This window comes from Protofrankia coriariae (genome assembly GCF_001017755.1).
In the GTDB taxonomy this organism is placed as follows: domain Bacteria; phylum Actinomycetota; class Actinomycetes; order Frankiales; family Frankiaceae; genus Protofrankia; species Protofrankia coriariae.
Genome location: NZ_JWIO01000002.1, coordinates 249,139 through 292,845, shown reverse-complemented (window position 1 = coordinate 292,845; position 43,707 = coordinate 249,139). Strand labels below are relative to the sequence as shown.

Annotated in this window: 35 protein-coding genes and 1 tRNA gene; 17 read left to right on the top strand and 19 right to left on the bottom strand. The window is 71.1% G+C overall.

Annotation, left to right across the window (positions count from 1 at the left end):
• Positions 1-63: 63 nt before the first annotated feature.
• Positions 64-137 (bottom strand) — tRNA-Ile (locus FrCorBMG51_RS02320).
• Between the two features lie 254 nt (positions 138-391).
• Positions 392-1,522 carry an ADP-ribosylglycohydrolase family protein gene (locus FrCorBMG51_RS02315; RefSeq protein WP_047221446.1) on the bottom strand — a complete coding sequence of 377 codons (1,131 nt, stop codon included), beginning with the start codon at positions 1,520-1,522 and terminating at the stop codon, positions 392-394.
• 164 nt (positions 1,523-1,686) lie between these two features.
• Between FrCorBMG51_RS02315 and FrCorBMG51_RS02310 the strand changes: the two genes are divergently transcribed.
• Both FrCorBMG51_RS02310 and FrCorBMG51_RS02305 read left to right on the top strand, forming a co-directional pair.
• On the top strand, positions 1,687-2,142 hold the full coding sequence (locus FrCorBMG51_RS02310; protein WP_175648316.1) for a helix-turn-helix domain-containing protein: 456 nt from the start codon (positions 1,687-1,689) through the stop codon (positions 2,140-2,142).
• A gap of 10 nt (positions 2,143-2,152) precedes the next feature.
• Entirely contained in the window at positions 2,153-2,626 is a 474-nt protein-coding gene (locus tag FrCorBMG51_RS02305; protein WP_047221444.1) for a VOC family protein, read from the top strand.
• Here FrCorBMG51_RS02305 and FrCorBMG51_RS02300 read toward each other — a convergent pair.
• From FrCorBMG51_RS02300 to FrCorBMG51_RS02280, 4 genes are all read right to left on the bottom strand, one after another.
• A complete protein-coding gene (locus FrCorBMG51_RS02300) occupies positions 2,574-4,028 on the bottom strand; it encodes an adenylosuccinate synthetase (protein ID WP_047221443.1) in 1,455 nt (484 codons plus the stop codon). The two genes, FrCorBMG51_RS02305 and FrCorBMG51_RS02300, sit on opposite strands and share 53 nt — an antisense overlap.
• A 35-nt stretch (positions 4,029-4,063) precedes the next feature.
• Positions 4,064-5,056 (bottom strand): hypothetical protein, encoded by a 993-nt coding sequence (locus tag FrCorBMG51_RS02295; protein ID WP_047221442.1) that lies wholly within the window; start codon positions 5,054-5,056, stop codon positions 4,064-4,066.
• A 1,254-nt stretch (positions 5,057-6,310) separates the two neighbouring features.
• Positions 6,311-7,225 carry an NUDIX hydrolase gene (locus FrCorBMG51_RS02285; protein WP_047221500.1) on the bottom strand — a complete coding sequence of 305 codons (915 nt, stop codon included), beginning with the start codon at positions 7,223-7,225 and terminating at the stop codon, positions 6,311-6,313.
• A 426-nt stretch (positions 7,226-7,651) separates the two neighbouring features.
• A complete protein-coding gene (locus tag FrCorBMG51_RS02280) occupies positions 7,652-8,578 on the bottom strand; it encodes an oxidoreductase (RefSeq protein WP_047221441.1) in 927 nt (308 codons plus the stop codon).
• A gap of 661 nt (positions 8,579-9,239) precedes the next feature.
• Between FrCorBMG51_RS02280 and FrCorBMG51_RS02275 the strand changes: the two genes are divergently transcribed.
• From FrCorBMG51_RS02275 to FrCorBMG51_RS02265, 3 genes are all read left to right on the top strand, one after another.
• Positions 9,240-9,842 (top strand): PaaI family thioesterase, encoded by a 603-nt coding sequence (locus FrCorBMG51_RS02275; RefSeq protein ID WP_052914227.1) that lies wholly within the window; start codon positions 9,240-9,242, stop codon positions 9,840-9,842.
• Between the two features lie 160 nt (positions 9,843-10,002).
• Positions 10,003-10,311 (top strand): ArsR/SmtB family transcription factor, encoded by a 309-nt coding sequence (locus tag FrCorBMG51_RS02270; protein ID WP_047221498.1) that lies wholly within the window; start codon positions 10,003-10,005, stop codon positions 10,309-10,311.
• Positions 10,312-10,318: 7 nt separating this feature from the next.
• A complete protein-coding gene (locus tag FrCorBMG51_RS02265) occupies positions 10,319-11,542 on the top strand; it encodes a hypothetical protein (RefSeq protein WP_047221440.1) in 1,224 nt (407 codons plus the stop codon).
• Positions 11,543-11,561: 19 nt separating this feature from the next.
• On the opposite strand, the gene FrCorBMG51_RS02260 is transcribed toward FrCorBMG51_RS02265, so the two are convergent.
• From FrCorBMG51_RS02260 to FrCorBMG51_RS02250, 3 genes are all read right to left on the bottom strand, one after another.
• A complete protein-coding gene (locus tag FrCorBMG51_RS02260) occupies positions 11,562-13,064 on the bottom strand; it encodes an MFS transporter (RefSeq protein WP_047221439.1) in 1,503 nt (500 codons plus the stop codon).
• A gap of 160 nt (positions 13,065-13,224) precedes the next feature.
• Positions 13,225-13,713, bottom strand: a complete 489-nt coding sequence (locus FrCorBMG51_RS02255) for a MarR family winged helix-turn-helix transcriptional regulator (RefSeq protein WP_047221438.1) — start codon at positions 13,711-13,713, stop codon at positions 13,225-13,227.
• Positions 13,714-13,777: 64 nt separating this feature from the next.
• A complete protein-coding gene (locus FrCorBMG51_RS02250; RefSeq protein ID WP_047221437.1) occupies positions 13,778-14,953 on the bottom strand; it encodes a substrate-binding domain-containing protein in 1,176 nt (391 codons plus the stop codon).
• Positions 14,954-15,112: 159 nt separating this feature from the next.
• Between FrCorBMG51_RS02250 and FrCorBMG51_RS02245 the strand changes: the two genes are divergently transcribed.
• The gene (locus FrCorBMG51_RS02245) at positions 15,113-16,054 is read left to right on the top strand and encodes a phosphate ABC transporter substrate-binding protein PstS (protein ID WP_086055202.1); all 942 of its coding nucleotides are present in this window, start codon (positions 15,113-15,115) and stop codon (positions 16,052-16,054) included.
• Positions 15,990-16,601 carry a type 2 periplasmic-binding domain-containing protein gene (locus FrCorBMG51_RS33420; protein WP_162233157.1) on the top strand — a complete coding sequence of 204 codons (612 nt, stop codon included), beginning with the start codon at positions 15,990-15,992 and terminating at the stop codon, positions 16,599-16,601. Before FrCorBMG51_RS02245 ends, FrCorBMG51_RS33420 begins: the two co-directional genes overlap by 65 nt.
• A gap of 143 nt (positions 16,602-16,744) precedes the next feature.
• On the opposite strand, the gene FrCorBMG51_RS02240 is transcribed toward FrCorBMG51_RS33420, so the two are convergent.
• Positions 16,745-19,231 carry a SpoIIE family protein phosphatase gene (locus FrCorBMG51_RS02240; protein WP_047221436.1) on the bottom strand — a complete coding sequence of 829 codons (2,487 nt, stop codon included), beginning with the start codon at positions 19,229-19,231 and terminating at the stop codon, positions 16,745-16,747.
• A 162-nt stretch (positions 19,232-19,393) separates the two neighbouring features.
• On the opposite strand from FrCorBMG51_RS02240, the gene hrpA reads away from it, so the two are divergent.
• The 8 genes from hrpA (at position 19,394) to FrCorBMG51_RS29235 (ending at position 29,161) form a co-directional block, all read left to right on the top strand.
• On the top strand, positions 19,394-23,467 hold the full coding sequence (gene hrpA / locus FrCorBMG51_RS02235; protein WP_047221435.1) for an ATP-dependent RNA helicase HrpA: 4,074 nt from the start codon (positions 19,394-19,396) through the stop codon (positions 23,465-23,467).
• A 93-nt stretch (positions 23,468-23,560) separates the two neighbouring features.
• On the top strand, positions 23,561-24,607 hold the full coding sequence (locus FrCorBMG51_RS02230; protein WP_047221434.1) for an aldo/keto reductase: 1,047 nt from the start codon (positions 23,561-23,563) through the stop codon (positions 24,605-24,607).
• A 196-nt stretch (positions 24,608-24,803) separates the two neighbouring features.
• Positions 24,804-25,319 carry a Uma2 family endonuclease gene (locus tag FrCorBMG51_RS02225; RefSeq protein ID WP_076842845.1) on the top strand — a complete coding sequence of 172 codons (516 nt, stop codon included), beginning with the start codon at positions 24,804-24,806 and terminating at the stop codon, positions 25,317-25,319.
• Positions 25,320-25,526: 207 nt separating this feature from the next.
• Positions 25,527-26,411, top strand: a complete 885-nt coding sequence (locus FrCorBMG51_RS02220) for an SPFH domain-containing protein (protein WP_235433240.1) — start codon at positions 25,527-25,529, stop codon at positions 26,409-26,411.
• A 7-nt stretch (positions 26,412-26,418) separates the two neighbouring features.
• Complete coding sequence (locus tag FrCorBMG51_RS02215) at positions 26,419-26,727, top strand: type II toxin-antitoxin system antitoxin (RefSeq protein WP_235433239.1); 309 nt, start codon at positions 26,419-26,421, stop codon at positions 26,725-26,727.
• Complete coding sequence (locus tag FrCorBMG51_RS02210) at positions 26,724-27,377, top strand: GOLPH3/VPS74 family protein (protein ID WP_047221431.1); 654 nt, start codon at positions 26,724-26,726, stop codon at positions 27,375-27,377. The genes FrCorBMG51_RS02215 and FrCorBMG51_RS02210 overlap by 4 nt, the downstream gene beginning before the upstream one ends.
• Positions 27,378-27,571: 194 nt before the next feature.
• Entirely contained in the window at positions 27,572-28,165 is a 594-nt protein-coding gene (locus FrCorBMG51_RS02205) for a metallophosphoesterase family protein (protein ID WP_047221430.1), read from the top strand.
• 582 nt (positions 28,166-28,747) lie between these two features.
• Positions 28,748-29,161 carry a hypothetical protein gene (locus FrCorBMG51_RS29235; RefSeq protein WP_052914224.1) on the top strand — a complete coding sequence of 138 codons (414 nt, stop codon included), beginning with the start codon at positions 28,748-28,750 and terminating at the stop codon, positions 29,159-29,161.
• 1 nt (position 29,162) lies between these two features.
• Here the strand turns inward: FrCorBMG51_RS29235 and FrCorBMG51_RS02195 are convergent, their stop codons facing one another.
• The 4 genes from FrCorBMG51_RS02195 to FrCorBMG51_RS02180 all read right to left on the bottom strand — a co-directional run bounded on the left by FrCorBMG51_RS02195 (position 29,163) and on the right by FrCorBMG51_RS02180 (position 32,469).
• Positions 29,163-29,819 (bottom strand): TIGR03085 family metal-binding protein, encoded by a 657-nt coding sequence (locus FrCorBMG51_RS02195; protein WP_047221429.1) that lies wholly within the window; start codon positions 29,817-29,819, stop codon positions 29,163-29,165.
• 84 nt (positions 29,820-29,903) lie between these two features.
• Entirely contained in the window at positions 29,904-30,605 is a 702-nt protein-coding gene (locus FrCorBMG51_RS02190; protein ID WP_047221428.1) for a VIT1/CCC1 transporter family protein, read from the bottom strand.
• Between the two features lie 89 nt (positions 30,606-30,694).
• The gene (locus FrCorBMG51_RS02185) at positions 30,695-31,165 is read right to left on the bottom strand and encodes a VOC family protein (protein WP_013874716.1); all 471 of its coding nucleotides are present in this window, start codon (positions 31,163-31,165) and stop codon (positions 30,695-30,697) included.
• A 194-nt stretch (positions 31,166-31,359) separates the two neighbouring features.
• Positions 31,360-32,469 (bottom strand): amidohydrolase family protein, encoded by a 1,110-nt coding sequence (locus FrCorBMG51_RS02180; RefSeq protein ID WP_047221495.1) that lies wholly within the window; start codon positions 32,467-32,469, stop codon positions 31,360-31,362.
• Positions 32,470-32,572: 103 nt separating this feature from the next.
• Between FrCorBMG51_RS02180 and FrCorBMG51_RS02175 the strand changes: the two genes are divergently transcribed.
• On the top strand, positions 32,573-33,361 hold the full coding sequence (locus FrCorBMG51_RS02175) for a sulfite exporter TauE/SafE family protein (RefSeq protein WP_047221494.1): 789 nt from the start codon (positions 32,573-32,575) through the stop codon (positions 33,359-33,361).
• 15 nt (positions 33,362-33,376) lie between these two features.
• Here FrCorBMG51_RS02175 and FrCorBMG51_RS02170 read toward each other — a convergent pair whose 3' ends face one another.
• Positions 33,377-34,156, bottom strand: coding sequence for an SDR family NAD(P)-dependent oxidoreductase (locus FrCorBMG51_RS02170; RefSeq protein ID WP_047221427.1), 780 nt, complete (start codon positions 34,154-34,156; stop codon positions 33,377-33,379).
• A gap of 74 nt (positions 34,157-34,230) precedes the next feature.
• Between FrCorBMG51_RS02170 and FrCorBMG51_RS02165 the strand changes: the two genes are divergently transcribed.
• Positions 34,231-34,668: a J domain-containing protein gene (locus FrCorBMG51_RS02165; RefSeq protein ID WP_047221426.1), complete on the top strand. Its 438-nt coding sequence runs from the start codon at positions 34,231-34,233 to the stop codon at positions 34,666-34,668.
• A 24-nt stretch (positions 34,669-34,692) separates the two neighbouring features.
• Here the strand turns inward: FrCorBMG51_RS02165 and FrCorBMG51_RS02160 are convergent, their stop codons facing one another.
• The 4 genes from FrCorBMG51_RS02160 to alaS form a co-directional block, all read right to left on the bottom strand.
• A complete protein-coding gene (locus FrCorBMG51_RS02160) occupies positions 34,693-35,682 on the bottom strand; it encodes a ketopantoate reductase family protein (protein ID WP_047221425.1) in 990 nt (329 codons plus the stop codon).
• Positions 35,683-35,867: 185 nt separating this feature from the next.
• Positions 35,868-38,405, bottom strand: a complete 2,538-nt coding sequence (locus tag FrCorBMG51_RS02155) for a bifunctional SulP family inorganic anion transporter/carbonic anhydrase (protein WP_338052673.1) — start codon at positions 38,403-38,405, stop codon at positions 35,868-35,870.
• Between the two features lie 292 nt (positions 38,406-38,697).
• Positions 38,698-39,372 carry a dioxygenase family protein gene (locus tag FrCorBMG51_RS34365; RefSeq protein WP_476742088.1) on the bottom strand — a complete coding sequence of 225 codons (675 nt, stop codon included), beginning with the start codon at positions 39,370-39,372 and terminating at the stop codon, positions 38,698-38,700.
• Between the two features lie 617 nt (positions 39,373-39,989).
• The gene (gene alaS / locus FrCorBMG51_RS02145; protein ID WP_047221423.1) at positions 39,990-42,674 is read right to left on the bottom strand and encodes an alanine--tRNA ligase; all 2,685 of its coding nucleotides are present in this window, start codon (positions 42,672-42,674) and stop codon (positions 39,990-39,992) included.
• Positions 42,675-43,707 lie beyond the last annotated feature (1,033 nt).

Here is a 43,707-nt window from a genome sequence, read left to right as displayed (position 1 = left end):
GGGCAGACATAACGGCTGGTGGCGAAGCTGATCGCAGATCAGCGAGCAGCCGAAGGGAGCGCGTGGGGCGGGTGGGACTCGAACCCACGACCGACGGATTATGAGTCCGCTGCTCTGACCGACTGAGCTACCGCCCCCTGATCGTCCCACCTTCCGGGCCAAGCTGTCCCGTCTACTGTCCCATCTAGTGGAACACGCTTGCCCTGGGTGGTGGGACGTGCTGACCGGCCGAGCATATCGCCGCCGTGCAACCAGAGGAGATCGTCGCGTCCGGACGAGGCCGTCGGTCTCTGGTAGTAGCTCGGAGGAGTCCGACGACTACGGAAGAGACAGGCAGCGTAGGCCGGAGCGGGCCGGTCGATGCCGTATCGAGGTCACCGGACGGGTCTGGTCAGGTGCCCGGGTAGCGGTCGAACCAGGCCGGGGTCGCCTCTCCCCAGCTGTCGGAGATCTCGGGGGCGCCGGACATCTCCAGGACGAAATCGTCGGCGATCTGGCGGACGAGGGTGTGGCCTTCGAGTTCGGCGAGCCGGTCCGTGGGCAGGGCGCCCTCGCCGAGCATGGTGCCGACGATGTTCCCGCAGATCGCGCCGGTGGAGTCGCTGTCCCCGGAGTGGTTCACCGCGGCGAGCAGCGCCGCCCACGGATCCGCCGGCGCCGCCGCGGCGCAGTGGACGGCGATGGCCAGCGCTTCTTCTGCCACCCAGCCGGCGCCGAGGAACTCCACTCGCTCCGGGGTCGGCGCGCCGTCGGCTGCCACTGCCAGCGCGGTGCGCAGAGCGGCGGCGACCTCACCGCCGTCCCGTTCGGACGCGAGCCGGCCGAGAGCCGACTCCACCGCCGCGACAAGGGTGTGGCCATCGGCCACCACATTGATGATCCAGGCGAACGCCGCCGCCGCGAGATAGCCGGAGGGATGGCCGTGGGTGAGTACGGCGCATTCGGCGGCGAGCGTCCACGCGGCTTCCGGGCTCGTCGGCAGCAGCCCGAACGGCGCCGAACGCATGACCGCGCCGCACCCTTTGCTGGTCGGGTTCGCGGGACGCGCGGGTGTCCCCATCCGCGGCATCCGCAGCCCGGACAGGCACGCGTTGCCGGGGGCGCGCCGCGCGTACAGCAGCGGCTGACCGGCCAGCCAGCCGTCACTGTCCGTATCGGATGGCGGCCCGGGGTGCTCCTGGGTCGCCAGCCAACGCTGGTATGCCCGCCACAGCACCGTCGGGCGATGGCAGATCCCCTTGGACCGGCCGCGGACCGACGCCCGGATGAGCCCTTCGGCGGTGAACAGCGTCATCTGCGTGTCGTCGGTGATCGGCGCGTCTACGCCGTAGGCCGCCGTCAGGCCGCGCACCCCGGCCGGCCCGTGGACGCGCCGGATCTCGTCCAACGACAGGAACTCGACACCGGCTCCGAGGGCGTCCCCCAGCGCCCCGCCGAGCAGGCAGCCACGTACCCGGTCCCGACAGGAAATCCCGGAATTCTGCCCCAGGGCCACTGTGCGCTCCTTCGCTCGGTCGCTCATTTCTGACATGCTCCTCGTATTCGTCGACATGGTTTTTCCGCAATATTTGTCCGTGACGCATGAATCACCGCGGGTGGCCGGCGGGCAGACAGCGGGCGGACGGCGGTAGAGTGCTGGCGTGCGGCGGCCTGTGAATGGTGGAAGCCGGTGAACGGCGGCGGCCGGTGAACCGGGCGGTCGAGGAGAACAACCGTCGGCTGCTGCGGGCCCGTGACGCCATGGACCGCGACTACGCGAAACCGCTCGACATCCCCACGCTGGCGCGGATCGCGTTCGTCTCACCGGCGCATTTCATCCGGGCTTTCCGCGGCACCTTCGGCGAGACACCGCACCGCTACCTGCAGCGGCGTCGGGTCGAGCGGGCGATGGCGCTGCTGCGGGAGACCGACCGCAGCGTGACCGACATCTGCTTCGACGTCGGCTTCACCAGCCTCGGCACCTTCAGCCGGACGTTCCACACCGTCGTCGGCGAGTCACCGTCCTCGTACCGGCGGCGGACGAGGACGGCGCCGGCCCCACCACCGGTACCGACCTGCTTCGGGATGGCGTGGCTGCGACCGAGCAGCCTCGGAGAACGACCGAGCAGTTTCGGAGAAGCGGACCGGGGCGGACCTCCGTAGCGTTGCCGGCATGTTCAACGCCATCACACACTCGTCCGTCTACGTCCTCGACCAGGACCAAGCGGTGGACTTCTACGTCGGCAAGCTCGGGCTGGAGATCACCGCCGATGTGGATCTCGGTTTCATGCGCTGGCTGACGGTCAGCGTCCCCGGCCACCCCGAGCGCGAGATCCTGCTGGAGAAGCCCGGCCCGCCGGCCATGAGCGAGCAGACCGCCGCCCAGGTGCGCGACCTGGTGACCAAGGGCGCGATGGGCCTCGGCTTCATCCTGCGCACCGACGACTGCCGCAGGACCTACGAGGAGCTCAGGGCCCGCGGCGTCGAGTTCACCCAGGAGCCGACCGAGCAGCCCTACGGCATCGACTGCGGGCTGCGCGACCCCTTCGGCAACCACATCCGCATCGGGCAGCCGGCCGCCCAACCCAGCGAGATCACCGACGAGGTACGCGAGCGCTGGCTGGCGGAGACGCCGGCGGACCGCTGACACCGGATGTGACGCCAAGGGAGATCTTGCCGCGGTTACGCGGCCCATGAGAGATCTCGCCGCGGTTACGCGGCCCGTAGGAGATCTTGTCGCGGCTGCGCGGCCCGTAGGAGAGCAGGGTCACCGGGGCGCCGAGCGCCTCCCCTACCAGCCCGGGCCAGGTGGCGGCGCCCGGGACGGGTTCGAGGACGGGCCGCGCCCGCGCCAGCCGGCTGGTCAGCCGCGCCTGGCCCACCAGGTCGCCGGGCGGCCGCGGTGCCAGCCGGGTGACCGGCACACCGTCGATCTCGTAGGCGCGGCAGATAGCGGGACGCCGCCGGGCTGCCATGTCAAGACGGGCGGCCCGGTCGAGCCGGGCGGCCACGTCGAGGTGGGTCAGCGCGACCGCGTCCACCCCGCCGGCGACGTCGACGGCGTACCGGTGCGCCACCGCGTCGAAGTGGCCCACCCGGAAGGCGCCCTGCCAGGGGCCGGTGCCGTTGTGGACGTCGGGCTGCGCGGCGGTCAGCTCCGCGTCCTCGGTGACCAGGGGGCCGGCGCCGTGCCGGGTGGTGTAGGCGCGCACCACCCCCAGCCGCAACGCCTCCCCCGCCATCCCCGCGTCCGCGAGCAGCTTGTCGGCGTTCGCGGGGGTGGTCGTCGACCAGGTGGTGTAGGGATGAAAACCGTGCCACTCGTCGAGGAGCACACCCTGGGCACCCTCGAACACCACCGGCCCGCCGCGCAGCAGCCGGCCGACGTACCCGTCGTCCACGAGCTCGACGGCGTCGGCGAAGGCGCGGAAGGCCGCCACGCAGTCGTCGACCGCGGGCGCGGCCACGGCCGGGAGGCCCAGCTCGTCGGCCAGCCGGTCACGCAACGTCGTCAGGACGCGGCGTAGCCGGGCGGGGGCGAGGCAGTCCCCGGCCCGGGGGCTGTCCTCGGGATGGGCCAGGGCGTAGGCGGCGGTCTCGCCTATGCCCATGCCGCACGAGCCGTGCCGGGCCGGCACCCGCGCCCGCTCGCGGGCCCGGTTCGCCGCCACGTGGTACGGGGTGGTGAGCAGGGCGTCCCGGTGGACGGTCAGCCGGGCGAGCGGGCCGGGCACCCCGACCGCCTCGAGATGATCGGCCTCGGCGGCCAGCGCGAGTGGGTCGACGAGCATGTGGCGGGACAGGTGGGTGGCGGTGCCCGCGGTGAACGCCCCCGAGCCGATCTGCGCGAAGGTGTGGTGCCGGCCGTCGTCGGTGACCACGTTGTGGGCTGCCTGGGCGCCGCCGTTGAAACGGATCACCGCGTGTACCGGCCGGCCCCGCGCGGCCGCCCGCGCGCACAGATGGTCGACGACTGTTCCCTTGCCCGCGTCACCGAACCCGAGATCGACGACGATGACATGGCGCTGTGGGGCGTGACGGTGCGGCACGGCGACGTTTCTCCCTCCAGCTCGCGGTGGGCGCCCTACAGCCGGGTGATCCCCTTCGGGCCGTCGTCGAGGCCTGGCAGGCCGTCGGAGACGACCACCGCCCCGCGGTCCCGCGCGTATGCGGTGAGCGCCTTGCCGACAGCGTCGACAGGTGCGTCGCCGCCGGTCTCGCGCAGGTGCCCCAGGCCCTCGTCCAGGTCGATGGCGTCCTCGGCCAGGCCGATGGTGAGCGCGATCGTCTCGCACACGGCGTCAAGGTCGTCCAGTTCGATGACGTTCTGCCCCAGCAGGGCGCGCCAGGCGGTGAGCACCTCGGTGTCCCCGGCGTGCGAGGCTCCCTGCGGGAGGATGTAGTACACCTCGTAACTGCGCTGCGCCTCGGCGACGATGTGCTCGACCGGAATGTCCTCGGCCAGTTTGTCGCCGATGACCGCGGCGACCTCCCGGCGCTTGACCCGCCGGTAGGGCATCTCGTCACCGATGAGGAAGAGATAGCCGCGCTTGCCACGCCTGTCGTAGCAGTCGATCGAGGTGTGGCGGGCCATGAAGTACAGGGCCAGTTCGTAGGATTCGGTTTTCTGCCCGCCGCCACCGCTTTCGATGAAGATGTTGCCGAGATGGTCGTCCATCCGGTTGTCGGACTCGAACTGGCCGATCTGCAGGGGCACCCGGTCGCAGGTGGCGTCGCCGACCGCGCCGAAGAGGATCTGCGGGTCGTCGACGTATCCCTTGCGGATGAGCAGGCCGAGCAGGTCGGGCAGCTTGCTCTGCAGGGTGCGCGGCACCTTCCCCATCGAGCCGGTCACGTCGAACAGGACGCCGATGGCCAGCGAGGTCGGGTGCTCGTCGCTGTCGCGGCTCTCGCGCGTCCCGACGCCGTGCGGGTCGAGGCCGGGGTGGGCTTTCCAGCTGTCGCGTGGGCTGCTGTGACGGACGCTGTCGCTGTAGTGGAAAGCGCTGCGGCCACTGCTCTTCCGGTAGCTCGCGGCCGCGGCGTAGACGTCGGTGGACCAGGCTCCGCTGCCCATGGGATTCCTCCGGTTCGTGTTCGAGTGCGGATTCGAGACTGTTGCTGGGCCTGTGACCGGCGATTTCAGGGAGGCCCGTCGGTGTCGTGGGGTGCGGCCGGGACATGCAGCGGCCGGAAGCGGCGCGGGCCGTAGAGCCGTTCCAGCAGTTCGTCGAACTCGCCGAGCAGACGCCAGGCGTCGCGCGGCCGGCGGGACATGGCGGGCAGGGTGCACCCGCGGGCGAACCGCAGGATCGGGCGGGGGACGTCGTCACGCAGCAGGTACGTCATGCACTTCGTCGCCAGGTGGATGTCGGTGGCCGCGCTCGGTGGCTGCCGGGCCGCGACCTCCGGCGGGTACATGTCGGCGAAGCGGTCCACCATCGCCGGCACATGCCCACCCGCGCCACCGGCACCACCCGGGCCGTCCGGGGCGGTGATGACCGAGTAGCACCAGTCGACGAGGACCAGGCCGTGGTCGTCGGGGTGGATGAGCACGTGGTCGGGCACGACGGCGCCGTGTACGACCCCGGCCTGGTGGGCGTACCCGAGAGCGACGAGCAGCCGCCGCCACATCCACGCGACGTCGCAGGCGTCGAGCCCGTCCGGACACACGGCACGCAGTTCGGCCAGCGAGCGGAAGCCGTGGGCGCGCTCGATGACGTTCACCCGGCGTAACTCGCCGCCGACGCTGTCGCGGTGTCGGAAGGTCTCGACGAGACGGGGGACGTAGGCGGCGAACCGCTTCTCCCCCCTGCCGGCCAGCTGTCGCAGCGCCGCGGCCTCGCGTTCCATCAGGTCGTTGTCGGTGGCCGACCGCGGGATCTTCAACAGCGCGCCGGCCACCGCGCCATCGCCGCCCCCGGTACCGCCAACACCGCCAGCCGTGTACGTGACCTCGCTCAGGGTGGCGATGTCACCGCGGGTATACACCCCACCGACCGTGTAGACGTACTTGCTGGTGATGACGACAGCCTGGCCGCTCGCCGCCCCGCCGGCGATCTCCCGCTGGTACCGCTCCCACAGGCGGCCCAGACGGGTGAAGGCGGCCTGGGCGTCCAGCCGCCGGTCGGCCGGGACCGCNCCAGCCGCCGGTAGGCGCGGCGGGCGGCGCGTAAGTCCGCCCCCGAGGCGTCCCCGCCCCGCCCGAACAGCGCTGACGGGCCGCTGGCACGCAGGATGAGCCGCACGGCTTCGTCGATCGTGGTCGGGATGGGCGGCGGCAGCGAGTCTGGCGCGCCCGACGGCCGGGACGAACCCGTGAAGTCCGCTGTCATGCGTCCCGCTCCCGGGTGGGGCGCAGCAGCGCGGGGTGCAGCAGGCCGGCGGTGCCGGCGCGGTAGAGCCGGGCGCGGCGTCCACCCCGGGCACCACCACGGGCGGTGGTGTCACCGGTGTCCTCGACGAGACCGGGCACGGACAGCACCTTCCGGTGGAAGTTCCCGGGATGCAGGGGCTGCCCCCACACGGCCTCGTAGACCTCTCGCAGTTCGGTGATGGTGAACCGCTCACCGGCGAACGCGGTCGCCAACGGCGTGTACTCGAGTTTGGCGCGGGCCCGCTCAAGGCCGTCGGCGAGGATGCGGGTGTGGTCGAACGCCAGTCCGGGCGGGTCGATCACGGCGACCGCGTCGACCGGGACCCAGGCGGCCGCGCGGGCGTCCCCACCCGCGGTGGGATCGGGCAGGTCCGGCGCGAAGGCCAGGTAGGCGACGGAGACGACGCGCATGCGCGGGTCACGCCCGGGCGTGCCGTAGGTGCCGAGCTGCTCGAGGTGAACCCGTCCCAGGTCATGCGAGACGGGGACGGTGGCGGTGGCGGTGGCATCCGACGCGGCGAGCCCGGTCTCCTCCGCCAGTTCGCGGACGGCGGCCTGCGGCAGGTCCTCCTCGTGCCGGGTGCCGTCCGCGGCGGTGTGGGCACGGACGAAACCGCCGGGCAGGGACCAACGGCCCGCGTACGGCATCTCCCCGCGACGCACCAGCAGGACGTGCAGAGCGTGCCGGCCCAGCGGCCCATCGGCTCCCAGCACACCCGACCTGTCACGAATCGTGAAAGCGACCACGTCGACGGTGACCGCGATCGGGTCGTAGGCCCGCGGATCGTACGAGGCAAGCTGGCTCCGCTCCGCCGCCGGGACCTCCCGCTCCGCCCGCACCGACGGGCCCGTGGACTCCACCACCCCCATCGACCGCTCCTCTCCGGACGCCGGCATCCCGACACAAGTTTTTCTCATCTAGAGAATTTCTCGGTTCGAGGAGAACGTACTGGACGCCGGCACGGGGCGCAAGAGGGCAAACCAGGGAAGGGTGAGCATCCGGGACGCGGGCCGCCGATCATCCGCGGACGAGCGGTACCGGCGAGCAGGCCGGAGACGAGCGGCTGGTCGTCCACGGGCGGGTACCTGCCGGGCCGGGGAGGCCGGGCGGGCCGGGCGGCAGCGTCCCGGGCCAGGCCACGGCGTCGGCTCTGATCCGCGGCATCCCCGTCAGGGCCGGCGAGAACCGGGAAAGCCAGACCGGAGGCAGCGCGAGAAATTACTGCCGCGCTGCCTCCGGCCGACCGGCGAAGCTGTTCTGTGCGGAAACGGTGTTAACGATGTCCCGTTTGGAGATCAGGTGGCGGAAGCGAGCTGGAAACGGACTCCGGTGAGTTCTTCGGAGAGACTCCAGAGGCGTTCCGCGGTGGCATGGTCCAGGGCGCCTTTGACGGGCTGGACGACCGTGGGAGAGCCCTTGGCCGCGCCACGTACCGCGGGGCCGATGAACCGACCGCTTTTGGCGTCCGGATGGGTGGCCGCGTACAACTGGCTCAACGCTCCGGTCTCGGCGTCCGTGGCGAGGAATCTGTTGGTGAGTTTCAGTATCCGATTGAGCAGGCCGGTCGGCCCGGTGGACTGCAGGTTCGTGGCCGCATAGCCCGGGTGGGACAGGAGGCTTCGTACCGACGCCCTGCCCACCCGCAGCCGGCGGTCCAGTTCCAGGCCGAAGAGAATGTTGGCGAATTTCGACTGGGCATAGAACTTGAACGGTATGTACCGGCGCCCGCCGTCGAGGTTGTCCCAGTGGATGGAGCCGTGTCGGTGCAGGGCGGAACTGACTGTCACGACACGCCCGTCCCCGCTGGCCGTCAGGGTGTCCAGGAGCAGCCCGGTGAGCGCGAAGTGCCCGAGGTGGTTGACACCGAACTGCAGCTCGAAGCCCTGCGCGGTGAGTGACCGCGGCGGCATCATGATCCCCGCGTTGTTGACCAGTACGTCGACGCGCGTCCCGTCCGCGATGACGCCCTTGGCAAAGGCGCTGACCGAATCCAGGTCCGAAAGGTCGAGACGGCGTACCTCCAGACGCGCCTCCGGCTGCTCCGCGCGCAGTTTCTCCACCGCCTGGGCGCCCCTGGCCTCGTCGCGCACGGCCAGGATGACATGTGCGCCGCGGCGGGCCAGCTCACGGGTGGTCACGTAACCGAGCCCGCTGTTGGCTCCGGTCACGATGAAGGTCCGGCCGCTCTGGTCGGGAATGTCGTCGGCGGTCCAACGGTCCATGACTATTCCACGCTCCGGTGTTCTCGTTTAATGATCTATCTGTACTTGTACCGGCTGCCGAGAAGCCGGGCACTGCCAACCCAACAACAGTTCGCTCCCAGCGGCAACCAAACGCACCAGGGAAATCGATGTTGTATTGCGGCCCACATTCAGGACCCGACAATCGACGAAGAAGCGGGTTCGCCGGCGGCGGAAGCCGACCCGTCGCGGCCGACCGTGGAGGCGCTGATGAAGATCGAAAATTCGGCGCGTCCGACGGGAGCAGGTACGGGATCAAGAACGCGTAGAGACTACTCCTGGTGATCGGGCGGCGGCCGCGAGACGCCACCCGGACAACAATCCGGCACCAGCCATCCCATACGGCCTGCGCGGGGCGGCTCCGCCCCCGCGGCTCGCGGACGAGGATGCTCGCGTCTTCGAGCACGGGCAGTGACGTGCCGGCAGGCGGCTCTCCTCCGGTCTCTTCCGGACGACGCGGGGGTGAATTCCCCGTCAATTCCGTGAAAGAACCCGGCGAACCGTGGCCGGCCGCCACCGGTGCCCGCCCCACCGCCCATCCGGGCCCGCCTTCGGCCGATAGTGCCGCGCGATTCCTGGTAACCTGCTCACCGGCGTCAACCAGAAAAGGCGACCAGGGCGACGGGAACGGGGAGATTTCAGGATGCCAACCGCCGACACCGCCGGTGACGTACCCGTCGATATCGATATCCCCCGCCCGCCGGGGGAGTTTCCGGCCGACGAGCATCCCGGTGAGGCGGTCGAGGTCCCCTGGTCGGCGGTGGCGGACTACCGCTGTTTCGGCTGCTCGCCACACAACGAGCGGGGCCTGCAGCTACGGCTGCGGACCCATCCGGAGGGGATACAGGCCCGCTTCCGTTTCGGGCGGGCCCACGAGTCGTACCCGGGGGTCGTGCACGGCGGCCTGACCGGGGTGGTGTGCGACGAGGTCATGGGCAACCTGATCGTGCTGCGGACCGGCCTGACGGCGTTCACCACCACCATGAAGGTGCGCTACATCCTGCCGTTGCTCGTCGGGACGACCTATGACTGCGTGGCCCGGATCCGCACCGAGGACGAGGGCAGGCCCGCTCGCCGGCTCGTCCACGCCAGCGCCGAAGTCCTCAGCCTGAACGGCGACGCGATGGCCACGGCCACGGCCAGCTACCAACTGGTCAGCATCCAGGCGGCGCGCCGGCACCTCGCCCTCGACGACGCCGACACCGAGCGGCTGCGCGCCGTCATGTCCGAGCACCAGAACGGGTAGTCACCACGGCCGGTGAATCCGGCGCGGGTGAAGGCGTCCGGCAGTACACTTGCAAAGTTCTTCAATTTCAGCAACGGATGCTGGCGCGGTGGACGGGCTTGAAGGGAGTCCGGTGGGGGTACAGGTTCCGCTCTACCAGGCGAAAGCAGAGTTCTTTCGCATGCTGGGGCATCCGGTACGGATCCGGGTGCTCGAGCTGCTGGCGGACGGGCCGACTCCGGTGCGTCAACTGCTGGCGGCCATCGAGGTGGAGCCGTCGAACCTCTCCCAGCAACTGGCGGTGCTGCGCAGATCCGGGATCGTGACCGCGACCCGGGACGGCTCGACGGTGGTGTACGCGCTGGCCGGCGGTGACGTGGCCGAGCTGATGCGGGCCGCGCGGCGGATCCTCACCGAGATGCTGACCGGGCGTGAGGAACTGCTGGCAGAGCTACGCGAGGCCGAGGCGAGCTCCGCCCTACCACAATGATCACAACATGCTGACCCCCAGCCTGCCCGGGGCCAATCCGGCGTACAGCATCCAGATCCGTGTGCCCGCCCGGGCGCTGACCCTGGTCCAGGGGATCATCGCCGACGCGCCGGGGGCCGTCACCTGCCAGGCGGACGAAGCGGGCAGCGGCGAGATACACCACATCACCCTGGACGCCGACAGCACGGCCACCCTGACCTGGCTGGGCAGCGTCCTGCGGCACCGCCTGGGCACCGACCTGCTACACAGCGAGGACCTCGTCTTCCTCGCCGCGTCCACCGGCAAGCTCGCCCAGCGGGTCTGCGCGGTCACCGCCACCGGCCACGACGTCGCGCTGCTGGACGCCGACGCGGACCGCCGCGTGATCACCCACCTGGCCGCACACCCCCTGCACACCGACCGCTACACCGGACGGTCGCGCCGGGTCGCCCTGGTGACCGACGCCAGCGCCGTGCTCGACTTCGAGCCGCTACGGGCCGAGACCGCCCTGCCCGCGGTGGAGTCCCAGGCGGTCCACCTGCACCGGGCCACCGGTCTCGACATCTTCCCGCTGCCCATCGCCGCCCACGGCCCGGACGACCTCGCCGCGGCCGTGCGCATGCTCGCCCCCGGCTTCGCCGCCACCATCCTGGTCCACACCCACATCCAGCATGTGCACGCCGCCCGCGCCGCGCTCGACACCGTCCCCCATCTGTTGTTGGACAGCGTCAACGACGGCCTCGCCGTCGCCGCCACCGCCGCGGCCGTCAACGCGCTGCGGCTGCGTTCCATCGACCCGCGCCGGGCCCGGGTCGTCCTGGTGGATCCGGGCCGCGGCGGGGATCTGTCCGGCCTGCTGATCGCCGCCGGTATCGGTGACCTCACCTTCTACGACCCGGTGCCCTACGGCACCGCCCCGCTGCACCAGCTCGCCGACGGCATCGACCTGATCATCGACCTGATCGGGCTGATGGCCCCGCCGCCGGGCGTCCCGCTGCTGCGGACCCGCCCCGAGACCCCGCCGCCGCTCGCCGCCGCCACGACCGCTCCCCGCCCGCTGCACGCCCTTCCCGGCCTGCTCACCGCGGCGATCACCACCCAGCGCCGGATCACCCCGGCGGCCCGCCTGGCCGCGGTGGAGGCGCTGGCCGCGCACGCCCGGGCCGGGGAACTGCTGCCGCCGCTGGACCATCCAGGCCTCACCTCGGCCGTGGCCGCCGCCGCCGCCCGCGCCCTGACCGGGGCTGCATGAGTGCCCGAGCGGTATGCGACTACTCGGCGGCGGTCGCGCCCTCGAAGTAGGTGATGTCCGTGGCCAGGGGCTCATCGGCGGGCGCGGGTTCGTATGTTGCCCCGGCCTCTGGGCGCAGGACGCTGGCCGCGATGAGGACGGCGACGGCCACGAAAATGGCACCGACGCCGAACGCGAGGTGGTAGCCGCCGGTCAGCGCCGCGGCGGTGCTCTCCCCGGCCCCGGTCAGATGGTCGGTGCGCGACGCCGACAGCGTGGCCAGGATCGCCAGGCCGAGCGCACCGCCAGCCTGCAGTGTCGTGTTGACCAGGCCGGAGACGAGCCCGGAGTCGGCGGGCGTGGCGGCGGACATGGCCAGTGTCGTCAGCGCCGGGAAGGACAGTCCCGCGCCGACACCGAGCAGCAGCATCGCCGGCAGGACGTCCGTGACATAGCTGCCGTCCACAGGTGCGCGGGTTACCAGGGCGAGCCCGGCCGCGCTGAGAACCAGGCCCGGCACCAGCACGGCACGCTCGCCGAAACGGGCGTTCAGCTGCGTGGAGAAACCGAGGGAGAGCAGCCCGATTCCCAACGAGACCGGCAGGAACGCCAGACCCGTCCGTACCGCGTCGTAGCCGAGCACCCGCTGCAGGTACAGCGCGCCGAGAAAGAACATCCCGAACATGCCGGCCACCATCAGGATCTGGATGAGGTTGGCCCCGACGACGTTGCGCGACCGGAAGACACGCAACGGCAGGAGCGGGTTGCGCGCGTTCGCCTGGCGCACGACGAACCCGGCGAGCAGGGCAGCCGCGACGGCGCCGAAACCGAGCGTGTGCGTGGAGGCCCAGCCATGATCGGCCGCCGCGACAATCGTGTACACACCGAGCATCAGCGCCGAGGTGACGAGAAACGCGCCCGCGATGTCGGCTCCCGCGCGCAGCCCGATCCCGCGCTCGGCCTTGAGCAGGCGCGCGGCCAGCACGGCGGTCACGATCCCGAGGGGGACGTTGACGAAGAAGATCCAGTGCCAGCTGATGGCCTGGGTGAGGACACCGCCGGCGAGCAGGCCGATCGAGGCGCCGGCGGATGCGACGAAGCTGTAGACGCCGATTGCCCTGGCCTGCTCCCGTGGCTGCGGGAACATCGTAACGATCATGCCCAGGATCACGGCGGAGGCCATGGCCCCGCCGACGCCCTGGACGAACCGTGCGAGGATCAGCATCTCCTGGCTGCCGGACATGCCGCACAGCAGGGACGCCGCGGTGAACACGCCCAGGCCGGTCATGAAGACGCGCTTGCGGCCGATCAGGTCGCCGAGTCGGCCGGCGAGGAGCAACAGGCCGGCGAAGGCGATCAAATAAGCGTTGACCACCCAGGCCAGGCCTGACTGGGAGAAATCGAGGTCGTTCTGGATGGCGGGCAACGCCACGTTCACGATCGTCCCATCCAAAATGATCATCAGCATCCCGACGCAGAGGACGACGAGCGCCGGCCAGCGGGAGTCGCCGGCCCGGGTGGCCGATGCGACAGGCTCGGTCATATGGTCGCCTCCTGGCGGCTCGGGGGTTCGGGATGGCTCGGGAAGCAGAACCAGAGGCGGCGCGGAAGAAGCATGATCGCGCCGCCGGAGGCCGGCTGGGCTCGCGAGCACCAGATGCGACCGTATCAGATAGTTTTGTTCGGGAAGATTTCTTCCGGAACTAATGGAGCCGGGGCGCGCGCCGCCGTACCGGCCGCTCGCACTGCACCGGCGTGGACAGCCGGCCCTGGACGAGCCGCACCAGCCCGTCGACAAAGGCGTCGCGCTCACGGGCCGGGAGTGCCGCGAGCACGTCGCCGCAGATGCGCGTCACGATCTCGTGGGCCTGGGCGGCCGTTCGCTTGCCCTCCTCGGTGACCCAGACGATCCGGGCCCGCCGGTCCGTGCTCGACGGCCGTCGCTGCACGAGCCCCGCCTTCTCGAGCTCGTCGATCGTCACCACCATCGTGGTCTTGTCGAGGGCGCACAGCTCGGCAACCTGGCCCTGGGTCAGGTCGCACGACATCGCGCTGGACAGGACGCAGTGACCGCGCGGTGAGATGCCGAGCTCGGTGAGGCCGGCCGTCAGCTCCGTGGTCAGCGCGTGGCTTGCCTGCGACAGGAGGAAGGCGAGGTCCGCGACAGACGCTGCCCGCGCGCTGGTGGCCATGGAACAAGCGTAGCAATATACATCCAGAACAAGATCTTTCTTATCGGTACGGCCGCCTCCGGTCTCACCGAACGGGTGCCGGCAGGGAGTTCCAGACCTGGGTGAGCCGGCTGAGGGTGGCGGCGCCCGTTGCCGGCAGGAGGTCGCTGACGCCGTCCGCCCGCAGCCCGTTGGCGGGGACGAACGGGGCGCCCTCGGCTCCCAGGCCCGAGCGGAACGCCTGACTGACCAGCCACGTCTGCGAGTCCGGCTCACGCAGGAAACGCAGGAAACCCGCGGCGGCCGCACGCCACCCCGCCGCCGTACCCGCCGGATACAGCGGCAGGTACGGATAGTCGGACACGGGTGTTCCGTCCGCGGGGTAGACGGCGGTCAGCGGGACGGCCGGCCCGCCCTGGTTGTGCCGCCAGACCTCCTGCTCGCTCATGACGAACATCGGCCCGGCGCCCGCCCGCGCCGCCCCGCCGACCCGTGAGCGCAGCTTCCGCAGGACGCTCACCACCGATGGCTGGTCCACCGCGACGGCGGGCAGATAGTCCTCCTGGCCGAGGCCGCGGGCGGCGCCCGTCCAGGCGACAAGCGCCTGGAGCGCGGAGGCGGACCGGGCCGGATCGGGCATCTCCACGCGCACCGGGCCCCACCCCGGCTGCCCGAGGGCGGCCCAGCCCTGGTCCGCGCTCAGCACGCGCAGCACGTCGGCCCAGGTGGGTGGGTGCTCCGCCCAGTGCAGGGCGTCGACCATGGGGGCAGGCAGCGCGAGGACCAGCGGCGAATAGGCCAGCGGCGGCCCGGTAGGCGCGGCGCTACCACCGGCTTCGCCGTCCGGCCGAACGGTCGCCGACCCGCTGCTGCCGAGCAGGCGTGACCACAGCGAACTGTCGGGAATCCACACGTCCGGACGGTCCCCGTACCGTGCGGTGTCCCACCCACCGGCCAGGGCCTCGACCACGGCCGCGGGCTCCTGTGCCTGGACCCGGATGGCCGTGCACTCCCGGCCCGGGCCGTCTGTGTAGCGGGCGGCCAGGGTGGAGACGGCGTCGGCGATGTCGGTGGCCGCGACCACGAGCAGCTGATCCGCCGGGCACGTCGCGCCGACCGGTGTCTGTCGCAGGTTGCCCACCAGCAGAGCGCCCAGAGCCGCCAGCGCGGTGAGCAGCGGGACGGCCAGTATCCGATACGAAAGCCGACCAGCCCACTGATGGGCGTGCTGACGAGCGTGGCGGGCCCGGTCGGGATGCATCCCGTGAGTACGGTGAACGGATCGGACGCGGTGGGATGATGTGCGCCGCATGCCGCGAACAATAACGACATCGCCGACCGGCCCCGCGCCGGCCGCCTGTGTCCCACCACCCTTCGTCCGCGTTCACTTCCAATTCGCCGGCCGTCCACACGGAGCACGATGTCACGTTTCCGGGCCACTGCGACCATCCGCATTCGCGTATTCCAGATACACGAGAATGCAGGTCGGGGGGCGGACGTGTTCACAATGCGGTGCACGCGGCCACGACGGGTGGCGCACGGCCGGTCCTCACCCGGGCCGCGGCTGACACCCGGGCGGCTGGTGCCACGGGTGGTAGCCGTCCGGCTGCTCGTCACCGTGTTCTGCCTGGCTCTGGCGGCCTGTACGGCGCAGAGACCGGACCGTGCCGCCGGGACAAGCCCGGATCCGCAGTGTGCCGCAGGTAAGCTGACCGGCGCGGGCGCCACCTTCCAGCAGAACCTGCAGGCCCGGTGGATCAGTGACTTCACCATCCGCTGCCATGACGCCCATGTGACGTACGAGTCCATCGGATCGGGCGCGGGTATTCAACGCTTCATCGACGGCAGCGTGGACTTCGCCGGTTCCGACGCCATTCTGACAGGACAGGAACAACAGGCCGCCAACAAACGCTGTACCCCACCGGACGGAGCCGGATCGGCCCCGACCGGGCAGGCTTTACACATTCCCGCCGTCGGCGGCGCCCTCGTGTTCATCTACAACCTGCCGGGTGTGTACTCCCTGCGGCTGTCGCCGGCGACGGCCGCGGGAATCTTCCAGGGCGGGATAACCACCTGGAACGACCCGCGGATAGCGGCGGACAACCCTGGCGGCGCCCTGCCCGCCCTACCGGTGCGTCCCGTGCACCGCGAGGACTCCTCCGGATCGACCGATGTCTTCTCCCGGTACCTCAGCGCGGCGGCGGGAGCGTCCTGGCGCCTTGGGATCGGCAAGGAGCTGCCCTGGCCGGGCGGTTCCGCTGCCGCCACAGGCTCNNGCCGCCACAGGCTCGGCCGCGGTGACGGCCAGCGTCATACACAACCCGGGCAGTATCACCTACGTGGAACTGTCCTTCGCCGCTGAGCAGGGGCTGCCGACGGCGGCGCTGCGGACCACGTCCGGCACATATGTCACGGCCAACGGCACCAGCGTCGCCGCGGCGCTGAGCGCGGCCGGCGCGGCAGCGGGACAGTCCGACCGCGGAGACCTGCGGCTCCCGATCGACTACACACCGGACGACCCGCTCGCCTACCCGGCATCCGCGGTCACGTACACGATCGTCTGCGCGCGGGGGAACGGCAACGCCGAGCTCCTGCGCAGCTACCTCGCCTACACCCTCGCCCAGGGGCAGCTGAGCACCCGGACGATCGGCTACGCTCCCCTGCCCGACCCGGCCGTCTCCGTGGCCCNGTGGCCCGCCGGCTCGTGGCGAGCCTCGGCTGATCATGATCCAACAAGTCACCTCCGCCCGGGGCGCCGCGCCCACCGGTCGGGGTCGGCGCCGCCGAGCCAGCGGTCGATGTCGGAGCGCCACCAGACCCGGGTACCACCCCAGGTCGCGGTACGGTTCACCACCGCGGCCGGGGCGGGCGCGCGCGGATCGGTCCGAAGCCGATGGTCGACGGCCTGACGGGTCACGCCCAGCGCGGCAGCGATGTCGGACGAACCCACGAGCTGCGGTGAATCGCACACGGAAACGGACGATAACCGCCGGACGGCCCGTGCGACAGAGCCCGGGAGGGGAAGCCAGGACCACGGCCGGCCTACGGAGTGTCAAACCGGGGCGTCCCAGAAGCCGCCCCAGCTCGGCAGAGCCGTGTCGAACGAGCGCAGCGGCTGCTCGGCCCAGATGGTCTTGCCCCTGGGCGTGTACCTGGCACCCCACCGCTGGGTAAACTGCGCCACCAGGAACAGCCCCCGACCGCCCTCGTCGGTGGTGCGGGAGTGCCGCAGGCGCGGCGAGGTGCTGCTGCCGTCGGACACCTCACAGATCAGCGTGCGGTCACGGATGAGGCGCAGCCGGATCGGTTCGGTGGCATACCGGATCGCGTTAGTGACCAGCTCGCTGACGACGAGCTCGGTGGTGAGCACCTCCTCGCCGCACCCCCACGCGACCAGCTGCCGGGCCGCGTGGGCGCGGGCGAGCGCCACCACGGCCGGATCCAGGGGCAGATCCCAGGAGGCGACCCGTTCCGCCCGCAGGGCGTGGGTACGCGCGAGCAGGAAGGCGACGTCGTCCTCGGGGCGGTCGGGCAGCAGCTCCTTGATCACCCTGTCCCGGATCTCCTCCAACGGGCGGTCCGCCCGGTTCAGCGCCGCACGCAGCTGCCCGAGCCCGGCGTCGACGTCGTTGTCCCGGTCCTCGACCAGCCCGTCGGTGTACAGGGCCAGCAGGCTGCCCTCGACCAGCTCCAGTTCGGTGGACTCGAACGGCAGACCGCCAAGGCCCAGCGGCGGGCCCACCGGCAGGTCGAGGAAGTCCACCGTCCCGCCGGGACTGACGAGCGCGGGCGGGGGGTGGCCGGCCCGCGCCAGCGTGCAGCGCCGGCTGACCGGGTCGTACACCGCGAAGATGCAGGTGGCCCCCAGCACCGCGGTGCTGGCGCTGCCCGCGGCGTTCTCCTCCTCGTCGGCGAGCCGGATGACCAGGTCGTCCAGGTGCGCCAGCAGCTCGTCGGGCGGGAGATCGAGGCCGGCCAGGGTGTGCACGGCGGTGCGCAGCCGTCCCATGGTCGCCGCCGCGTGCAGCCCGTGGCCCACGACGTCCCCGACGACCAGGCCCACCCGGGCACTCGACAACGGGATCACGTCGAACCAGTCCCCGCCCACGCCCGCGCTCTCGTCCGCGGGCCGGTAGTGCGACGCCACCTCCACGGCGGTCTGCCCGGGCAGGCTGTGCGGCAGCAGGCTGCGCTGCAGGGTCAGGGCCGCGGCGTGCTCCCGGGTGTACCGGCGGGCGTTGTCGACCCACACCGCGGCCCGGGAGGCGAACTCCTGCGCGATCAGCAGGTCGTCCTCGTCGAACGGATCCGGGCGCACCCGCCGGACGAACGTGGCCACCCCCATGATGACGCCACGGGTCCGGATCGGAACCACTATCAGCGACCGGAGGCCGAACCGGCGGATCTTCGCCCACCGGGGCCGGTCCCGCGCGATCCACGGATTCGTCGCGACGTCCAGCACCGGTTCCAGCACGGGCCGGCCGTCGGTCAGGCAGCGGGCGGCGGGAAACGACGGCTGGACGACGTCCCCGGTCCGCGCGACCGACTCCGGGCACCCGGGGAGCACCGAGCGCTGCCCCGCCCGCCGGATCCGGGACGTGCCGGTGACGGGCTGCGCCGGTTCCTCACCCCGCAGGACCGACTCCAGCAGGTCGACGACGACGAAGTCGGCCAGCCGCGGCACCGCCACGTCCGCCAGGTCCTGGGTGATACGCATGACGTCGAGGCTGCTGCCGATACGCGCGCTGGCGTCGTTGAGCAGAGCCAGCCGCTGCTGCGCCCGCCAGCGGTCGGTGACGTCGACGACGATGTAGCACACCCCCAGGACCCGCCCGGCCGAGTCGTCCAGCCGGAAGAAGGAGGTGGAGTAGGCGTGCTCCCGGTGGGGGTCGGCGACCGTCCGGCCGCGGTACTCGAAATTCATGATCGGCACTCCGGTCCGGAGCACCTCGCGCATCCGTTCCTCGATCTGCTCGGCGGGCAGGCCCGGCATCAGCTCACTCAGTCGCCGGCCGAGGCGGGCATTGCGCGACACGCCGCCGGAACGCGCCAGCGCGTCGTTCAGCCACCTGTACCGCAGCTCCTCGTCCAGCAGGGCCATGCCGATCGGCGACTGGGCGAGCATGCCGCCCAGCATCAGCTGGTCCACCATCCACCAGGGCATCTGCGCGTCGTCGGAGGCGAGCACGAGCCAGCTCGCGCCGTCGTCCGGGCCGAGCATCGGACAGACCCGCGCGTAGAGGTTCATGCGGTGACCGTCCGCGTGCACGGTGGGCAGCCGCCCGCCCCAGCCGCCGTCGGCCCGGCACCGCTCGGCCTCGGCACGTACCGCCGTGCCGTCCACCGACCGGTGCAACAGCGCGGTGGCCGGACGGCCGAGCACGTCCGCGGCGGCACGGCCGACCATCCGCTCGGCGGCCCGGCTCCACCGGACCACCGTGCCCAGCCGGTCGAGGACCACGCTGGCCACCGGCAGCGGCCCGAACGGATCGCCGCGGACAGTGACATCCGTCGCCCCGGGTGTCTCGGATACGTCCATCGCCGGACGTCCTACCCAGGCCGCCCCGCCTTATCTGCTCCCGCTGTGCGGGATAGTAGGTCATGACACCGGGAATGCCGGGGGGCGGCGGACGGCCGGCCTTCCGGCCGATGCTCGCGCCCCCTTGCCCACTCTCCGTACTCTGTTGGACGCTGCCTTCTGATGCCTCCGCTCGCTGAGCTGGTCGAACGCCTGCCCGATCTGATGGTTCGTGACCAGCGCCGCCTGCAACGCCGCGTCGACGGCGCGCGCAGGATACGCAACCCCCAGGCCCGCGCGGCGGTGACCGCCGAGATCGCCGCCGACGTCGAGGTGGCCACACTTCGCGTGCAACGGCGGCTGGCGGCCGTGCCGCCGATCACCTATCCTCCGGACCTGCCGGTCAGCCAGCGCAGGGACGACATCCGCGCCGCGATCCGCGACCACCAGGTGGTGATCCTCGCCGGTGAGACCGGTTCCGGCAAGACGACGCAGCTGCCGAAGATCTGCCTGGAACTCGGCCGGGGAGTACGCGGGCTGATCGGTCACACCCAGCCACGGCGCCTGGCCGCCCGCGCGGTCGCCGAACGCGTCGCCGAGGAGCTCGACGGCCCGGACGCCCGGCCGGGCGCAACCGTCGGCTACAAGGTGCGGTTCACCGACGAGGTCGGCGACAACAGCCTGATCAAACTGATGACGGACGGCATCCTGCTGGCCGAGATCCAGACCGACCCGCTGCTGTGCCAGTACGACACGCTGATCATCGACGAGGCCCACGAGCGCAGCCTCAACATCGACTTCATCCTGGGCTACCTGCGGCAGCTCCTGCCGCGCCGGCCCGACCTGAAGGTCGTCATCACCTCGGCGACGATCGACCCGCAGCGTTTCGCCCGCCACTTCGGGGACGCGCCGGTGATCGAGGTCACCGGCCGCACCTTCCCGGTGGAGGTCCGCTACCGGCCGCTGGTCGTGCCGGCCGGCGCCGCCACTGACGCCGACGCCGGTGGCGGGACCGACAACGGGAGCGGCGACGGCCCGGGTGCGATGATCGAACGCGATCTGCCGGAAGCGATCACCTCCGCCGTGGACGAGCTGTGCGCGGCCGGGCCCGGCGACATCCTGCTCTTCCTCAGCGGCGAGCGGGAGATCCGGGACACCGCCGACGTCCTGGCGAAGAGGCAGCTGCCGAACACCGAGATCGTGCCGTTGTACGCGCGGCTGTCAGCCGCCGAACAGCACCGGGTGTTCCAGCCCCACACCGGACGCCGGATCGTGCTCGCCACCAACGTCGCGGAGACGTCGCTGACCGTCCCGGGCATCAGGTACGTCGTCGACCCGGGCCTGGCCCGTGTCTCCCGCTACAGCAACCGGACGAAGGTGCAGCGGCTGCCGATCGAGGCGATCTCGCAGGCGTCCGCGAACCAGCGCAAGGGGCGGTGCGGGCGGGTCGCCGACGGGATCTGCATCCGGCTGTACTCCGATGACGACTTCGACGCGCGCCCGCGGTTCACCGACCCGGAGATCCTGCGTACCAACCTCGCCTCGGTCATCCTGCAGATGACCGCGCTGGGGCTGGGCGACATGGCGGACTTTCCCTTCATCGACCCGCCCGACTCGCGCAGCATCTCCGACGGTGTGCTCCTGCTACGGGAGCTCGGCGCCGTCGAGACGGCGAGCGCACCGGAACAATCGGGAAAGCCGGCGGCGCCGGGCCGGGCCGGTGCGCGGATGCGGCTGACCCCGCTGGGGCGCAAACTGGCGCAGATTCCCCTCGACCCCCGGCTGGCCCGCATGGTGCTGGCGGCCGGCGACAACGGGTGCGTCCGCGAGGTCATGGTCATCGCGTCCGCGCTGTCCATCCAGGATCCGCGGGAGCGTCCCGTCGACGCGCAGCAGGCCGCCGCGGAGAAACACGGCCGCTTCACCGACCAGCAGTCCGACTTCCTCGCCTACCTCAACATGTGGGAGTACCTGCGGGAACAGCAGGAGCAGCTGTCGGGAAACCAGTTCCGCAGGCTGTGCCGGGCCGACTTCCTGAACTACCTGCGGGTACGGGAGTGGCAGGACGTCCACAGCCAGCTGCGCCAGATCGTGAAAAGCCTCGGAATACCCGTCGGCAGCACCCCGGCCGACCCGCGGAACATCCACCTGGCGCTGCTCGCCGGCCTGCTGTCCCACATCGGTGTCAGGGACGCCGACAAGCAGGAGTACCAGGGGGCGCGGGGCTCCCGGTTCGCGGTCTTCCCGGGATCGGCGCTGTTCCGGAAGCCGCCGCGCTGGCTGGTGGCCGCCGAGCTCGTCGAGACGTCCCGGCTGTGGGCGCGGACCGTCGCGCGCATCGAACCGGAATGGGCCGAGGCACTCGCGCCGCACCTGGTGAAACGCACCTACAGCGAACCGCACTGGGAGAAGAAACAGGCCGCCGTGGTCGCCTTCGAGAAGGTGACCCTGTACGGGCTGCCGCTGGTGACCTCCCGCCGGGTGAACTATTCCGCGGTCGATCCCGCCCTGTGCCGGGACCTGTTCATCCGTCACGCCCTGGTGGAGGGCGACTGGCAGACGCACCACGCGTTCTTCCACGACAACCGCAGGCTGCTCGACGACGTCGAGGAGCTTGAGCACCGGGCGCGCCGGCGCGACATCGTCGTCGACGACGACACCCTGTTCGACTTCTACGACCAGCGGATCCCCGCCGACGTCGTCTCCGGCCGCCATTTCGACAGCTGGTGGAAGAAAACCCGCCGCTCCCAGCCGGACCTGCTGGCGTTCTCCGCGTCCATGCTCGTCAGGGCCGGCGCGGACGGCGTCGACGAACGCGACTACCCCGACGCCTGGCGGCACGGGGAGCTCACGCTGGCGCTGTCCTACCAGTTCGCACCCGGCACGGACGCCGACGGGGTGACCGTGCACATCCCGCTGCCGCTGCTCAACCAGGTGAGCGCCGACGGTTTCGACTGGCAGGTGCCGGGCCTGCGGGCGGAGCTGGTGACCGCGCTGATCCGCTCGCTGCCCAAGCAGATCCGGCGCAGCTTCGTGCCGGCGCCGGACTACGCCGCGCGGGTGCTGGCGGCGGTGACCCCGGCGGACGGGCCGCTGCTCGCCGTGCTGGAACGCGAACTCGACCGTCTCACCGGTGTGGCGGTGCCGCGGGAGTCCTGGCAGCTCGACCGGGTACCCGACCATCTCAAGATCACATTCCGGGTGGTGGACGAGGAGCAGCGCACCCTCGCCGAAGGCAGGGACCTGGCCGCGCTCGTCGACCAGCTGGCGCCGACGATGCGCGCGGCGGTCTGCGCCGTGGCCGACGGCGTCGAGCGCGACGGCCTGCGGACCTGGGACTTCGACGCGCTCCCGCAGCTCGTGGAACGGCAGCATCCCGGCCCCGGCCGGCCGGCGCGGGCATACCCCGCGCTGCTGGACCAGGGGCGCAGCGTGGCGATCCGCGTGTTCGCCACCGAGGCCGAGGCACGCCAGGCCATGTGGCTGGGCACGCGGCGCCTGCTGCTGCTGAACATGCCGTCCCCGATCAAACAGATCAACGCGCGGCTGAGCAACACCGCCAAGCTGACGCTGAGCCATCATCCGTACCGCGGCGTCGTCGAGCTGCTCGACGACTGCGTCGCCTGCGCCGCCGACAAGCTGATCGCGGCCGGCGGCGGGCCCGGGTGGGACGCCGACGGGTTCGCCAAACTGCGGGGCATCGTCCAGACCGACCTGGACGAGACCGCGTTCGACGTGGTGACGAAGGTGGAGCGCATCCTCGCCACGGCGCACACCGTCTCCGGGCAGCTGGCCGACTGGCAGGCACGCGTGCAACCACAGCCGCCGCCGGGACGGTCGCGGGAGCCCGCCCGGCGGGCGGGGGCGAGCGCCGGCCTCGCCGCGCTGGCACCGGCGCTGGACGACATCCGCTCCCAGCTCTCGGGGCTGGTCTATCCGGGTTTCGTCAGCGCCACCGGCTGGCAGCGGCTGCCCGACATCGCCCGCTACCTGGCCGCGATCGAACGGCGGCTGGAGAAACTCCCGTCCGACCCGGACCGCGACCGGCAGCGCATGCTGCAGGTCGAGCAGGTGACGCTGGAGCACCAGCGGCTGCTCGACCGGACACCGCCGGACGGCCCGCACGGCGAGGAACTCCAGCGGATCCGCTGGATGATCGAGGAACTGCGCGTCGGCCTGTTCGCCCAGACCCTGCGCACCGCCTACCCGATATCAGCCGAACGCATCTTCCGCGCCCTGGACCAGCTACCCCTCTGAGCAGGAATTACCGTCCCTTCCGATCGGTTGGGTGCAGATGCGGTGGGGGCTGTGTCGCAACGGAGAGTCGATCTCACGAGGAGAGTGGGGCACGTGTCGCTTCGCCCTTTCGGACGCACCGGAGTCCAGGTCAGTCCGCTGACACTCGGGGCCATGATGTTCGGCGCCTGGGGCAATCCCGACCATGACGAGAGCATCGCGATCATTCACCGCGCGCTCGACTCGGGCATCAACGTCATCGACACCGCGGACGTCTACTCGCAGGGCGAGTCCGAGGAGATCGTCGGCAGGGCCCTCGCCGGTGGCCGGCGGGACGAGGTGGTCCTCGCGACGAAGTTCCACGGGGTGATGAGCGACCGGCCCAACCACCGCGGCAACTCCCGGCGGTGGATCGCCCTCGAGGTCGAGAACAGCCTGCGCCGGCTGCGGACCGACTGGATCGACCTCTACCAGGTCCACCGCCCCGAGCCGGGCACCGACTTCGACGAGACCCTCGGCGCTCTCAGCGACCTCGTCCACCAGGGCAAGATCCGCTACATCGGGACGTCGACCTTCGAGCCGTCGGGCATCGTCGAGGGGCAGTGGATCGCCGAGCGCCGCGGGCGTGAGCGCGTCGTGTCCGAGCAGCCGCCCTACTCGATCCTGGCCCGGGGCATCGAGCGGGAGGTCCTGCCGGTAGCGCAACGCTACGGCCTGGCGGTGATCCCGTGGAGCCCGCTGGCCGGCGGGTGGCTGTCCGGCCGCTACCGCAAGGGCGCCGAAACTCCGGTGTCGCACCGCAGCACCCGCGTCCCGGGCCGGTTCGACCTGAGCCGGCCGGCGAACGTCGCCAAGCTCGAGGCGGTCGAGCAGCTGACCCTGCTGGCCCAGGAGGCCGGGCTGTCCCTGATCCACCTGGCCCTCGCCTTCGTCCTGGAGCATCCCGCCGTCACCTCGGCGATCATCGGCCCGCGGACCCTCGAACAGCTCGAGTCCCAGCTCGACGCCGCCAAGGTGACGCTCACGCCGGACGTGCTGGACCGTATCGACGAGATCGTCCCGCCGGGTACGACGATCAACCCCGAGGACGCCGGCTACCAGCCGCCGTCCCTGACCAACCCCGCCGCACGCCGCCGCGGCAACGGCAACGCGGCCCACTGACCGACCACTGGAATCCACCCCGTACCTCTCCGGGGCGCCACATGCGCTGGCATGTTGGCATATGTCGTAGCACATGCGGCGCCCCGGAAGACCCTGATGGATCGCGGTATGGCGTCGATCTATCATTGATCAGGAACACAAGGTCGCAGGGAAACAACCCGAGCTGGGACAGCCCGACCTGGGAGATGATTTCGACGTGCGCACTGTGATCCTCGGCGAACGCCCGCATGTTCTCGACGAGTTCATCGCCCGACGCCAGGCACTCGGGCAGGACACCTTCGACGAAGTGTGGGACGGGGAATATCACGTGGCACCGGGACCATCCGCGGAACACGGCCGCGTCGACTACGAGCTGAACGCTCTGCTGCTCCCTCGCGCGCGCGCAGCCGGGCTGGTGGGCACGGGCCCGTTCAATCTTGGCCGCCACGACAACTACCGGGTCCCCGACGGTGGTCTGCACCGCGGGCGGCCCAGCGGGGCGTTTCTGCCCACCGCCGCCGTGGCCGTCGAGGTCGTCTCTCCGGACGACGAGACCTACGCGAAGATCGATTTTTATGCCGCGCACAGGGTGGACGAGCTGATCGTCGCCGACCCCCTGCACCGGACCGTGCGGATCTGGCAGCTCGTCGACGGCAAGTACGACGAGACCGGGCAGAGCGACCTGCTCCAGGTCAGCGCCGCGGAGCTCATCGACGGCATCGACTGGCCCTGAGCCGGCGCCACCCTCCCCCACCTCTCGCTGTTCTTCGTTCAGCCCTCTTGCGGTCATCTCTCCGTCAAAAAGTGATATCACTATGATAGTGTTCTGCCCGTCGATGGCAGCGGCGGTGACTACGGCGCACGAGGGGGATCGGCCATGAGCACTGACGGCTCCGAAACGGTCACGCGGGAACCCGCGACGCAGGTCCAGGAGCGGTCCATGAACGGGAGGTCCGGCTGGGCCGGGCTCGGCCTGAGCCTGGCGGTGGTGTTAGTGCTCGGGCCCGGCGGCATCGCGGGCGGGGTGCTGCTGGTGACGGCGTTCACCGGCCCCGGCCTCGCCGGGGGCGTGGTGCTGATCGTGATCAGTGGTCTGCTCGTCCTCGGCGGCCTGGTGACGCTGTTCGGCCTGACCGCCGTCGCGCCCGGCCAGGCGCGCGTGGTGTCCCTGTTCGGCCGCTACACCGGGACGATCCGCACGACCGGCCTGCGCTGGGTGAACCCGTTTTCGAGACGACGCAAGATCTCGACCAGGATCCGCAACCACGAGACCGCCACGGTCAAGGTCAACGACGCGGACGGCAACCCGATCGAGATCGCTGCCGTGGTGGTCTGGCAGGTGCGGGACACCGCACGGGCCGTCTACGAGGTGGACAGCTTCGTCGAGTTCGTCGGCACCCAGGCCGAGACCGCGGTGCGGCACATCGCCACCAGCTACCCGTACGACAACCACGGCGACGCCGTCCTCTCGTTGCGGGACAACGCCGCCGAGATCACGGGCAGGCTCTCCGAGGAGATCACCGCGAGGGTGGCGCCCGCCGGGGTGGGGATCATCGAGTCGCGTATCACCCGTCTGGCCTACGCTCCCGAGATCGCCCATGCCATGCTGCGCCGCCAGCAGGCCGGCGCCGTGGTGGCCGCCCGCCAGCGGATCGTCGAAGGGGCGGTCGGTATGGTCGAACTCGCTCTCGCCCGGCTCGAGGCACAGGACGTCGTGACGCTGGACGACGAACGCAAGGCGACCATGATCAGCAACCTGCTGGTCGTCCTGTGCAGCGAGCAGTCCACGCAGCCGGTGGTGAACACCGGCTCGCTCTACCACTGACAGACAGGTGACGGAGCGGAAGAAGGTCCTGCTGCGGCTGGATCCCGCCGTGCACGACGCGCTCGCCCGCTGGGCCTCCGCCGAACTGCGCAGCACCAACGCGCAGATCGAGTTCCTGCTGCGCCGGGCGCTGTCGGAGGCCGGACGGCTACCCGGGAACGTCGAGCGTATGCCGCGCCGTGGACGCCCTCCAAAGCCCGACCCGACTCCGGACACCCCGACTCCGGACGGCCCGGATGCCGACGCCCGCACCGGGACCCGGGATGTTCACGACGCGGTCGACAAAGAGCATGGCGAAGGAAGGACGCAGCGGTGAAACTCCCCGAATCTCTCCCGGCGCGGCTCTACCTGGTTTCCTGCGATCCCGACAGGGAGCGGTTGACCGGCCGCCCGTACCTCGGCTACCTGCTGCGCGCCGCAGCGCTCACCGACCTGTTTCTCGCCGGCCGTCTTGTCGATGTGAGGGGCAGGGCACAGGTGATTCCGCCATCGGCGGCAACAGGCCGTGTCCGGGATGTGGATCCGCTGCTGGAAGGCATCCTCAGGAAGATCGAAAGGTCGTCACGGCCACGTTCGTGGAAATACTGGATCCGGCGGGAGGCCCGCCCAACCGTACGCGCCGTGCGGGACCAGCTGGAAACGGCCGGTTGGATTCGTGTGGAGCCCCGCCGGATACTCCTCCTGTTCCCCGCGGACACAATCACCGTGCGGGATCCGCGCGTCGTCAGGGAACTGCGCGGCAACGCCGGCCGGGTGGCGCGCGGCGGTGTCCCGCTGGCGCGTGTCGACCCGTATGACGCCGCCGTTGTCGCGCTTGCCGCCGCCGCCCGGCTGAAGACCGTGCTCACCCGGGCACAACGGCGTGAGCACCGGGCGCGGATCGCCCAGCTGACCGAGCTGTGCGGCCCACCGCCAATTGCGCTGCGCAAAGTAATCGCCGCCGACCAGGCATCGGCCGCGTCCTGAAATCCCGGACCGCTGCCGCCGCTGGCAGCCGGTGGCCGACAGCCGTCCCGCGTTGCCGGACGGCCCATGGCCGCGCCGGCCGGCGTTCGCTATAATTGATCTGTTTGCCATGACTGATCGATACCCGGAGAAACGCCGGTCCCAGAAACAAGGAAATGATTCCGACAACATGAACAGTACAGGAGAGGAAAGCTGTGACGACGTGGTACACGGCTGATCTCCACTTCGGCCACACGAACATTCTGGTCTATGCCTCCCGTCCCTGGCCCGACGTCGAGACGATGAACGCCGGCCTGGTGCGGCGGTGGAATGCCGTCGTGGCACCCGAGGACACGGTGTGGGTACTCGGGGACGTCTCCCTGACACCGACGAAACTCGGCCCGGTCGCCGAGCTGAACGGCCGCAAGATCCTCGTCGCGGGAAATCACGATGCCTGCTGGTCCGGGCACCGCCGGCACACCGGTCAGGTCCAGCGTTACATCGACGCGGGTTTCGCCCAGGTCCACGCCGGCGGAGTCGTGCGGGATCACCGCATCGGCGACCGTCTCGTCACACTGGCGCACTTTCCGTACCACGGCGACCACACGGAGCAGGACCGCTATGCCGACCGCCGCCCCGAGAACGACGGCCGGCCGTTGCTGTGCGGGCACGTGCACGACGCCTGGCAGATCCACGACCGGCAGATCAACGTAGGCGTGGACGTCTGGGACTGGACCCCCGTCCCAGCGGAGAACATCGTGCGTCTGCTCGACCAGCTCGACACCGCGACCCAGCCCGCACTCCGGTAGCGGCATTCCGGGATTGCACAGTCAGCAGTGGGGGCGGGGCTGACAGGCTGGTGGCCGCTCGCCCGAGGTCATCGCCCACGAGATCGGCGAGGGCCTCCAGGCCGCCCTCGCCGAGTTCGCTGCGAGCACCGGGCTGACGCAGGTCGGCCCCGGGCGGTGTCCAGGGGCCGCGTTCGTTCGGCGGCTGTGTTCCGCGGAACACGCTGCCGGGGCCGTGCGGCTTCCATGGGCTCCGAATGATCAAGACGGACCGCGTCTTCGACCGCGACTTCGAGTGGCGTCATCTGGCGGCCTTCGTCTCGCGCTCCGGCACACGGCCGCGCCTGGGCGTGGTCAGCGGGCGGAGTCGCTGCGCCTCTTCGCCACGGCTCTGGCCGAGCACGCACATGTGCCTGTGCCCCAGCGGTTCGCGAACTGGGACGAAGCGATCGTCCATCTGTTCTCGGTGGCCGGTGGCTGGCCCGGACCAGTCGTGATCAACGAATTCCCGTATCTGAGCACAGTGTCCCCCGAGCTCCCGTCGATTCTTCAGCGGGAGATCGACCGGGCGGTCTCCGGTGGCAACAGCATCGCGCTCCTGTTGTGCGGCTCGGCCATGTCGGTGATGGGAAATTCGAGCAGATCTGCCGTGAGTTCGCGATCGCGACACCGACCGACACCTTCGGGGGCCTGCCGGCGGAGGTCGGAGCCGGTGTCATCACGGACCCGGCGAGCAGAACGCGGATGGAGGTCAACGTCGTTGTGCTCGCGCCGGCCGATCCGGGTGAGCCGCGCCGGGTGCTTTCCCTGGGTGAGGCGAAATGGGGCGAGATCATGGGAATCCGGCAGGTCGAGCGGCTGCGCCGGGCCCGCGACCTGCTGGCCGCCAGAGGATTCAACACCCGGGACACGGTGATCGCCTGTTACAGCGACGCCGGTTTCGATCCCGAACTACACGACACGACCGACCGTCTGCTGACCGTCGGCCTTGAGGATCTCTACGCGGACGGGGACTGACCTACAGCCCGGAGGGGGCGGCCCGGAAGTCGGCGATGGCCGCCTCGTCGCCGCGGATGTCGACGGCGGCCTGCTCCCGGCGGTTGAAGGCGTAGAGCAGCAGTTCGGGGGCCGCGCCGGCGAGGACGACCTGCCGCCCACCGGAGCGCAGCACCAGCCGGCCCCCCCCGTCGGTACACTCCGCCACGACGCCGACCGGGGACCTGCGGAAACCAATCTTGCCGACCACCTTCAGCGCCTTCCACAGCCTGTCCCGCTCGGCGGTGTCGAGATCCCGCTGCTTCCAGTCCGGCTGCGCCCGCCGGACGTCCTCGTTGTGGACGAAGTACTCGACATGGTTGAGCAGCTCGTCCACCAGCGAGAGGTGGGCTGGATGCCACACCGGCGCGCCCTTGCGGACCAGAGCGACAAGATCCTCGTAGGAGTGCGACTCCCTGGTGGCCCGTTCGACGCGCTCAGTGACCTTGTGCAGTTGCGGTATCGCGAGCCCGGGCAACGTCTGCGGCTTGCGGTCCCGGGCGACCAGGTGGGCGGCCAGGTCGCGGGTGGTCCAACCGGTGCACAGCGTCGGCTGGTCGGGGCCGAGCTCCAGCAGGAGGTCACTGAGTTCCCGCCGCTCCTGCTGCGCGTACCGTTCCTGCGGTGTCAATCGCACCATAGCCAGCACTCTAGCCGCCAGCGCTCCGGTCACGCATCAACACGACCGCGCCAGGTAATCGCCGGATGATCATCAGGTACGGGCTCAGCCGACGGCGGTGCCGACAAGAGCGCCAACCGCGGCTGTCACGGCCATGGCGGCCGATCCGCCGAGAACGACACGGATCGCCGCCCGCGTCCGCCGCGCGCCACCGAGCGCGGCGCCGATGGCGCCGAGCAGCGCCAGCCCAACCTCAGTAATCACGATCAGTAACACGGTTCTGGCCGTGTCTGAGCCGGCGAGCAACGCCACCAGCGGAAGCGCCGCGCCCAGGGCGAAACTCAGCGCCGAGGCCGCGGCGGCCTGCCCCGGACGGGCGGCGCTCTGCGGCGACTGGCCGAGCTCGTCGCGGGCGTGCGCGGCAAGCGGGTCGGTGCGGCTGAACTCCACAGCCACCTCCCGGGCGAGCCGGGGGCTCAGCCCGCGCTGGATGTAGATACCGGTCAGCTCCTCCAACTCCGCGTCGGGATCGCTCGCGAGCTCCGCGGCCTCGACGGAGAGATCCTCGCGTTCGGCGTCCTTCTGGGAGCTCACCGAGACGAACTCCCCGGCGGCCATCGACGCCGCCCCGGCAACCAGCCCGGCCAGACCCGCGGTCAGCACGGCCGTCCGGGACGCCGACGACACGGCCACCCCGAGCATCAGGCTCGCCGTCGATACCAGCCCGTCGTCCGCGCCGAGTACCGCGGCGCGCAGCCAGCCCAGCCGTCCACCGTGATGCCTCTCCTCGTGCCCTGATCTCGCCACGAGTCCTGAACGCTACCGGCCCGGCTGGCTGCCGGGCCCAGCCGGCTGCCGACTCGACTGCTGGCTGTCAGTTCATCGACACCGTCGGCTCATCTGACACCGTTGCTGTGCGCGCGCTCGGCGGGGCCCCACAGCTCGCGGATGGTCTGGAACACCTTCTGGTTGTGGCTGAACTCGATCACGTTCCCGTCCGGGTCGGTCACCGCGCAGACGTAGCCGACCGGGTCGGGCAGGTCCTGCGGCTCCCAGTGCAGACAGCCCGCGGCCCTCGCCCGATCGGCGATCGCGTCTATCTCAGCACGTTGCGTAACCTCGATCCCGATGTGCGCGAACGGAGTCATCGTCGGCTGCCGGTGCCCACGCTCGGCGTTGAACTCGGCCAGGACCAGCACGAACGGATCCTGCCACTGCCGATCGTTGGACAGCCACGCGCTGCGGCCAGCGGCATCCTGACGGGTCGCGACCACCACGAGCGGGGTCATCGTCGTGTAGAAGTCGATCGAGGCGTCGATGTCGCTGGACGGGAGGGCCACGTGTGTCCACCGGGGGCGTGTGAGCATCGGAGAACTCCTTGTTTTCCCATCTGGTCGGCTCGCCGTTTCCCGGCGGCCGGCCCGGCGTTTCCCGCCCAGTCGGCCGACGTGGTTGCGCGCCGGACTTCTTCTTCCCGATGTTGTGCCCGAGAACACGGCTTTGCCCACGTCGGGAACCCGACCGCGGAAACGTACTTCCACCAACCGCCCGAACGCCGGTGTTATGCGCCCCTGCCCGCCACCACCCGACCACGCACGACAACCAGCAACGGCTCGGCGAGTACCCGGACGTCCACCCGCGGATCCTCGGAACAGACGACGAAATCCGCCGGTGCCCCTTCGGCCAGCCCGGCGAAACCAAGCCAGGCACGCGCGGCCCAGGTCGCCGCCGACAGAGCCGCCACCGCAGGCAGTCCGGCCCGTACCAGTTCGGCGACCTCGTCCGCGACAAGGCCGTGCGGCAGCGACCCGCCGGCATCCGTGCCGACGTAGATCGGGATGCCCGCCTCGTGGGCCTGGCGGACGGTGTCGTAGCGGCGGGCGTGCAACGCCCGCATGTGCGCGCTGTAGGCGGGGAACTTCTCCGCCGCCCCGGCGGCGATGCCCTCGAAGGTGGCGATGTTGACCAGGGTCGGCACGATGGCGACGCCATGCTCGGCGAAGAGGGGAATCGTCTCGACGGTCAGCCCGCTCGCGTGCTCGACACAGTCGATCCCGGCCTCGACCAGGTCGGTGAGGGAGTCCTCGGCGAAGCAGTGCGCGGTGACCCGGGCGCCGGCGGCATGGGCCGCCGCGATCGCGGCCTGGGCGGCATCCCGGGGCCAGCAGGCGGCGAGGTCCCCGGTGGCCCGGTCGATCCAGTCACCGACGATCTTCACCCAGCCGTCGCCCCGGCGGGCCTGCTCGGTGACGGTGGCGGCCAGCTCGGCCGGCTCGATCTCCACGGCGTAGTTACGGATGTAGCGTTTCGTCCGGGCGATGTGACGGCCGGCCCGGACCAGCCTGGGCAGGTCCTCGCGGTCGTCCACCCAGCGGGTGTCCGCGGGCGAGCCCGCGTCCCGGATCAGCAGCGTGCCCGCGTCCCGGTCGGCGCGGATCTGCCGCTCGGCGGTGTCCCGGTCGACCGCTCCGTGGGCGTCCAGCCCCACATGGCAGTGCGCGTCCACCAGGCCGGGCAGCACCCAGCCCGACACCGTGCGCGCGTCGGCGGCGCGGGCGCCGGTCGGAGGCGTGAACGTGATCCTCCCGTCCACAACCCACAGCCCGTCCCGGACCTCCTCGGGGCCGACCAGCACCGGGCCTGTGATCCTCAATGTCTCGGAAGCAGCCACCCCACCTGTGTAGCCGAAGAGCACCCGTCCGGACGAGAAGAGCACATGTCCGGACGAGGAGAACGGCGGCCTGCCGCGGGTATGCCGTGAGAGCGTGCGTGCCATGGGAGTCCTGGACACCGTGGGCGTCGCGGCCGCCGGCCTGCTGGCCGGAGCGGTGAACGCGGTGGCCGGCGGCGGGACCCTGATCGCCTTCCCGGCGCTGCTCGCCACCGGGATGCCCGCGCTCACCGCGAACGTCACCTGCTCGGTCGGGCTGGTCACCGGATACGCCGGTGGCGCGTTCGGCTACCGCCGGGAGCTGACCGGGCAGGCCGCCCGGCTGCGGGCGCTGGCCGGCCCGGCGCTGTTCGGCGGACTGGGCGGGGCGGTCGTGCTGCTGGCCGCCCCGGCGGACTCCTTCCGGGTGGTCGTTCCCTACCTGGTGCTGGTGGCCTGCCTGCTGCTCGCCGCCCAGCCGCGACTGGCCGCCATCGTGGCCCGGCGACGGGCCAGCGGGCAGGCAGTGGCCCGGCGACGGGCTGGTTGTGGGGTGGCTGTGACCTGGCCGACCCGGGCCGGGGTGTTCGTGGCCGGGGCCTACGGCTGCTATTTCGGCGCGGGCCTCGGCGTGCTGCTGCTCGGCGTCCTGGGCATCCTCATGCCGGACGACCTCCAGCGCACGAACGCGTCCAAGACCCTGCTGTCGTTCGGCGTCAACGCGGTGGGCATCGCCGTGTTCGTGGTGAGTGCGCGGGTTGCCTGGGGATTCGCCGTGGTCCTGCTGCTGGCCTCCGGCGCCGGTGGGGTGCTCGGCGCACGGGCCGCCCGGCTGCTGCCGGCCACCGCGCTGCGCACGACCGTGATCGCTCTCGGGGTGGTCGTCGCCGTCATCCTCATCGCCACCGGCTGACGGCCGGGCCGGATCTCACACCACCGGGGACAGGCCACCGTCGACGTTGAGCGCGGTCCCGGTCACGTAGGAGCTGCGCGGCGAGAGCAGGAAGGTCACGACGTCGGCGAACTCCGCCGCCCGGCCGACACGGCCCAGCGGTATCCGCGCGTCGCGCGCCATCCGTTCGTACAACGTCCGGACGGGGGTGTCGGTGGTGGCGGCCCGCCGTTCCCACTGGCCGCTTTCGACCAGGCCGACCAGCACCGCGTTGACCCGGATCCCGTACGGGCCCCATTCGCTGGCGAGCGCCTTGGTCAGCGCCAGCCCGGCGGCCCGGGACACCGAGGACGGCAGCGACGCCGCCGGCGGTGCCTTCGCCGCCGTCGCGAGCACGTTGACCACCGCCGCGGCGTCCGAGGCGCGCAGATGGCCGAGCACCAGACGGGACAGCCGGATCGCCGCGAACAGCTTCAGCTGCAGGTCGTCCTGCCACTGCTGGTCGGTGACGGAGGCCAGTTCCCCGCCCGCGGACCGGCCGGCGTTGTTGACGATCGCGTCCACCCGGCCCCACCGGCTGTGGGCCGCGGTGACGAAACGGTCCAGCGCGTCGACGTCGGTGACGTCCGCCGGTACGGCGAGGACGTCCCCGCCGGCGGCGCGCAGCTCGTCCACGGTGAGCTTTAGCCGGGCCTCGTCACGGGCACAGATCGCCACCCGCGCCCGCTCGGCGACGAGGGCACGCGCGACGGCCGCCCCCAGCCCGTCGGAGCCCCCGGTGACGAGAACGACCCGCCCGGCGAGCTGCAGATCCATGTGACCTCCGGGACCGGACGGGCTGGGCTGAACGGGTGCTGGCTGAATGTGGCCGGCGGGGTATGGGATGACTCGTGGCTGTGGTCTCACTCTACGACGTCCTCGGGGTGCCGCCGGCTGCCTCCCAGGAGCAGATCGTGGCCGCCTACCGGCGGGCGGCGCGGCGCACCCATCCGGACGCCGGTGGCAGCGAGCAGGCCTTCGAGCGGGTCAGCAGGGCGTACGAGGTGCTGGGCGATCCCGAACGGCGGCGTGACTACGACCGGCGCACGCACGCCCACCCCGTGCCCGGCCAGGCGGCCGGTGACGCACCGGGGCGGGCTGGACGGACGGAGTGGGCGCAACAAGGGGTTCGCCGTCGGTATCTGGCGATGATGGCCGTCTGCGTCACGCTGTTCGTACTCGCGGGCGGTGTGATCCGGCTGGTGTCGGTGCCCGCGGCGCTGGCGATGATGCTCGTCGCCGCACTCATCCCCCCGGTTGCCACCCTCATCGCCAACCGGTCCCGATGAGCGGTTACAGCAGAGAGCTCACGGTCACAGGCTGGGTGCGAGTTCCACCATGCGTTCCACGTCGGCGCGGTAGGACAGCAGACAGGGTATGGGGACGTCAAGCCGCTCACCCGTGCGGACGAGATCATCATAGATTTCGTAGAGGTCCACCGGGCCATACCGGCCGTGATTCACCGACATACGCTGGAGCAGCTCACCACGGAGCATGAGCCGGACCGCCGGGGTGACGGTGGACGGCGGCAGCAGGAACGGCCGCGCATCCTGCGCGGTACGCACGTCGGCCCCGCGCACCGCGCAGATCTGCATGGCCTCGCGGCCGGCGTGCAACGCGTCATAAACCGCCCGGTTGCTTCGGGTGAAAGGCTCGAAGCCGCGGGCGCGGGCGGCACCGCATATCCATGCGGCGGTGCTCGCGAAATGCACCCACAGCCAGTGTTCCATGTTGGGGTGGATTTCCGGCCGGAAACCGGCCTCGGCGAACAGTGCCACGAGACGGCCCAGGTTCTGCTCGGCGGTGTCGGTCGTCGGGCCGTACAGCGCGTGCCCGGACACGCTCGACCCGAGCATGATCCCGCCCTCGAGCGCACCGTCGAGGATGTTGTCGATGATGCCGCCGCCACCGCGTGGCGCGCCCAGCACGTACTGGTCCTTGCCCAGGTGGGCGTCTATGAGGTCAAGTCCGCACCAGTTGTTGTTCAGGAACAACACAGTGGCGGAACCGAGGTTGCGCGCCAGTTCCGGCAGGACATCCGGGGTCTGGGTGTGCCGGACGGCGAGCACGACCAGGTCGACGCCGTCCGTGGGACGCAACTCGGTGACAGCATGGGGGCGGAACCGCTCGACGACCTCTCGGCGGCGCCTGCCCCGTACGTCGAGAATCCGCAGGCCGATACCGTCGGACCAGTGGGCCAGCTGTTCTGGGCGGACCAGCACACTTACGTCATGCCCGGCCCGTGACAGCGCCCAGGCGTGCAGCGTTCCTATCGCTCCGCTGCCGAACACCACAATACGCATACCATCCAGTATCGATTACGGGCCGGGACGTTCGTCAGAGTCGACGGCCCGCACGAAACCGGTACAAGGGCCCGGTCGGCCGGCGGCCTTCCCGCGAAAGAAGGCCCGCCGAGCGACCGCGGCCTTCCCGCGGAAGGCCGTATGTCTTACCTCGATGTCACCGCGCTTTACCTCGATTTCACCGTTCAGGCCGGGGTGCCACGGCGGCGACGGCCGCGATGGCCGTCGAGGAGCGTTTTCCCGGGCCCTCTGGTGTGCGGCGCCGACGGCGGATGCGCCGTGGACGGGCCGGTCGTCGGGCCGGTCGAGGCTGTCGAGGCTGTCGAGGCCGGCGTGTCCCAGCGGCGGGACGCCCGGCGGCGGTGCGGCGCGACCGTGGTCAGCACCTCCGAGGGGTCGACGAAATAGCCCGACTCCTCGTCGAGTACCCAGGTGTACGCGACGGAGATGTCGAAGTAGAGGCCGACAAGCTGCAGCCCGCCCTGCTCCAGCGCCCCCCGGACGGCGGGATGGGCACGCAGGTGCTCCAACTGCTGGACGACGTTCGCCCGGCCCAGCTGCTCCAGCGGGGACAGCCCCTCCGTACCCGGCAGCGGCAGGCGCGCCAACGCCCCGCGGGCGTGGGTCAGCCACCCCGCCAGCGCGGAGTCCGGATCGTTGTCGAGGTCGCCCGAGAGCAGCGCCTGCATCGCGCCGCACCCGGAATGCCCGCACACCACGATCGAGGGAACCTTCAGGACGGTGACGGCGTAGTCCAGCGCGGCCGTTACGGACAGGTCGCTGCCCGGCGCGATGTGGGCGCCGCGCTCGGACGCGCCGGGCGGGACGAGGTTACCGACGTTACGGATGGTGAAGAGATCACCGGGGCCGCTGCTGGTGATGATGTTCGGAACCACCCGGGAGTCGGCACACGTCAGGAACAACGCGCTGGGGCGCTGCGCCTCGGCGAGCCCGCCGAGGGTGCCACGCAGCAGCGGGGCGGCCCGGCGGTGGAACTCGGCCACGCCGACGAGCATCGTGCTGACGGGATGCGCGTGACCGGCCGCGGGCCCGCGACCGGTCACACCTGTTCCGATTGACTGCCGAGAATCGGCCGTCGAGGAGTCGTCGGTCTGGTGATCGCTCTGGATGTCGGCGTCCCGCGGGCCGGCCTCCTGGGAGTCAGTGTGCGCGGCGGCCAGCTCCTGCCACTGCGACCAGGGTGCGAACCAGCGGGGCAGGTGCGGGACGACGGTGCGGCGCCGACCCGCCGGAGCGTCCTGGGCGGGCCGGAACCAGGCGTGGCCGATCTCGTCGACCGTCACGCTCCCCCCGGCCCGCTCGTGGTCGGTGCACCAGGTGTGCAGATGCTCGAATGCCGCGTGGTCGAGGTAGTCCACCACGAGCTCGATCAGCACGGGCGTGCCCCGGGGGATCCGGCCGAGGATCCGGGACAGCCGGGGCAGGGAGACGAAACTCAGGGTCCCCTCGACCTCCACCTGCCACAGCTCACCGGAGCGGACCAGGTGGATGCTGGACCACAGCACCCGGCGCAGGATCAGGCCGAGCGCGGTGACCAGACCGAGCGCGACGCCCTGCAGCAGGTCGAGAGCGACGACACCGACCAGTGTGACGACGTACACGGGCAGCTCGCCGTGCCGACGCACATGGCGCAGATGGGAGATGTCGACCAGCCGGATCCCCACGACCACCAGCAGCCCGGCCAGGGCGGCCAGGGGAATCCACTCGATCACCCCGCCGAGGAACACGGCGAACAGCAGCACCCACACACCGTGCAGGACCGCTGATGCCCGCGTCCTCGCCCCGGCGGCGACGTTGGTGGAACTACGGACGATGACACCGGTGACCGGCAGGCCGCCGGCGAGGCCGGAGAGGATGTTGGCCGATCCCTGGCCGAACAGCTCACGGTTGAGGCTGACCGGGCGCTGCCCGGGACGGCGCGCGCCGGGGAGCTTCTCCACCGCGACCGCCGACAGCAGGGATTCGACGCTCGCGACGACGGCGACGGTGAGGACACCGACTACGATCCCGCCCCAGGCGCCATCCGGGAACCCCGGCAGCGACAGCGAGCTGAGGATCGAGCCGGGTAGATCGACCCGGGGCAGGTCGAGGTGGAACGCGGCGGCGGCGGCGGTCCCGACGGTGACCGCGGCCAGCGGCGCGGGAATCGCCCGCACCTGCCTGGGCAGCACCTTGGCCAGCCGGGGCCACAGCAGGATGATCGCCATCGTCACGATACCGATCAGCGTCGCGGCGTTGTGGTTGTCGATGATCTGCCCGGGCAGCGTCGCGATGTTGTCCAGGGCATGGCTTTCCGGTTTACCGCCGAGCACGACGTGCAACTGCCCGAAGACGATGGTCAGCCCGATACCGCCGAGCATCCCGTGCACGATCGCGGGCGAGACGGCGACCGCCGCGCGGGCGACGCGGCTGACCGCGAACAGGATCTGCACCACGCCCGCGGCGGCGGTTATCGCGCAGGTGACCTGCCATCCGTAGCTGGACACCAGGCCCGCGACGATGACCGTCAGCCCTGCCGCGGGGCCGCTGACCTGCAACGGCGCGCCGCCGAGCACGCCGGCGACGACGCCGCCGACCACGGCGGCGATCAGTCCGGCGGCGACCGGCGCGCCCGAGGCGACCGCGATGCCCAGCGACAGCGGTATCGCGACCAGGAACACCACCAGCGACGCCTGCAGGTCGGGCCGGAAGGTACCGGGCACGAGCGGGCGCCGACGGGATCGGCCGCGGCCGGTGCCTTCCGGCGCGGCGGGCGGCGAATGGCTGTGCTGTGACGAGGATGATGCTGATGGTGATGACGGGACGTGTGGGACGGCCACGCGACGCTCCTCAGGGTCGGGTCAGCACCGGACAGAGCTGTCGCGATGGAGCGGCTCCGAAGGGGTCGCCAAAGACAGCCATACCCACGTCGAAGCCGGCCCGTGGGCGATGTCCGCCCGCATCCGACCGCCAGTCCGAGTCCTGTCAGTGATGGCCCTGCCACTGGCAGGGCCATCACTTGCAGTAACTAGTTGATGCATTCTGAAGAACGAAGGAGGGTCGCTCCGAGTTTCCGGCTGTGACGTTCACCTCAAAAGGTGTAAAACAGCCACCCCTCGGGCCTTGATCCAACTGTGCAGGCCCCAGGACCGCGGGCCCGGACGGGAGCCGCCCGGCACGGGCCCGNCCGCCCGCCGGAGTGGCGGCGTCGACCCCGACGACGAGGGAGACGGTGTAACCGTTGGTAACGTCACCGGTGACGGTGCCGAGCTGGCGCGCGCCCCCGTCGTCGCCGAAGACGTTGTCGCCGTCCAGGCTGACCCTCGAGATGTTCCGGGCCGAGGCCGCGTAGTCCTGCCGGGCGTAGACCGTGGCGCAGACGTCCTCGGGAAGGGCGACCTGCGAGGTGGTGATGGCGTTCGCGACGTCGGCGATGCTGGCCTCGTCGGGATAGACCTCGAAGTGGATGTGTGGCCGGCGGCCGGCGTAGCAGGCCGGGAAGATGCTGGTGAAGCGCACGCGCCCCGCGGAGTCGGCGATCTGGACGCCGCGCAGGTAGTTCTGGTCGGTGGCCCCTGCGGAATAGAGCGAGTAACGGCCCTCACGATCACAGTGCCAGACGTAGACGGCCGCGCCTGTGAAGGGGCTGCCACCTTTCGCCAGGTCCTGGATGACCAGTTCGAGCGTCATGGGGACACCCTCGGCGGTACCGCTGGCCCCGCCGAAGCTCGACCGGATGTCGCCGCGCACGATACCGCTGTCGTCCAGCACGTTCGGGCCGTTGGAGCCGTCACCCGGGTAGGGGCCGGCGGTCTCGTCCGGGATCTCACCCGACGCGGCGGCCACCGCCGCGGACGACGACGACGCGGACGACGACGATGACGACGAACCGCTGCCGCACGCCGCGAGGCCGGCCGCGGTGACGCCGAGGCCGAACAGCCGCAGCATCTGCCGGCGGCCCAGCAGGATCCCGATGTCGAAACCGAGGCCCTGGTCGACGATGTCCTCGTCCGGCCTGGCCACGGGCCGGCCCTCGTATGTCGCCATTCGTCGGCGTTGCTGTCCGTTCGGCATCACATGCTCCGATCATGGCTGTCCGTCTGGTCTGTCTGCCTCCTGCGGGTTCCACTGTGGACACGAACCAGAAGAACTGGCTGTGCCTGGACGAAGAACTGGCTGTGCCTGAGCTGAGCTGTGCCTGAGCCGAGCTGTCCATGCCCGGGCTGAGAATGCGCTGCGGAGCTGGCTGCGATACCTCGGAAGGGACCCCGCCGGGCGACCGTCGGCAGGTGCGTCAGCCGGGTGTGTCAGCCGTTGACGACCGCCTGCCGCTGGGCCACCGCCTGCCGGACGCCGGCCAGCGCGTCCGCGATGGTGTCCGGGTTGCTGCCGCCGCCCTGGGCGAGGTCGTCCTTGCCGCCGCCACCACCGCCGAGGATCTTCGCGGCGCCGCGGACGAGCTCCCCGGCCCGGATCCCGCGTTCCCGCGCCGGGGCGTTGGTGGCCGCCACGATGACCGGCCGTCCGCTGGCCACGGCCGCGACCGCGACGACGGCCGGGCGGTCCGCCGGCACCCGGCCACGGATGTCGATGGCGAGCTTGCGCAGGTCGTCCGCTGAGGTGCCGTCCGCGGCCCGGTGGGTGACCAGCGCGGTCCCGCCGACGTCCTCGGCCGCCCGGGCGAGGTCGCCCGCGATGGCCAGCACCTGCGCGGCCCGCAGCTTCTCCAGTTCCTTCTCGGCCTCCCGCAGCCGGCCGAGCACCTGGGACAGCCGCTCGGGCACGTCCGCCCGCGGGGCCTTGAGCACATCGGTGATCTGCGAGACGAGCACGGCCTCCCGGGCCAGGTAGCGGTAGGCGTCCAGGCCGACGAGGGCCTCCACCCGCCGCACCCCCGCCCCGACCGAGGCCTCCCCCAGCAGCTTGACCAGGCCGAGCTGGCCGGAGCGGCGGACGTGTGTGCCACCGCAGAGCTCGCGGGAGTAGTCCCCGATGGAGACGACCCGGACCCGGTCGCCGTACTTCTCGCCGAACATGGCGATCGCGCCGGTCCGGCGTGCCTGGTCGATGTCCATGACCTCGGCGCGGACGTCGAGGTCCTCGGTCAGCACCTGGTTGATGGTCTCCTCCACGTCGGCGAGCACCGAGGGCGGTACCGCCGCGGCGGCGGAGAAGTCGAAGCGGAACCGGCCGGGGGAGTTCTCCGAGCCGGCCTGCGCGGCGGTCGGGCCGAGCGCGTCCCGCAGGGCCTGGTGGGTGAGGTGGGTGGCGCTGTGGGAGCGCGAGATCGCCGCCCGCCGGGCCGGGTCGATCTCCGCCTGGACGTCCGCGCCGAGGGTGACTCCCCCCGTGCGCACCCGGCCACGGTGGACGATCAGCTCGGGCAGCGGCTTCTGCACGTCGAGGATCTCGATCTCGGTGCCGTCGGCGAGCCGGATGACGCCGGCGTCGGCGAGCTGCCCACCGCCTTCGGCGTAGAACGGCGTCCGGTCGAGCACGATCTCGACGTCGTCACCCTGCGCGGCATCCCGGGCCGCCGCGCCGCCGACCAGCAGCCCCCGCACGCGCGCCTCCTCGGCGCCGCTGCCGTATCCGGTGAACACCGACGGGCCGGCCGCCGCCAGCACGTCCCGGTACGCCGAGGTGTCGACGTGGCCGGTCTTCTTCGCGCGGGCGTCGGCCTTGGCGCGCTGCCGCTGCTCGGTCATGAGCCGGCGGAAGCCCTCCTCGTCGACGGTCAGGCCCGTCTCGGCCGCCATCTCCAGGGTGAGGTCGACTGGGAAGCCGTAGGTGTCGTGCAGCTGGAACACCCGCTCGCCGGGGATGACGCTCCCGCCGGCCTTCTTCGTCTCGCTCGCGGCCAGGTCGAAGATGGACGTGCCGGTGCGCAGCGTCTGGAGGAAGGCCGCCTCCTCGGCGGTGGCGACCGAGTCGATCCGGACGCGGTCGGTGACAAGCTCCGGATACTGCGGGCCCATCGCCTCGATGGTGGCGTCGACCATCTCGTGCATGGTCGCGTCATGGGCGCCGAGCAGGCGCATGTTGCGGATCGCGCGGCGCATCATCCGGCGCAGCACGTAGCCGCGCCCCTCGTTGCCGGGCAGCACCCCGTCACCGATGAGCATCACCGAGGTGCGCACGTGGTCGGCGACCACCCGCAGGGACACGTCCGAACGGTGCTCGGCGCCGTAGCGGGCGCCGGTCAGTGCGGACGCCCGGTCGAGGATCACCCGTGAGGTGTCGATCTCGTAGAGGTTGTCGACGCCCTGCAGGATGGTCGCGAGCCGCTCGAGTCCGAGGCCGGTGTCGATGTTCCTTGAGGGCAGGTCACCGAGGATCGGGTAGTCCTTCTTCGAGGATCCCTCACCGCGGACGTACTGCATGAAGACGAGGTTCCAGATCTCCAGGTACCGCTCGCCGTTGACGGCGGGGCCGCCTTCGGCGCCGAACTCCGGCCCGCGGTCGTAGTTGATCTCCGAGCAGGGCCCGCACGGGCCCGGCACGCCCATCGACCAGAAGTTGTCCTCCATGCCGAGCCGCTGGATGCGGTCGGTGGGCACGCCGACCTTGGAGTGCCAGATGTCGGCCGCCTCGTCGTCGTCGAGGTACACCGTCACCCACAGCCGGTCCTCGGCCAGACCGTAGCCGCCATCGGCCACCGGGGCGGTCAGCAGCTCCCAGGCCAGCGGGATCACGGTCTCCTTGAAGTAGTCCCCGAAGGAGAAGTTCCCGCACATCTGGAAGAAGGAGCCGTGCCGGGTGGTACGGCCGACCTCCTCGATGTCGGTGGTCCGCACACATTTCTGGACGCTGGCGGCGCGGCTGTACGGCGGGGCGACCTCACCGAGGAAGTACGGCTTGAACGGGACCATCCCGGCGTTGACGAGCAACAGGGTGGGGTCGTCCGCGATGAGGGATGCCGACGGGACGACCGTGTGGCCCCGGTCGGCAAAATAGCGCAGCCAGCGGCTCGCGATCTCAGCGGACTTCATTCCGACCTTCCTGCCCGGCGAACGACGCGCCATCGACGTTCCATCGGCGCGCGATGCGGATGCCGGGCGTGCCCGGCCAAACGCCGATGGCCCATCGTAGCCAGTCGAGCGGACAGGACACGATCGTCGGGCCGCCCGGCACACCGCGTGCGCCGGGCGGCCCCGCCCCGCTTCAGAGCTCGTCAGGCGTCGNGGCGGCGACGGGCCGCGACCCGCAGGATCACACCGCCGCCGACAAGCGCCGCGGCGATCGCCGACATCGCGCCGGTCTCCGCGCCGGTGAAGGGCAGCCCACCGGTGCTGGGATACTCCTGGCCGGCCGGGCGGACCGGCTCCTGGCCGACGACCGCCGGGCCATCGCCCCCGGGCACGGGGGGCAGCACCACCGGGACGCCCACGCCACCGCCACCAGGCGCGGGCTCTTCCGTGTCGTCGCCACCGCTGTCACCACCGCCACCACCGATACCACCGATACCACCGATACCGAAAGCGACGCCGACACTACCGGCACCGCCGTCGGGGCTGCCCCAGCCGCCGACGGCCACCCCGACCCGCGGGTCACCGCCGTTCCCACCAGCGGATGGAGCCCCGCCGGCGGAAGGAGCGGCGGACGGGTCGGTCACGGTCACGGTCGCGGTCACCGTGCGCTGCGGCAGCCCGTCGAGCGCCGTTCCGCCGACCTCGGCCACGGCGTCTGGCAGCCCCGCCGGCAGCCCCTCCGGTAGCCCGAGGCCGGGATCAGCCGCGGATGGACCGGTGCCGGTGATGACGTAGTCGCCGGGTGCGGTGAAGGCCGGCGGCCGCAGGCTGAAGCTGCCCTGGTCGTCGACTGTTGCCGTACCGACCGTGTTGTTGTTGACCCGTATGGTGATGGTGCCGCCCGGGGCGAAACCACCGCCGCCGAAGAGCACCGACTCGCCAACTGACACCGATCGCGCGCTGACCGTGGCGGCACCGAGCGGGCCGGGGCGATCAGGATGATCGGGATGGTCGACGGACGGGCCGGCGTGTGTGGCGGCCGCCGGATCCACCG

Bases quoted from the DNA above. Each gene is read 5' to 3' on its own strand.
- FrCorBMG51_RS02315 (WP_047221446.1), bottom strand. From the start codon at position 1,522: ATGAGCGACCGAGCGAAGGAGCGCACAGTGGCCCTGGGGCAGAATTCC.
- FrCorBMG51_RS02305 (WP_047221444.1), top strand. From the start codon at position 2,153: ATGTTCAACGCCATCACACACTCGTCCGTCTACGTCCTCGACCAGGAC.
- FrCorBMG51_RS02295 (WP_047221442.1), bottom strand. From the start codon at position 5,056: ATGGGCAGCGGAGCCTGGTCCACCGACGTCTACGCCGCGGCCGCGAGC.
- FrCorBMG51_RS02285 (WP_047221500.1), bottom strand. From the start codon at position 7,225: ATGGGGGTGGTGGAGTCCACGGGCCCGTCGGTGCGGGCGGAGCGGGAG.
- FrCorBMG51_RS02280 (WP_047221441.1), bottom strand. From the start codon at position 8,578: ATGGACCGTTGGACCGCCGACGACATTCCCGACCAGAGCGGCCGGACC.
- FrCorBMG51_RS02275 (WP_052914227.1), top strand. From the start codon at position 9,240: ATGCCAACCGCCGACACCGCCGGTGACGTACCCGTCGATATCGATATC.
- FrCorBMG51_RS02270 (WP_047221498.1), top strand. From the start codon at position 10,003: ATGCTGGGGCATCCGGTACGGATCCGGGTGCTCGAGCTGCTGGCGGAC.
- FrCorBMG51_RS02265 (WP_047221440.1), top strand. From the start codon at position 10,319: ATGCTGACCCCCAGCCTGCCCGGGGCCAATCCGGCGTACAGCATCCAG.
- FrCorBMG51_RS02260 (WP_047221439.1), bottom strand. From the start codon at position 13,064: ATGACCGAGCCTGTCGCATCGGCCACCCGGGCCGGCGACTCCCGCTGG.
- FrCorBMG51_RS02255 (WP_047221438.1), bottom strand. From the start codon at position 13,713: ATGGCCACCAGCGCGCGGGCAGCGTCTGTCGCGGACCTCGCCTTCCTC.
- FrCorBMG51_RS02250 (WP_047221437.1), bottom strand. From the start codon at position 14,953: ATGCATCCCGACCGGGCCCGCCACGCTCGTCAGCACGCCCATCAGTGG.
- FrCorBMG51_RS02240 (WP_047221436.1), bottom strand. From the start codon at position 19,231: ATGGACGTATCCGAGACACCCGGGGCGACGGATGTCACTGTCCGCGGC.
- hrpA (WP_047221435.1), top strand. From the start codon at position 19,394: ATGCCTCCGCTCGCTGAGCTGGTCGAACGCCTGCCCGATCTGATGGTT.
- FrCorBMG51_RS02220 (WP_235433240.1), top strand. From the start codon at position 25,527: ATGAACGGGAGGTCCGGCTGGGCCGGGCTCGGCCTGAGCCTGGCGGTG.
- FrCorBMG51_RS02195 (WP_047221429.1), bottom strand. From the start codon at position 29,819: ATGGTGCGATTGACACCGCAGGAACGGTACGCGCAGCAGGAGCGGCGG.
- FrCorBMG51_RS02185 (WP_013874716.1), bottom strand. From the start codon at position 31,165: ATGCTCACACGCCCCCGGTGGACACACGTGGCCCTCCCGTCCAGCGAC.
- FrCorBMG51_RS02175 (WP_047221494.1), top strand. From the start codon at position 32,573: ATGGGAGTCCTGGACACCGTGGGCGTCGCGGCCGCCGGCCTGCTGGCC.
- FrCorBMG51_RS02170 (WP_047221427.1), bottom strand. From the start codon at position 34,156: ATGGATCTGCAGCTCGCCGGGCGGGTCGTTCTCGTCACCGGGGGCTCC.
- FrCorBMG51_RS02160 (WP_047221425.1), bottom strand. From the start codon at position 35,682: ATGCGTATTGTGGTGTTCGGCAGCGGAGCGATAGGAACGCTGCACGCC.
- alaS (WP_047221423.1), bottom strand. From the start codon at position 42,674: ATGAAGTCCGCTGAGATCGCGAGCCGCTGGCTGCGCTATTTTGCCGAC.